Origin of the sequence: Agrobacterium tumefaciens, from assembly GCF_009649785.1 — a bacterium.
GTDB classification, from domain to species: Bacteria; Pseudomonadota; Alphaproteobacteria; order Rhizobiales; family Rhizobiaceae; genus Agrobacterium; species Agrobacterium tumefaciens.
Genome location: NZ_WJOK01000027.1, coordinates 1 through 57,671 on the forward strand (window position 1 = coordinate 1; position 57,671 = coordinate 57,671).

A 57,671-nucleotide genomic window follows, 5' to 3' on the forward strand; every position below is an offset into this window, starting at 1 on the left:
CATATCGGCTATGTCTCCGAGGCATGGGAGCGCCGGCTTGGCGAAGAACGTCAGAGCGAACAATGGCAGCGTGAGCAGCGTGATGTGATCGAGGTTCCCGGCCTCACCTCGCGCAGCGCCGAAATCCTTGCCAAGGTGGAGAAGATGCAGGTCGAGAGGCGAAGCCAGTTCATCAAAGAGCTGCGGTCGTCTCCTGAGGGGCAAACCGCGCTTGACGAGGCCAGGCTGGTGGCCGAAGCGCTCACGCGGCGGTTTGGTAATTCCGATCCCCGCAGGTTTACCGAGGAGCTCGAGGCACGCACGGAGCTCGCAAAGCAGGCCGAGCAGATCAACACAATCGCCCGCATGGTGCATCGTACACGCCATGCCGAGCTTAGCCATGACCACGCGTTGAGACAGCAGAACCGGTCTCAGGGGCTTGGATTGAGCCGATAGTGCGTGCCGACGACAACATTGGCGTCTTTTAATCGGTCACCCCAAAAGTGCGCCACGCTTCCAGATTTCCTAGGCGTCCCGATGCACCTATCACCGTTCAGCGCTCGAGACGGCTTCCCTCAGCAGTTCATCAGGACTGAATCAAACAAGCCGAGCTGTCCGGCGAAACGGGGTACACTCCAGCCTGCCTACAGAGGGCCCCCACGAAATTGGGTCACACGAAGCCCAAGTAGCCCAGCGGCCTGCGCCCTGCCCGCCATCCTCGAAGTTAACGAGGATATCCGCATGGGCGGCCAGGTGGTGACGGGGATAGGCTTCCTTGGCGCAGGACTGATCATGCGCACCGGCCTCAACATTCGCGGGTTGAGCACGTCGGCGACAATATGGGCTACGGGAGCGATCGGCGTCCTTGCGGGTTATGGAGAAATTTTCGAGGCTGCTGAGGCAACGCTTCTAATCTTGTTGATCAACATAACCTCCCCCAGAGTTGTTCGGCTCATCGAGCGCTTTGTTCCACAACACCCAGTCGAGTCACAACGTCGTAGGGTTGAGGTCCGCACGACCACGGAAAGCGAAACCGAGGTCCGGTCGAGTTTGATGAGCCAAACGCGTGACCATCAACTAGCAGTCACATCACTCGCACGGCGCGTCAATTCACTGGATAGGACCATCACCATTGATGTCACTATTTCAGGTGATGACGTTAACGACGAAGTCATGAGCGTTCTTGCGCAATCTCTTAGCTTGTCGCCAAACATTCTTTACTGCACCTTCACGTAGTTTGGAGACGCCAGGGCCGGTTCAACGACAATGCCATAGCCGCCATGTTCGCGCACACGAACATCACATTCCCTTGACATCTGTTCTCGGAGATTTTTGAGAGCTGTCACGATTTCGGCCGTCTGGCGCTTTTTCCAATGCCGTTTCCATGAGAGTCTTCACCAGTCTAAACTCAGAGGTTGTGTCGCTGTACTTTTCATTGCACGGTTAGGCAGAATTATAATTTTTGATGTTGACCGGGGAGCGGATGGTACACGGAGAGAAATGCCGGTCTTTTGCATGTGTGCTTGTCGCAACTTCGGTCGCCGTTACGATGTTCGCCGGAACCGGTTTTGCACAGGATAACGATAGTGCCGTTCAAAATGCCGTACCGGTGATGAGAAAATTCGATTTCTCAGCGCCAGCCCTCAATCTTGAAGGGACGCTTTCCCCAAATGCTACGGTCGAAACCGTACCAATGAGTCCGACGGAGCCTGGCACAATCGGTAATGTGAAAGTCATCGGAAAAATAACTTCAGATTCGTCCAGTCCGAAAATCGAGACGACCTTTATCGGGTACAATCTGCAGGCGCCATCGGCAGCGTTCCGGATCTGCACTTACCAGGCAGACACTGCTGGATACACAACGCGCGTCTCAAAAGTTGCATCGGACCTGACAGAAGCTATGCTTCTGGGCACCAAGGATCAGAGCGGCGAACCACATAGCGCCCTTATCAGCTATTGCTTCTCTCGCGGGAAGCAGGCGCTGGGCATAAATTTCGTTGCAGATGTCAGCAACGCGGCGGATGCTGACGCGGCTTATGATCTGGTAGTTCGGGCTGACAAGTATGCCGTTGCGTTCATTGACAGCCTCTCATGGGAAAATGGAGAAGAATCAAGCTTTGGGGAGGAGCTGCAATCGGTTCCTGTTCGGATAGCCAACGAGCGGATCGCACTCCGCATCCCGGACCAGTGGGAAATACCGATCAACGATTTTCATGGCGCTTTGCCGGCCGAGTTGCACATGATCAGGCGCAAGGGCGGAAGAGATGTTGGCCTGATATGGCTGCTCGTTCAGGACATGAAGGAAAAACCGGACCTGGAAATGGCCGGAGCCACGATCGTGAGGGATTACTTTGTCAGGCAGACACCTGATGCCCGGCCACCCGCACTGATATCGAGTGAGGAAGACAGTCTGCTTGCAAAACAGGGAATCCCCGCACGCACCTTCCGGTTTTCAGTGACAGACAAAAAAGGTCAGGACAGCGGCGATATAGATGCGACCGTCATATGGCGGAATGGGCGCCTGCATGTACTCACCCTTTGGTCAGCGTGGCCCTCCGCCGCCGATAACAGCAACTTCTTTTCCCGTCTTCCAGCTCTTACTGTCTACGATATCGTGCGACAAGCCATGGTAACAACGCAGCAATAAGGTCCGGCGCAGATAAAGAACCAAAGCGCACAAAATGTAGAAAAAACATCAAACTAGGGTATTTTCTTAAAGTAAAAAAAGCCTGTTTCCTTCTGGTATTTTGAGCCGCAAAAAATGGCGCAAGATAGACAGGTAAACTGGCTTGGAACCACGGCTGGCATTGACACCACAGATCGGAGCGGACTTGGGCGGAACTAAGCTGACTGAACTTTTCCCACTACCCTATGCCCATTGGTATGCGGCCACTCTTTTTGCCGAGGCCGGGTATGCTGCGTCACAGATATTCGAGCGTCTCAACATAGATCCCGCGCGCTGGCAACGGTTCCAAGAGCGCTACAGCCAACTTCATTACGCCAATACAAATTGGGTTGCGGCCGCGTTCAGGCGGGACGGACTTCCCGAACCCGAGCAGGATCGGGCGCTTTTCCAGCGTCTGACGGGGAATGACGGCATCGGCCTATCGGTAACAGAACCCTTCAGCATGCGCACAGAGCTTGCGGCTTTGCGGCGGGCAGTCGAAGCTAATCCTCGAATCGGCCCCTTCGCCAATGTCGACTGGGTCGCGCATTACATCGGAGAAAGACGATTCCCGACCATCCGCTATATCCACAATGGCCATCAGGTCTATGTGGACGGCGCACCAATCCGCGACCGCAAGGGCGTCCCGTTGTCCGGGGTAGACCCCTTCACCTTTCGACAGCTTGGTGACCGCTGGTTTTGCGACGATAGACATGTCTACGGCCAGGGCGAGACACCAACGAAGCTTTTCTGGTTCTCAGCGCGCGGCGCCGATCCAGACAGCTTCACCGTTCTGAATCAACGTTATGGTGTCGACAAGGCCGCCGGTTATTACATTACCAACTTGCGCCTTCCCACCGAGGAGCCGGGTACATTCGGGATCGTCAGCTATTATTACGGCAGCGGCCAGAAACCGGGCATCCGTATCGAAGAGAGTCACTACGCAAAGGACAGTCGCAAAGTCTATGCTTACGGGGTCGCGATTGAAGGCGCGGATGCGGCCAGTTTCCATTCCATCGGCGACGAAGGCAGATATTTCGCTGACAGGAAGCATGTCTATTGGGAGAAGAGCCTGATTCCCGACGCGGACCGAGAGAGTTTTGTCTGCGCATCAGAAGCAGGTCAGTATCGCGCTTATGACAGCGAGCGGCCGTACTATGCAGGGCAACCTCAATCAGTCTCGGCAGAATTTGAGTCTTGGAGCGGCTATTTCGAGAACCATCCCGAGATTGCCGACAGCTGGTGGCACCGGGAGAAGGCACGCCGTGCGGTAAGCGCGTCTGTGGGGAATGAGCCAGTACCGATCGGCGGTCTCTATTACAGCGATGGACGCCGGATTCTGGTTAGGCCACAGCGTCCGCAGGAAGCCGAATGGGTCTCACTCGATCATTTCGACCACGACAGCTTCCGACACATCGTTGATGTGTTCGGGCAGGATCGGCACGGCCTGCGCTACTTCTTGCCCGGCCTCGAACATTACGGGATGGAGCCCATTGAGAAAGCCGATCCCGCTAGCTTCGAAAAGCTCGACGGCCCATGGTTCAAAGACAAGCAGCAGGCCTATTACATCGACAGTACAGCACCTTTACCAGAGCTTGCTGTCGTCAAAATCGACATGGCGAGCTTCGAGGTTTTGGGCGGCGCCTATGCTCGTGACGCAAAAGGGCTGATCGTTGAAGGTGTGCGCAAGCGCGGCATCGACAATCCCGCAGCGGTGGAATCGCTCGGCTTTTCCTTTGCACGGATGGGCGATACCCTGCTTTATCGCGGGAAGCCCATCAGCCGGCCCGGCAAGGTCAATCCCGCCACAGCGCGTGGTGTCAACGATCAGCTTCGGATTGATGCGAACGGCGAGATGCTGTTCGGAGGCAGTTATCGCAAAAAGATTCCTGGAATCGATCCAGCCATTTTGCATTTCCTCAACCGTGTATTCGCAGTTGACGCACGGCATGTTTACGCGATGACCGATACAGGACTGCTGCTCATTGAGGATATTGAACCGGGCGAAGTCGAGCTAGCCGGCCTCTACGCGGTCCGGGTGGGCGACACACAGCTCCACGTTTCCGGTGGCATCGTAAGGCGGTTACGACCCGAAGATACAAGTGGATGAGTAATGCCTGATATCAAAGCTCCCCCCGAGGCTGGGTGCGTCAGTAGTGACGAGCGGCGTGCGGAGGTGCCAGGGCGGTGAAACCTGCGCCGTTGAAGTCATGCAGGCGCGAGGAAGACTCAATAGGCATGACATTACCGGATCGGAAGTCGCTTTTTGCCAGCCTATAGAGGCACCCGCCGCGTGCAAACACCAGATCGCCGCCATCCCAGTCTGCCCAATCCGTTTCCGGAAGGTCGACAAGCAATGTTCCGTCCCGGTCAAACACGCGGTAGTCCAGTCCGTACCACGCCTTTTGACTGCGACCGATCGAATGAAGAACCATCTGAAGGCTCCGGCCGTTTGCACCCGGTTTTTGCAGGACACGCGGCTTGTTGAAGCTGTAAAAGGTCGAGGCCTTCAGGCCATTGGTTTGCCCCTCACCGGCGTCGATCACACGCCAACCGTCACGCGCAAGTATGTAGCCGCTGATGGGCTCGTCCTCTCCACGTCCCGACAATATACCGCACGGGTCCACTTGCATGCCTCGCTTCAATCGAAAACCTGGAGCGAACGAGACGCGGTTATCGTCAAACGGATGGTTGAGAAGCAGTTTGTTCTCGTCCTCGAAAACACCGCCTCCTCCCCACGCGTCTCCTTTTGGCCAAAGCGTCAGTGCGGTGAAGAATGGCGGCTTCGATATGGCCGTCCAGCTCGCGTAGGGCGGGCGATTTGTGGCCGCGAAGTAGACCAGAAGTTCTCCGGACGGAGAAAGATCGCAGCGTCTCTCGTAGACCCGTCCCTTCAACCATTGACCATGTTCAAAAGTGTCGGTGCGCAAGTCCCAGCGAATGAGCTGCACCAGCCGGCTCGGGCCGCGCCGAAATATGACACCTGTTCTCGCTGACCGTGCCAGGATCGCATACAGCCTCGGTGCAAGTGCCTTCCGAGAAGGATCTACAGTCTGCTTGCCTTTCTCTACAGCCACCTGAGCAACTTTCTTCCGGCACTATCTGACGCCGTCATGTAGGACGTCACATGACAGTTTATCCCTGTGTCCGCATCAAGCTTGCGGACTTCCATCTCTCACCTCTCCGAAATACCGCGCAACACCATTATCAGATACTGGACGAAAAAATCGACATTGCGTAGTTTTAAACAACAACTGCATCCATTGAAGCGATTTGACACTTCGTCTCCCACGATTTGATCCAAACCCGGATACGTCGCCGTTTCAACCGATCGAACAGGAGAAACGCTTGCTGATACTTGAGATCGTCATTTTTTCTGCGGCTCTTATCGCGGTTGGCCTTCTGGCTGTGCAGCAGATTATCGCGCAGGTTCGGGAGTATAATTTCTACAAGAAGAATGGTGGTGATTTTTCTGTCGACAGCAACATGGATCACGTCAAACTTGACAGATCCATGCACTATAACGACCTCCGCCTCACGAACTGGCAGCGATTTTATCTGTTCCGCCCAGCCTGCATCGCGATGCTCGTCTTTGTTTGGGCTATGATGGTAGTCTCTTTGCTTTAACTGAAACGCCAGGCTTAGGTTGCCCTTGGCATTGCTCGTCGACCAGACTGGTTTCGGCAAGCCCCCTGCAGCACCTCACCGGTGCCAAGACAATGCGATTTTGTTCGGCAAGCGGTCGGAGGCAATGGCGATCTTAGTCATTCGGTTTAGGCCGAGGTTTAAATTTGACGTGCCTGCGTATAGCGCTGCGATTGCGTGTGGCCATGCGGGCTGTTCAAAGCCACCTCGACGTTAAGCGGATACAAATGCCTCTTCTGGCTGCGCAAATCCGCAAGATGCGCTTAAACGCTGAACTCGAGGTCCAAATCGTTGACCTTCGCGATCGCATTCGTTCCGCTCTTCGTGTAGACGACCTAGGTGCCGGCCAGCGAATACATTCCCAGACCCTTCCCGCACACCCGTGATCAGTCCTCAGTGGGGTCGTCCGCCATTACCCGATCGTATAGTTCGATGCTACGCCGCGAAGATGTGTGACCGTCGCTTGCGACAAAACACCACTGCCCAGATAATCAGCAAAGCTGAATGAGAATATGTCACTTCGTTCTATCGCCTTGACCAGATTGGTATCACCAAAGACAACGAGGTATTCGTGATCCTCCGGCGCCCAGATCCAGAGATCATGAGCTGAAAAATGGATCAGAAGGCCATAAGGCGAATTTTCAAACAGTGCATCAAGCACCAACCCGACCGGTTGCGGTGCAAAATGGCGCGGAGGCTGACCGAACTCGTAAGCAGCGAAATCAATCTCGTTACTACCGATACGCGCGGCGACGAGAGCGATTTCCTCCTCGCTTGGAAATTCGGGGTAAATCCTCGCCGCGAAATTTCTGTTTCGAATGGCCTGATGATCCAGCGTGCAGTCTTTTCCAATGAAGTCCATAATTAAACCCCAGGTCCGTCATTATAGCGTATCTCGGTCTGACGACCGTTTGGCCTACGTATTTGCAACGTCGGACGACCGTCAGAGCTTCCCGGACGGACGGTAACCTTGCTGCCGTCTTCCAGTTCCCCCGTGCGGCCCGGCCCGTATTGTGTTTCGATACCTTTCTCCTTGCCCGGTTTCAAGGAATCGAAGTCGCGTTCAGCTTCCGCCATACCGCCATCCTTTTCGCCGTGTTTTGTCTTACCCTTTGTCTGTTGACTGACGCCCGCTTCATCCTCCAGTTCCTCTTGCCGCTTCTTCTGTTCTTCCGCCTTTGCCGAATCGCAGTTCCCAGTGCAGCTTCCCGCCTCGCCATCGGCGGGTTCAGAATGGCTCTCATTGTACATTTTGTAGAGTTCGTAACCTTCATAGGCCAGCATGGCGAGGCCCATTGCTGCACCAACTGGCCCAAGAAAACCGAGCGCGGCGCGGGCACCGAGCCTCGTTGCCACGCCTGCAGCCGCACGGCCAAGCAGAACCTCCCCGCCAGCAGCAGCCACGGCAGTCATGCACCCCCCCGTTCTTTCGCCGCATTCGCCATCAGCCGCATCATTTCATCCAGCCGAGCGTCAGGATTGCGGCCTCTGAGGTTCTGGCGAATATCAGGTGCTTCGATGAAGCGCCCGTTGCTTGCGCTCATAAGGTAGGTCCACTGAAAGAATCCGCGCTCGGTTTTCAATCCGTAAATTCGTGCCTGTGTTTCATATCGTTCCATGAATATGAGCGCTTCGCGCTCGTCCATGCCTTGTAGCAAGTGCGGCGCGGACCTTTGAAAGGCCGTCACTCGGCGGCGACGCGCGGCGAGCATTCGCGATGCACTGATGACCTCGATATTCTCAGGAGTCAGGCGCAACATGCCGCCCTGCGCGACGACATCAACCGGTCGATGAGCGCGCTTGATGTTCCCACCCCATGCCTCGGCCGGAGCGAAGTAGATTTCTTCGGCCGGGCCCATAAGGCGCACCACCTGTTCCGGCGAAAGCGCCGGCAACACCTGCATCATGACATTCGGGTCGGCATGGCGGAAAACAACAATTTCGCTACGACCCCGCGCCTCTTCAAGATCAAGGCCGAACGATGCCCCTTCTTGCGCATCGCCGGCCGCCAAGGAGATATCACCGGCTTCTCCAGAAACCGAACCGCTCAATCCCGCGAGCGCGTCTCGCTCAAGCGGCAGAAAGATGCGGTTAATACCACGAAGATGCCTGTAGATTGTTTCCTCAGAAAGGCAGCGATCACCGACCCAGAATACCACAGCCGGCCTGTCTGCGATAAGCTTGAGCAGGGCCTCTATTCTGCTCTTTACCCGCCCAGGCAAATCGATCTCGTCGGCTGGCATCAAGCCGCCGCCACTTTCATCACCATTGGCGACTGCTTTCGCCATGTCATTCGACAGTTTCGCTGCCAGCGCCTGCAGTTCCTCGTCGCTTGGCTCCGCCGTCTCGACCAAGCTATCCGGCGCACTTGAGGCCGGCGGCGAAAGACTAAGTGAAACGAGCCACGGCCCGCCGAGCACAATTGCCGAATTGGAACCCGCCGACCGATAGAGCGGCCTGTGGCACAAACCAGCCGCCGAAAGATCCGCTGTTAGGTTACCGAAGAGAGCTCCGTCCAGCACCGCATAGATTCGCCTGTCGCAACTGTCCGCAATCCGGGAGAGGCGTTTCAGATAAACCTGACCGACCGCTGGCACCTCCGCTCCGCCGTTAAGCTGGCTCTGCATCTTATCCTCGAACCGTTGGAACGGACCGCGCGGCCATGCTTGCCTGGCACGAGGTTGCATCACTGCCGCCCTTCGGCTCACGGTCGCCGATGTAGACGTCGGTCGAACCGGTTTGCGCATTGCCGCCACAGTCAATCGCATCGCCTACTCGACCGGCCCGCTTGCCGTTGATGAAGACGGTGGATGCTCCAGCCGCCAGAGCCCGCGGATGTGAGGGCTTCGGGCAGGACGGGCAGCCATGCGGCAAATAGGCATCCCCGACGCGCATCAGCGGCCGACCATTCACATAGACATTATTACTACCCCCGGTCGCCGGTGTGGGTGGAAAATGGCAGGAATGGGATGAACCTATATCGGCACGGCGATGAGCTTTGGGCATCGGCTATATCCCCTTTTCAGCGCGCCTGAAGCATGGCGCGTGTCAGTAACCCAAGCCGTGCTCCCTGCGGCGGGACAAACGATCCAGGGAGCCATTCGGGCTTCGAGGCCAAGGCAAGAGCAACGGCAAAATCGTCATCCTCGGTGCGCAGAAGCGCACTCAGATCTACAGGAACAATAGCGGGATTGAGCATAAGCGCAGCAAAATCGCTGCCGATTTCAGGGTCGATCTTCCAATGCAAACTTTTGCCGCGTCCTGCGACCTCGGAAAAGGTCACATCCCCCTGACACCAGGACAGAGCGGAGCAGCCCAGCGGTGTCCAGCCTTGGCCATCGCACAGCATTCTCCATCTGTCGGCCGAGAATTGTGATAGATTTGCCAACAGCTCATGTTGGGTTCTTATCGCTTTCAGCGCGATGTCACGGCTTGAGCCACCCGCATTGAGCATGCGTACATAGGTATTTTTCCACTGGCGCTCGGTGGAATGGAGCTCTAGCCAAATTCCCGCCGGCGTAGATCCGTCGTCAAATTTCACTGGCTTTGATAACATCCGGCCTCACCTCCCCTCATAGAATATATGTTGCTTGTCCATAGGCACCCAAGGCATGAACGGGTTACTGTCAGGGGAACGCGCACCCGAATAGAATTTCTCGGTCATTTCTACCGACCTCTGCAGTGCATAGCCGGAATCAGGGAAACCGTATTTAGCGGGATTGACCTGCATGTCCCTAGTGATCGAGTTGATGATACGGTCCTGTTCCGCGATACGATCAAGCTGCTTTTGATAGGTATATTCTTCCGACTTCCATTCACGGAAATATGGATGAACGTTGTAGGCTTGGAATGGGTATTCCTCGCGTTTTGACCGGGACAACTCGTTCCAGAGCGAGTACCATTTTTTAACTCGCCAAAAGCCAATCATGGAACCCAGGGACGCGCCAACCAAGGTGGCTTCGGTCTTGACATTGAGGGCCGTCGCCCCTTTGAAAAGATTGCGGGCGTCGGCAAGATAATATGTCCCGACCCCTATTGCCGCATCAACAGAAGCCCCTGAGACCCACCCCATGGTGTAATCCAGATCGTTGATACAAAACGGTTTGAGAGCGCTCATTCCGTTCTGTTGCGCAGCAAGAAAACGGTAAATTTTTTCAGCGGAATCATACTGGTCTCCCGCTGTCGGGATGTCCGATATGTCCTTTGCGGTTTTCATATCCTCTATCGTCTTGAGTTGTTCGGAAGCCCCGCCGCCCTGACCGATCCTCATCGACTGCCCGCCGCCGCGTTCAACGCGCTTGGCGGCATTGGACATGCCGTAACCTGCTGACAGGCCGGCCCCGTAGAACGAGGCGACACAGGCGCACAAGTTCTCCCGGCCGAACAACAGAAAGGTGTGCGCACCAAGAATCAGAGATGCGCCACTGTCATAACCAATCAGCCATGACTGGGATTTGGTATGTGCCAATCCAGCCCAGGAGTCGGGAGTTTTCAGGTCGTTGCCATAGGGAAATGCGCTGTCGCTCATTGCTCCGCCTGACCGTATTTGAATGGCACATAGGGTACGAATGGTTTCGACGGATCGAAGTTCTGCTGTCCCGGATAAAGAAGGCAATAGAGCTTCTGTTTGTAAACGACCGCCAGTGGATAACACGCGTCCTTCTTGGCCATGCCGCCCGCGCCACATTGCTGGAGCCCCTCGAGAACCTCCATCGCTCGGCACTTTTCTTCCCTACAGTCGTAGTCCCTGATGTCCTCATAACCTTTAGAATAGAAAATGCGCGTTTTCGTATAGCTGTCTAACGGCCCAAGAACGGCCGCAAGCCCTGCATAGGCTCGGTCAACATCCTGCTTCTCTCCGATGTTGAAGGTGGATGGCGTATCCGATGTGAAGGCGAATTTGGCCGGATCGGTTTCGCATTCAATTGCGAAGGAAAAAGAGCTGGAGGCCATAAGGATCACACATGCCGGGGCCAGGATTCTCGTCATATTGCTTCTCAATTCAAATCTATCCTTCCGCCATTGACGACAACACGCTGTTCGCCATTGATCTCGATCTCTTCAAAGTCGAGAAAGAGCTTCGTACCGCTCAGCGTGACAGTTCCATCCTCATGCATCAAAACATTGGCCTTTCCGCAAGTCAGGTGCAATTCGCCCCCGCTATGTACGGTCGCGCTGTTTTGCGCAGACAGCGACATCGTGTCGTTGCTCATGAGATTGACACGTGTTCCTGCGTTGACGCTGTAGGACATACCGACATTGGTAGCCATTCCGGCCCCCACGTTGACGGCTTTGAACACACCCACGCTCTCAGTATTGTTCTTCTCGACGATGACGGACATATTGCCCTCGCCAGGATTGAGAAGCCCTGGAAAACCGAGGTTCTTTGCAACGTCGCCAATCCCGCTCACAAGCGAATTCAGCACCGAATTCACGACCCTTCCTATCCCGCTCGGCCCAACTGTAACCATCATATTGCCACCAACAACCTCGTGGTGGTTGTTGCGCACCTCTATCGACTTATTGTGGCCAACCGACTGGACCCAGTTATTATCAATCCGTTCGCTGTGATTGTTTCGGATTTTTTCGTTGCGGTCTTTCTGGGCGTGAATGTAAATTTCCTCGCGGCCATTCTCGTCTTCGAAAGTCAGTTCGTTGAAGCCCGAACCTTTGTGCGTGTTAGTCCGGAACGTGCTCTTGGTTTTGTTGGCAGGCAGCTCATAAGGCACTGTCTGACGCGCATTCGGCACCACGCCGGTGACCAGGGGCCGGTCCGGATCGCCATCCACAAATGCAACCATCACTTCCATGCCGATGCGCGGGATGATCTGGCCGCCCCAAGTGGAGCCCGCCCAGTTCTGCGCAACCCGCACCCAGCACGTATCCGTGCCATCCTTCTTCGCCTTACGATCCCAAGGGAACCACAGCTTGATGCGGCCATATTGATCGGGATGGATTTCCTCACCCTCGGGGCCAGCGACGATTGCCACCTGCGTGCCTTCGATGCGTGGGCGCTTCGTCGTCCGGTGCGGCGTTAAGGGAACGCGGGCCGGAATTGCCTCGAAGTGGTTGCGATACTCAGGCTCGTTACTGTTTGTCTCATAGGAGAGATCGACGATGCTGTGGCTTGCCCTGATGATCACATGCTCTTCATAGGCATGTTCGGGATGGGCAACCTCGTAAGGCGTAAAGCGACGGCCGGGTTCGAGAATGCGTGAGGTGGACGATCCGAATACCCGGTCGTGATCGGCCTCGATCGCCTGGGTGCGCAGTTTCTGCGCCCGTTCCGCTTCTTCCACCGTCTTGATGCGGGCCGGATATTCGTAGAGCTCGCGCTTCGCCGCGTCCGGCATTTGCACCAGAGACGGCGTCATCGTGCCAGGCACCATGCCCGGCGTCTCGAAATTCCAGTCCGCGCCCGCCCGCTGGCCGGAGACATAGGAGAACCGCCGTGCCCAGTCATTGATGTGGTTGCGGTCCGACGAGCCCTGCGCCAGCCGCACAGTTCCCTCCCCCTGGGCAGCCGGAGACGGCCCGAGCCAGCCGCTGGCGCTATCGGCAACATGCAGCTTATGGGAACCGTCCTCGTGGCTGAACCAGTAGAACAGGCCATCCTCTTCGAAACGGCGGGTGAGATAATCCAGATCGGTCTCGTTAAACTGTACGCTGTAGTGCTGTGCAAGCGGCGGCGAAATGATGCCTGACGTATCGGGTGCAGGAATGCCGTGTTCTGAAAACAGCGTCTCAACGATATCGACCGCCGTCTTGTCCATCCAGATGCGGCAATCGGAACGCCGCGAAAGCAACCACATCTGTGGCCGGATGGTCATCGAGTAAGAGCGCAACCCACGCGTGATCGGAGGACCTTCATGGAGCTCTGTTACAAGGCCGTTAAAGGGACGGCGAACACCGCCGCCCTCACCCTCGCCCTGGCTGATCTCGAGCGAAACATCGACCAGCCGCCCGATCAGTTCCTCGGGCTTAACCGCCTCCTTCTTGGCACGCACCGTCAGGCGAATATCAAAGAGCTGCGATACGCCTTCCTCGACCGTCAGACGCTCCGGCAAAAGCTGATCCTCTCCCAAAGGCGACTTGACCTTGAGGACGCGGCTTGCCTGAACGAAATCAGAAAGTGACGACTGGTCGTTCATGGAACACTCCTAATCAGGACCCGCGGCTGGACTGAAGTGGCCAGAACCAGATCGTTTCCGAATTGTAGTAGCAGGCCGACGCGCATTGGGTGGCCTCTGAGCCACCCCGCACAAGATCGATATGGCCGCCTCCGGTGTAACCAGGGATATTGTTGAACGCCACAACACCGTTACGGGCACCGATGCCATTACGCGCTGTCGCGGGGGTAAACGGTTCGGGCTCGCCTAGATAGCTCGTCCGTTTCACCAGATTTGCGAGGCGGCGCATGTTCACCTCAATGCCCTTGCCCGCATATGGACCTTTCTGGATGCGATGCGAGGCTGGCACGATGTTGATCCCCGATTTCACGAAAGCGATGCTAACGCGGATGGCACAGGTATTGTGATAGTTCGGGTTACCGATAAAATCATCCCAGCCTATTTCCGTGAAAAGATCACGCTGGCTGACATAGTTCGGGTGCGACGGGTCGCTGCTCGGATAATTCTTATAAAGAGTGTCAAAGTTAACGCGCATGGTTCGTCCCACTAGTTACTTTTCTGCTCACAGGGAAAGGAGACCTTGAGCGCCTCCCGCACGAGAGTGGCTGCCTGTTCATCCAGTTTTTCCGCAGGAAGATCGCCGAGATAGGTGTAGATCCGGTCGTTGAGTTCATGGGGCGCCACGGCGCCTGCACCACACCAGTCCGATCCGCTCGTCAGATCGGCCACGCCAGCGATATAGGCGCTTGATTTTGCAACGGAAACCAGCCGCCGCATTTCCGGATCGGACACCTCCGGGGCAAGCTTACCCTCGATGGCCTGCTTGAGTTCGGCACCAGAGAATATCCATGTCCGCTCCGCCGCACCGACCGGCGAAAGACCGGAAGATGCCAGAACAACCGGCACGGAAACAAAAAACGCATATAGGGAGCGCATCAAAAAACCACCTAGACCAAACTCGACGTGAAACATCACGACGTGAGCTGCAAAACTGCATTGAAAACGTTCCGGTGCCGGCAACGCCGGCACCGGGTCGCGTCACGATCAGGCAGCCTTCGTCGTCGCCAGATCGTAGGAGGCGATCATCGGAGACTGCGGCGAGTTGTTGTCGTCGAACGGCGTGTACTTCACTTCCATCTTCGTGAAGTTGAGCTTGACGGTTTCCACCGGACGGTCACCGCTGGAATCCACCGAGTAGCTGGCGATAAGCGTGTTTGTCAGCAGATACTCGATATAGGTGTTGCCGGGATTACCCGTGGTCACCAGATGAATGGTTGCGAGCTTGCCGGTCCGGCCGGCGCAGGCTTCCTGGAAAAGCTTGGTGGAAGAAGAATCGCTAACCTTGGTCAGAATGACTTCCGAAATGGTCGGTTCGGATGCCTCGCGGTTTGCAGCAGAACCAGCAGAGGTGTTCATGTTGCGGGCCACGTTCCAGTGAATGGCTTCAATATCCATCCACTTGCGATGTTCTTCATGGGTGGCGTCGCCCTGGATACCGTCAATCTGCAGATAAATTGGCATGCTGTAAGCTCCTGTAGCTAAAATGACCTCTTGCTCCGAGGCCGAGTTACCCTTCGTTTAATGCCGCATGCGTCGGGTAGCCCCATCCGACGCGGCAACTTTATCCACCCCAACCTCTTCGGTTACGGCGAATTCATCTGCTTCCCCAGCCTCTTCGGCACGAATGCCGAACCCGTTTTCACCAAAATCGACAACAATGTTCCCGACACGCTCTCCCGCGATTACCTTTTCGAGGAAAAAGCTGGAAAGAGGCGGCAGGAGGTCCTTGCCGATCATGATTTCAATGGCGCGTGCGCCAATCTCACTTGCACCGGCGCGCGCCACCAGGGCATCTCGCGCCACATTGGACAGGGTCAGGCCGGTGCCATATGTTGCGAGCACACGTTCCCTGATCTTGCCAATCTGCATATCCACGATCCTTGCAAGCGCCTCCGTACCAAGCGGCATGAAGGGAAGAATGATCGTGCGCCCGAGGAACGCGGGCTTGAACTGTTTGGTAAGCTCCGGCATCAGAAGCGCTTCCAGCGCTTCGCCTTCCGGCATCGTGTCGGGATCGGCCGACAGCGCCGAGAGCAACTCCGAGCCTGTATTGGCCGTCATGAAGATAGTGGTGTTCTTGAAATCCACGTCGCGGCCTTCGCCATCACGCAACACGCCCTTGTCAAACACCTGATAGAAAATGTCCTGGACGCCGGGGTGAGCCTTGTCGATCTCATCCAAGAGCAGAACCCCGAACGGCCGACGGCGCACCGCTTCCGTCAACACGCCGCCTTCGCCGAAACCGACATAGCCGGGCGGCGAACCGAGAAGAAGCGAAACCTTATGCTCTTCCTTGAACTCCGACATGTTGATCGTCGTCAGATGGCTGTTGCCGCCGTAGAGCATATCGGCGAGCGACAGCGCGGTTTCGGTCTTTCCTGTTCCGGACATGCCAACAAGGAAAAAAACGGCCGGCGGGCGGCGCGGATCGGATAATCCGGCCCGCGCAGTGCGCATGGCATCGGCAATCCGTGCAATTGCAGCATCCTGCCCCACCACCCGCTGCCGCATACGCGCATCGAGTGTCCGGGCACTTTCGATCTGGTCCGCCAGAAGTTTGCCAAGTGGAATTCCGGTCCATCGCGAAACGACGGCGGCGATCGCCTCACGATCAACGACCGTCGGGACAAGTCTCTCGGCATTTGCCGGTTTTGCCTCAACCGCAGGCCGCAGGGGAGAGACATTGGAAACATCGCCTTCAACCGGCTGCTCTTCGCTTAGCTCAGCCATCTCCGCGTCGTAACGGCTGCGCAGATCATCGATCCCACTCTCAAGCTTTTCGACTTCGCCCCGTATCGACTGGATACGGCTGTCAATCTCGCCATCCTGCGGTTCACGCAGAAGCCAGTTCAACTCATCGGTGAGAAGGCGCCGCTCGCTTTCCATAGCGCGCAGCCGCTCCGGCTGGGTCTGCCGTGCCAGTGAGACGGCAGCCGCGGCCGTATCGAGAAGGCTGACGGCCTTGTCCGGCAACTGCCGCGCGGGCATGTAGCGTGCGGATAATTGCACCGCGGCCACGACCGCCTCGTCACGAACGACAACGTTGTGATGGCTGACGAAGCTGTCAGCGACACCGCGCAACATACGTATGGCGGTCGTCTCATCCGGCTCGCGCACATGTACAGGCTGGAAACGACGGGTCAGCGCCGCATCCTTTTCGAAATACTTCTTGTATTCGCTCCAGGTCGTCGCCGCGACGGTGCGCACTTCACCCCGCGCCAGAGCGGGCTTGAGAATATTGGCCGCATCGCCCTGCCCGGCCGCACCACCCGCACCAACGAGACCGTGGGCCTCATCGATAAACAGGATGACCGGTTCGGTAGAACGTTTGACCGCATCGATTACGCCATGAAGGCGGCGCTCAAACTCACCCTTAACGCCGGCACCGGCCTGAAGTAGCGAAATATCGAGGTTCAGCAGGCGGACATTGCGCAACTTTTCCGGAACGTTGCCAGACGCGATTTCCAGCGCCAGCGCCTCGGCAACCGCCGTTTTGCCAACCCCCGCCTCACCTACCAGGATGGGATTGTTCTGTCGGCGGCGCGTTAGAATATCAACGAGCTGGCGTAACTCATCATCGCGGCCGATAACAGGATCAACCTTGCCATTGCGGGCATCTGCGGTCATGTCCTGGGTGTAAAGGCGCAAGAAATCATTCTGGCCTGCAGACTGTCCTGTCCCTGCCTGCCCTGAGCCTGCCAGCGCGGAAGGAACATCCACGCCTGCGCCATTTTCAGTCGAGTTGCGAAGAAGCTCAAGCGCGGTGCGATCCATCGCCTTGAGAGAAGGAAATGCCGAGCGGACGAAAGAGCGAAGTGAGGTTTCCTCATCCATCGCCAACAGCAGATCGCAAAGCGTAACACGGTCGCGGCCAGCCTCCAGCGATGCGAGAATCCATGCCTCCCGGGCTGCCGTGAGGATGTTCTGGGAGAGCGACAATGCCTCTCCGTCGCCGATGATGGACTCCTCCAGACTGCGGCTGATTTCAGCCTGCAATACCGGAAGTGGAATTTTTAATTCCTCGAATGTTTTCGCATAGATGCCGGAGTCCACAACCGCAAGCAGCCAATGCGGGATATCCACGTATCTGTGCCCCATGCGCACCGCAACAGAAGCCGCAGCTTCAAGGGTAACACGCAGGTCTGGCTCAAGCGCTCCAACAAGGCGGTTGAGATCGATATGCGACATGCAATGAGCCTCCTGCCCGGGTTCATTCCACAACGTGACGTGGAGTAAATATGATGATGAAACCAACTTGTCCACCCCGAAGTTGATTTTTTGTCAGATGAGATTATCCACTAGACGCCACAATTTAGACACATTTAGAATAAGTCTGTCTTATGAATAGCCTTACGTAAGGGAAGTAACTACAAAAAATCCATTACTATTTCTCGGAGATAGACTGCCGTTGAACGCGCCGAACGTTAAAACAGATGTAGAATTTCTGAACGACTGCGGAGAAAATATCCGGGTCAACGCAAGAACGCGTGAAATATACTATAGAATTAAGGATGAAAGAAACCAAGCTCGTACAGAAGAGCGCGCCGCTTCTCCGCAGGATAACCTGAAAATATCCAGTAGCTGGGATAATGTCAGCAATCTTGGATTGCAGATTATATATTCCGAAAGCAAGGATGTTGAAATATTGGCGTGGCTTGCGGAAGCATCGCTGCGCCTGCGCGGCTTTCATGGTCTGCGCGAAATCTACGACCTCGGCAAAGAGCTGTTTTACAACCACTGGGACTCGCTGCGGTCAATCAGCGACGATAATGACGAAGAAAAATTTGCACCTTTAGCGGGATTGAACGGTGTCGGCAGCGAAGGAACGCTTGTTCAGCCTTTGCGCCTCGCCTCATTGATCCCAGGCGGCAAATTTGGCGAACACAGCCTATGGGACTTTCAACTCGCGCAGCGCCCAAATGAGAGCAAACGTCGCGAAGAGCTATATCGGCTTGCGTCTGAAACTGGCGTTGCCGCCATGTCATCCCAGTTGGCAGAGGTGACTGCGTGCCTCTCCGCGTTTGATGCCATCATGGCCATCCTTGCCGAGCGCTGCGGGCAATCCGCACCACCGAGTTCCCATATCCGCAACACGCTGGTCGAAGCAGCGTCTGCAATTCGCTCGCTCGGCGGGCGTGACCAGGAGCCGGCATCCGTCGAACAGGAACCTGTGGGCATCAGCGGTTCAGACGAGAGCGGGCCGGCGGCCGCGCGGCCCGCCGTGACCGCACCGGAAGGCATATTATCGCGCGACGAAGCATTTGAAACTCTTCTCTCGGTTGCGCGTTACTTCCGCCGTACCGAGCCGCATTCACCGATCTCCCTTGCCATAGAGACACTGGTGCGCAGGGGACGCATGGATTTTTCGGAGCTGCTGGCCGAGCTTTTGCCGGAAGCCCAGGTTCGAAACGCAGTCTTAACCGCCGCCGGCATCAAGCCAAGCGGAGAGAGCAACGGAAAATAGAAAGCGCGGAGCGCGACGCCACTCCGTAACAGTCGTCTGTGCCAAGGGGCACCAAGGAGGTTGAAATGGCAAGTGTACATGAGAAGCTGGAGCGTGTTCGCAAACCACGCGTTCACATCAAATACGAAGTCGAAACCGAAGGCGCGATGGTAATCAAGGAACTGCCTTTCGTGGTCGGTGTGCTCGGTGATTTCTCCGGCAATCCCACCCAGCCGCTCAAGCCGTTCGGGGAGCGTAAATTCGTTCAGATCGACCGCGACAATTTCGACGAAGTCATGCGGCGCATGACGCCCGGCCTCAATATTTCCGTTGCCAATACGCTGCAAAAGGATGGCACGGACATGCAGGTCAACCTGAAGTTCGAAAGTATGGATGATTTCGAACCCGGCGCTGTCGTGCAGCAGGTTCCGGCGCTCAAGGCGCTTTTGGATGCCCGCAACGAACTGCGCGACCTTCTTTCCAAGGCCGACCGTTCGGAAGATCTGGAGCGGATGCTGGAGGATATTCTGCAAAACAAGACCGACCTCGCAACGCTGGTTTCCGAACTCAAGGAAAAGAACGGCGCGAACGAATAATCGCCTGTGTGGAGGAAAATCTCCTCGAACGGCCCCGCTTGGGGCTTCTAACTGTTCAAGCGGCATTTTCAAAGCCGCATGTGGAAGGACTGAAACATGAGCGCTGAGAGCCTGCTGAAAAATGAAGCACAGGCAACGACCGCCGAAGATCAGGGACTGCTGTCCAAGGTGGTTGCCGCTACCCGTCAAACCGAACCGGACCGCGCGCAGAACCTCCTGCGTACGCTGACCGATCAAGCACTGAAGGGGACGGTAAAATATGATCGCAACCTCACCGTCACCCTTAACCACGCGATCGCGGAGCTGGACCGCACGATTTCCGAACAGCTCGCCGCTATCATGCAGGCGCCCGAATTCGCCAAGCTTGAGGGCACCTGGCGCGGGTTGAACTATCTCGTCAAGAACTCCGAAACGAGCGTCAACCTCAAGATCCGCGTCATGAATGCCGGCAAGCGTGAACTGGCGCGCGATCTCGAAAAAGCCGTCGAATTCGATCAGTCCCGCCTCTTCAAGGCGATCTATGAAGACGAATTCGGCACCCCCGGCGGCGAACCGCTCGGCGCCATTATCGGCGATTACGAATTCGACAATTCCTTCGATGACGTCCAGCTGCTGCAAGGCGTCTCATCGATAGCGGCGGCAGCCTTCGCGCCATTCATCTCTGCTGCCAGCCCGCACATGTTCGGTTTCGAGGACTATCGCGATCTCGCCCGTCCGCGCGATCTGGAAAAGATTTTCGACACGGTCGAATATGCCAAGTGGCGCAGCTTCCGCGAAAGTGACGATTCCCGTTTCGTCACGCTTGCTCTTCCGCGTGTGCTGGCGCGTATGCCCTACGGCCCGAAAACCAACCCGATCGATGACTTCGCCTATGACGAAACCAAGGGTGCGGTGAATGGTGACCTTGAGCATGACGAATATTGCTGGATGAACGCCGCATACGTGATGGGCACCAAGCTGACCGATGCCTTCGCCAAAAGCGGCTGGTGTACGGCTATCCGAGGGGCTGAAAACGGCGGCAAGGTGGAAAACCTGCCCATGCATGTCTTCTCCAGCGATGACGGCGACCTGGATCTGAAATGCCCGACCGAAGTCGGCATTACCGACCGCCGCGACGCCGAACTCGGCAAACTCGGCTTTCTGCCGCTGTGCCACTATAAGAACACGGACTATGCGGTGTTCTTCGGCGCCCAGACCGCGCACAAGCCGAAGCTCTACGACAAGCCGGAAGCAACGGCCAACGCCGCCGTTTCGGCACGTCTGCCCTACATCATGGCCACGTCGCGTTTCGCGCATTATCTCAAGGTCATGGGGCGCGACAAGATCGGCTCCTTCATGGAAGCGTCCGATTGCGAAGTCTGGCTCAATCGCTGGATCGCCAACTACGTCAACGCCAATGACGAGGCGGGTGAGGAAAGCCGCGCCAAATATCCGCTGCGCGATGCCAAGGTGACCGTGCAGGAAGTGCCCGGCAAACCCGGCGCCTACAATGCGGTCGCATGGATGCGGCCCTGGTTGCAGATGGAAGAACTGACGACCTCGCTGCGCATGGTCGCCCGTATTCCGTCGAAGAACTGAGCCTGGTGCGGGGTGCTCAGCCACCCCGGCCCCGTTCATCATCCGGAGCACACTCATGGCGCATCAGTCCTTCACGGACGCCCGTATTTTCGCCGACCAGCTCATCGCCCTCATCGACGATGCGCTGACCGGCCAGGTGAACGCTATTCTCCACCATCCCGATTTTCAGGCGATGGAGGCGAGATGGCGCGGGCTTGCCATGGTCGTGCGCGAGGCAGGCCGCAGCACCGACGTGAAGGTGAAACTGCTGAACGCCAGCTGGCGCGACCTTGCCCGCAACACGGAACGCGCCACCGACTTCGACCAGAGCCATCTTTTCGAGGTCGTCTATAACCGCGAATTTGGCATGCCGGGCGGCGAACCGGTCGGCCTTCTGATCGGTGACTACGCCTTTTCCCCTGATGATCTTGATGGTGCCGATTCCATCACAACGCTGTCACAGATCGGCATGGTGGCTGCGGCCGCCTTCTGCCCTTTCGTAGCGGCGGCTTCGCCCTCCACCGTTGGGCTGCAGGACTTTTCGGAGCTCAGCCGGGTCCATGACTTTTCTTGGCTGAAACAGGAGAAATCGCGGCTGCGGTGGAATGCGCTTCGCGCACGCGACGATTCACGCTTCGTAGGCCTTGTCGCACCGCGCGTTTTGCTACGTTCTCCCTACAGGCCCTATGCGCGCGGGCGGGATGACGGATTTCCATTCCGCGAGCATGTGGCGGAAAGCGGCGAGACCCTGCTGTGGGGCAACGCCGCCTTTGCCTTCGCAACGGTTGTGGTGCGCAATTTCGTCGATTCCGGCTGGTTTGCGGATCTGCGCGGTGTGACACAGGACGCCGTGGATGGCGGCATGCTCTCTGTCCGACAATTGCCACCGCTTGATCTCGGCATCGAGAGTAACGGCCTGTCCGCCCAGCCGCCCGTGGAAGTGCAACTGACGACTGGGCAGGAACAGCAATTTTCCGATCTGGGCATCGTACCCGTCTCCACAACCTATCTTTCCGGCATGGCGATCTTCAACGCCAACCAATCCCTGCATGCACCCGGCCATTACTCCACCGAAGCGGCGAGGCAGAACGCCCGCCTCGCTGCCATGCTGCAATATGTGCTGTGTGCCTCCCGGTTCTCGCATTACCTCAAGGTCATCATGCGCGATGACATCGGCCAGCTCAGCGATGCCACGACCATCGAGCGTAAACTGGAAAGCTGGCTTTCCTCCTATACGCTCGGCAACGACGATGCGGAGGCGGCGTTGCGCACGCGCTATCCGCTGCGCTCTGCAGGGATCAATGTCTTCGAGGTTCCCGGCAAGCCCGGAACATTCTCATGTACCGTCCGCCTTCAGCCGCATTTCCAGCTCGATGACGTCTCCACGAGCTTCCACCTCATTGCCGAAACCATGATGCCGGCCACCGCCGCATCCCGGCCTTCGGCCGAGCCGCAAAGGATATCCGCATGACGCTGCGCGACGAAATTTCCCGCCTCCTGGACGACAACCAGCTGCAAGACGCAATCGGGCTCGCGCGGGACCATGTGAAAACCAGGCCGACCGACAAGGATGGCCGCCATTTCTACATCGATCTGCTGGTCCTCGCCGGCGACTATGAAAAGGCCGATGCGCAATGCAATCTGGCCGCAACATTCTCACCGCAGGACAGCGTCGGTTTTTCCCTCTTCCGCCACCAGCTGCGCGCCATGGCCGCACGCAATGCGTGGTTTGAAAGCGGCGCCGTACCGGATTTCCCCGGCGGCCCCTCCGAACTTGACCAATTGGCCATCCGGGCGAACATTGCCGCGCGGAGCGGCGATGTCGAGGGCGCGAAAGACGCGTTGAATGAACTCGACGAAAAACGCGGCAATGTGCCAATCGGCCACGACGGCAAGAGCGCCGGCGACATCCGCGATCTGGACGATCGGGTTCCGCATGCGCTGGAAGTCCTGACCAACGGCGGACGTTATCTCTGGATCGATTACGGACGCATCGAGAGCCTCAGCATCGACCCCATGAGCCGCCCGCGCGACCTCGCCTTTCGCGGCGCCGAACTGACGTTGCGCGACGGGGCAGTCGCATCCGTGCTGCTTCCTGCGATCTATCACGGTGCGGGCGACGATGTCGGCCTCCTTCTCGGTCGAGAAACGCACTGGAGTGAGGGTGAACCACTGATAACGGGTCTCGGCCAACGCTGCCTGCTGATTGGCGACGATGTTGTGCCGTTCCACGAAATCGGCGCGCTTTCCGCCCTGTCCGACGAAGAAAGGCAGATCGCCCGTGGTTGATCCGCTGGAGCAATATCGCGCACGGCAAAGGACGCTGTCGCGCTCGGTTCTGGACCGGCTGCTCGATGACGCGCCGGATGCGGAAACGGATATGCTCGTCAGCCTGAAGGATCAGGCCCGCGAGATGCGCGAGGTGATCCGCCGCGACCTCGAGGCATTGCTCAATACTCGCCGCAACCCGGCCGGCCCGCCGGCTGCGTTGAAGGAACTGTCCGATGCCCTCGTAAGCTACGGCGTGGACGGCATTCTTTCAGCCAATCTGGTGACGGATGCCTCCAAGGCGCGACTCGCTCGCAGCATCGAGCGGCGGATTTCCCTGTTCGAAACACGCCTTGCCGACGTGCATGTGACGATCCTGAAAAACCGCACGGATGGTGACCGGGCGCTTCGCATGCGCATACAGGCAAGCTTCCGCCTACAGGAAGGCATGCCGCCGATCAGCTTTGAATCCCGGATCGATCCTTCCACGCAGCAATTCCTGGTGGAGGCGACGAATGGCTGAAGGCTTCCTCGAAAAGTACAATGACGAGCTTTTTGCGCTGCGAAAGCGCGCATCTCGTTTCGCGGCGGCGTTTCCGAAGATCGCCGGAAGGCTGCGGATGACGGGCGACGTTGCCGACGATCCGCATGTCGAGCGTCTGATCCAGAGTTTCGCCTATTCCGCCGCCCGGGTGCGCCAGAAGCTGGATGACGAATTCCCCGAACTGTCGGACAGTCTGCTGGAAACGCTCTATCCGCATTATCTTGCCCCGATCCCTTCGATGAGCGTCGTGCAATTCGCCCCGAGCCCGGCGCTGGCAACCGTGCAGACGCTTCCCCGCCACAGCGAAATTCTCGCCGAACCGGTTGGCGGCGAAAGCTGCCGTTTCCGCACCACGCAGGACGTCGAGATCGTTCCACTGGAGATCGCAGCTGCCACACTCACCGGTCAGCCGATCGATGCCCCTTTTTCGGCGTCCTTTGCCGGCACGGCCAGCTGTTTGAGGCTTTCGCTACGCAGCACGGCCCCGCGCAGCGGTACTTTCCCGGAAATGGGACTGACGAAACTCCAGATTTTCCTGTCCGCCGCATGGCAGCAGGCGACAGCGCTTTACGAGCTTTTGACCAACCATTGCGTCGGCATGGCGCTTGCGCGTCACGCCGAGGACAAGGAAGCCGTTTTCCTGCCCGCCGGAAGTCTTACGCCGTCCGGGTACTCTCGCGACAAAGCCATGCTGCCATATCCAGCCAACAGTTTTGATGGATACCGGCTTCTCACCGAATTCTTCGCGCTGCCGCAGAAATTTCTGTTTCTCGATATTGACGGCCTGCAGAAATGGGGCGGCGGCGACTGCGAGCTATACATTTATCTGGATGCGGCGGACACGCGGCTTGAGCGCATGGTGTCGGTCAGAGATTTTGTGTTGAACGCCTCACCGGTGATCAACCTGTTCAAACAAAGTTGCGAACCGCTCAGTCTTGATGGTACGCGGACGGAATACAGGTTGCTGCCGGATGCACGGCGGCAGCGGACGCGCGAGATCTATGCCGTTGAAAACGTTCAACTGACCAGCCGTTCCGGACAGACCGAGAAGACGTCTCCGTTTTTTGGTCGCACACAGCGCAATAATGGCGCAAACGTTTACTGGCAGATACAGCGCCGGTTCGATGATGACGGCTCTTCCGATACGGACATCGCCTTCGTGGATCAGAAGCGCGGCCCGCTTGGGCCGCTCGACATGGTGGCAAGCATTGATACACTTTGCCTCAACCGCGAACTGCCAAGCCAGCTTCCCTTTGGCGGCGGGCACCCATTCCTGCAGCTTTCTACCGGCAACGAGGCGGTGAAATCCATCCATGCGCTTATGCCGCCGACGGAGGCGATCCGCGTCAACGAGCGTTCGGCACGCGAGTGGCGGCTGATCTCACATCTTCTCCTCAACCATCTCTCGCTCAGCGACAACGGCGGCGCGCCGCTGAAGGACATTCTCTCGCTTTATTCCTTCAGGGACAGCCCGGAAACCCGACAGATCGTGGAGGCGATCAGCAATGTCGAGGCGCAGAATTCTCATGCCCGGATTGGCTCGGCAATGGTACCGGGAACAGATATCACGGTGGAGTTTGACCCGGCACTGATCGCGCGACCTGCCGCATTTGTTTTCGCCGGCGTCCTCAACCATTTCTTCGGGCTCTACACCTCGATCAACAGTTTCACGCGACTGACGGCGACGATGCGCGGCCACTCCAAACCGATTGCCCGCTGGCCAGCCCGCGCGGCCGACCGGCCGCTGCTTTAGGAGACGGGTATGTTACAGCAGACGCCAACCATCAAAGACCGACAGGCGGCGCTTCTCAGCGACGATCCCGGCCGCTTTGACCCTGCAACCGCGTTTCGCGTCGCCCAGTTCGTTTCGCCGGATGACGCGATCGTCATCGGTGCTCATGGCGGAATACAGCCGACACCGCTTGCAGTCAGCGGTTTCAGCCGAAAGCGCGGTCATGCCGAACTGAAATCAGCTTTCGCGCCCATCGTCGGCCCGCTTGGTTCGCTACCGCCGGCATACGGCGAACTGCTGCAACGGGAAGAACGCAATCGTTCGGGCGCGCTGGCCAGCTTCTTCAACCTTTTTGCGGCAAGGTTCAGCGAGCTGTTTGTATCCGCGACGGAAAAATACCGTCTTGCAAGGGGTTTGCGCTGGTCGGCCGATCAGAGGGACAACGGTTTCCGCAAAACACTGCTCGCCCTCATCGGGTTCCGCACTGCCGGTCTGGTCGAGAAAGCAGGCGTGAGCGAAGACGCGCTCCTGCGTTTCAGCGGTCTTCTGGCCGGCCGCAACCGCAATGTTTCGGCCCTGACATCAATGCTTTGCGAATTCACGGGACTTCCGGTCCATATCGAACAGTTTCGCCGGCGTTGGGTGGCTTTACCGCTTCACGAACAAAGCCAGCTGGGGCAGGCATCAGGACTGAGGCTCGGACAGAACTCGACAGCGGGAAGCGCTGTCGAAGATATGAGCGGGGGCTTCCGGGTCGTGATCGGCCCTGTCGCATATGCGGATTACCTGGCCCTCACGCCCGGTTCGAAACGGCTTGCGGAAATATTTTCTCTGACACGCCTGTTCGTCGGAAGCGCATTGCACTTCGATGTGCAGGTGATCCTGAAAAAGGAGGACATTCCCTTTTGCCGCCTCGGCCAGTCCGATGCTCCCGCCCGTCTCGGCTGGAACAGCTGGGCTCGCGTGGCACCCGCCCAACAAGACAGCGCTGACGCTGTGGTGACCGAGCGGGAAGGCTCGGCGATTTCCGCGTGAGGGGGCATGGATATGAAGCTTGCACTCAAGGACACACGCAATATCGGAGCAGCTAGAGCCAGTCAGTGGACCTTCGAGCGCGGCCGCCGCGTCATTGGCCGTTCGCGGGAATGCGACTGGCAGATCGACGACAATGAACGGCGCGTTTCCAAGCTGCACTGTACACTCAACCGCGATGGCGAAGGCTTCACGATAATGGACCAGAGCGCGAATGGCACGCTGGTCGATGGCCGCCTTCTGCTCGAAGGCGAAAGCGCACGTCTCCGCGACGGTTCGCAAATCAACATTGGCGGGCAGGTTTTTCAGGTCGCCATCAGCGGCGATGCCGAACTGGATTTTTCCGACCCCGACGCATCCCTGCGAATGAGCGACGAGCCGCTGACCATTTCGGCGATCCTTGCGGACATCGCCCCGAACGGCCGTTCGGCCGGCGGCATGATGGGCAACACTGCCTCTGTCGACGACTGGTCCGAAACATGGCGCGAGGGCGCCAAACGGAAGGCGAAATCCATTTCGCGAAATGTCGAGATCGGCTGGAGCGAACCGCCCGCGGCGCATGGAATAAGTGCCATTCTTCCTGATAACTGGGATGAGGAGCCGGTTGCAAGCAGCGAGCACGAACATACCGACGCGCTAAACACGCCCGTCATGATCTCTCGTCCCGTTTCGACCGCCCGCAGCGAAGATTTCGACAATGTTTTCCCGGAGACAGAAGAAAACTTACGAGTGGAAAACGCATCGGCTGCAGGCGTTTCTACCGCGCCGGAGATTGGTGATCTTCTAACCACGCTGGAGCAGGAAAGCGCCGATTGTCTAGCCGTTCTCGACCTGGAGAGCGAGCACGCTGGCCAAGGTTCGTCAGCCTCCCTGAGCGAGCGGATGGAAAGGCTCATCCGCCAGCAGCGGCAACTTGCCTACGCGCTCGAAACTTTGATCCATGGTTGCACGCAAAGGCTCGAGCCGAGGTTTATCGAGGCGTCTGTCGATGCCGGCAACGATTTCCGGGCAAAGATCGGCCGCCGGGACTGGCAGGGGCTGATCATCAAAACAGACTACTGGTCCGCCTACAAAAAGCAATTTGAAGAAAACGGCCGTCCATTGCCGGTCAGGCAGTTCCTGCAGCGCGCAGCGCGTGGTGAAGCCGCGCCGGTACGGCAGACTGACGCGGCCACAGCCGATGCCAAGGGGGTAAATGACCACGATGAGACATGAGAACCGTGTAGCCTGGAGCGAGGGCATGTTTCTTCGCGTCCAGCATTTTCAGCAGTCCGACCGTTGGACCGAACGCCTGGTGCGCAACACCACACGCAACCTTTCGCCCTATCCGTGGGGGATCGTTGAGATCGGGGTCGATCGCAGCGCCTTGTCGATAGGGCAATTCGCTCTGTCGAACCTGCGCGGCATCCTTCCCGACGGCACGCCCTTCGAGGCGCCTGAGGATTCCGACCTGCCGCCGCCGCTCGATCTCGACGAGAGCGTCAAGAATGCCATCATCTATCTCGCCCTGCCGGCCCGGCAGCCGGGTAAGGCCGACATGTCCGCCAGCGGCCACAACGACACCAACAATGTGCGTTTCACCGCATCCACCTATGAAGTCTCCGATACCAATATGGAGACGGATTTCGTCGCCCCGATTGATGTCGGCCGCCTGAGCCTGAAGTTCCTCAAGACCGGTGACGATCTTTCCGGTTATGAACTCATCGGGCTGGCGCGGGTAATCGAAGTCCGCTCCGACCGTGCGGTCATTCTCGATCCTGATTTCATCCCTCCAAGCCTCAGCTGCGCGGCAGCGCCCCGTCTCAACGAATTGCTGACGGAGCTTCTTGGGATTGTGCGCCACCGCGCCCAGGCGATCGCCGAACGCATCGGTGATCCGACGATCCGGGGGACGGCGGAAGTGGGCGATTATTTCCTGCTGCAGATCCTCAACCGGGCCGATCCGCTACTCGCCCATCGCAGTGCCAACGCTACGCGTTTTCATCCCATCCGCTTTTACGAAGACTGCATCCAGCTTGCCGGCGAGCTCGCCACCTTCACAATGGACAGGAAGCGGGCGACAGATTTCCCGCCCTATCGACACGAGGATCTGAAAGCCACCTTCGGCGCTGTGTTTGATGATCTGCGCACCTCGCTGTCTGCGGTTCTGGAACAGGCGGCCGTCGCAATCGAACTGGTGGAACGCCGTCATGGCGTCCGCGTCGGCACTATCCACGACCGCACACTTCTGCGCGACGCTGGCTTCGTGCTTGCCGTGCGGGCGGATATGGCTGCGGAGGATATTCGCCGTCGCCTCCCGGCACAGATCAAGGTCGGTCCGGTGGAACGGATTTCCGAACTAGTCAATGTGGCACTGCCGGGTATTCCCGTGCGGTCTCTGCCGGTTCTGCCAAGGCAACTGCCCTATCGATCCGGCACCGTTTATTTCGAGATCGACACGCAGTCGCCGCTCTGGAAACAGCTCGATACTTCAGGAGCCATTGCCCTGCATCTAGCGGGCGAATTCCCTGGGCTTGAAATGGAAATGTGGGCGTTACGCGAATGAGCACGGAAAACCCCTCTTCCTGGCAAGACTTGCCAACGGTGGTCGAGATCACCGAGGAAAGTCGCCGGCGCAACCAGAACGCCCGCAACATGGCGGCAATCCTGGAGGACATCGTCGAGACCGACGAGCCGGCAGGCCCCAGCAGGGCAAAGGCGACTGCCATGCCGGTCGAACAGCTGCTGACCGGTTTCCACTTCGGCGGCGAGGAGGTTCCGACACTTGTGCAATCGGCAGCTCCCCTTCTCAACCTCGCACATCTGCTGCGCTTCAGCGATGCCGAGCCGGATCCCGACCAGCTTCGCCGCGCCTGCGTTGAAGCAATTACACGCTATGAACGCGACCTCGCCTCCGCCCGCATCAGCCCCGAGCGGGCAAGGGCTGCGCATTATGTCGTCTGCGCGACGGTCGATGACGTCGTTCTCAGCAAGCCTTGGGGTGTGCGGGCAGGCTGGGCGCGCTCCGGGCTCGTTTCCACGTTCCACAATGACGTCACTGGCGGCGACCGGGTTTTCGACATTCTCGACCATTTCCACCAGTCGCCCGGCGCCAACAAGGATCTGCTGCTTCTGATCTATCTGTGCTTGTCGCTGGCTTTCGAGGGACGAACCCGCGTTTCACCGAAAGGAGCGCTCGAGCTTTCACGCATCCGCGACAGCCTCTACAAAACGCTGATCGGCCAATATGGCGCCTTCGAACGGGAGCTTTCTCCGCATTGGAAAGGCGTCGATGCCCGACATACGCCATTGCGCGCGATGGCGGCGCTCTGGACCCTGCTGTCGCTGATGGCGCTCGCCTTCGCGCTCGGTTATCTCTTCTTCACGCTGTCGCTCAACAGCGCATCCGATGTCACCTTCGAAAGACTTGCTCATCTGCCGCCGAACGAAACACCGAGCGTGTTGATCGCAAGCCCTCCTGCACCAACGCCGCCGCCAATTGAAGTGGAAACTCCCCGCGTCGTTGATCCACCCAAAATCGTGGAGCCGAGGCAACCCTCCCGGCTTGAAAAGCTGATGGCCTTCCTGCAGCCAGAAGTCGACAGGAAGCTCGTGACCCTTGCGGATGTGAACGGGCGGCTGCGGGTTCGCATCAACAATTCGGGCCTGTTCACGACAGGCAGCGCCGATGTCAGCCCGCAGTTCCGCGATCTCATCCAGCGTATCGGCGGCGCGCTTGCGGCTGAGAAATTTCGTGCGGTGGTCATCGGTTATACCGACACCGTGCCGATCAAGACGGTGGAGTTTCCATCGAACTGGCACCTTTCCGAGGCGCGCGCCAAGGCCGTTGGAGACATTCTTTCCCAATTCACCGGCCCTGAAGCAATCCTGACCGAAGGCCGGGCCGACAGCGACCCGATCGCCGACAACAAGACGGAAGAAGGCCGTCAGATAAACCGCAGAACAGAAATCATGGTCCTGACCAATCCCGATGAAAAACTGAGCGATGCCGGCATTCTCTCGCCGCCCATACAGAACAGTCCGGGACAGCAGCCGGGAGAGACCCAGCCATGAATCCATTGAGCTATTTTTATACGATCCGCTCCTATGTCGAGAGCTATGCGGCCCTCGTCGGACGACGTTTCCTGTCGCTTTTATGGGTGATAGCGCTCTGCGTCGTCATCTGGTTCTACGGCTATCTGATTGCGCTCGGCGATTTCAAGCCGCTTGGAACGGTGCAGGCCCGGCTCATCGCCATCGGCATCATCGTCGCCATCTGGCTGGTCTACATCGTCGTCACGATCTACCGCGGACGCAAGCAGGACAAGGAACTCGTCGACAGTATCGAGCGCGAGGCGCTGGCCAATCGGCAGGCGGAAATCGGCGAAATCCAGACACGCCTGAAGGAAGCGCTCGCTCTCTTGCGACGCGTCACGAAAAAGCGCTTCGGTTATATTTACGACCTGCCCTGGTATGTGATCTTCGGCGCCCCCGGTTCCGGCAAGACGACGGCACTCACCAATTCCGGCCTGCAATTTCCGCTTGGCGATGCGCTCGGCGAAAATGCGGTGAAGGGCATTGGCGGCACGCGCAACTGCAACTGGTGGTTCGCCGATGAGGCGATCCTGATAGACACCGCCGGCCGCTATACCACGCAGGACGATCTCGACGGATCCTCAAAGGCCGGCTGGGAAGGTTTTCTCAGCCTCCTGAGGCGATATCGCCGTTCGCAGCCGATCAACGGCGCATTGGTTACCCTATCCATCCCCGATCTGCTCAACCGTGATCCCGAAGAACAGCGGCAGGAACTGCGCTCCATCCGTCAGCGGCTTTCGGAACTCGACGAATATCTGCGCGCTCGGGTCCCGGTCTATATCGTTCTGACGAAGGCCGATCTGCTGCATGGTTTCGTGGAGTTTTTCGACGGTTTCAACAAGACCGATCGCCAGCAGGTTTGGGGCACAACCTTCAAGCTGGATGAGAGCTACTCCGCCGAGAACCTGCCGCAGCGCCTGACGGAAGAATTCGAGCTGCTGCAGCAGCGGGTCGATGCCATGCTGATCGAACGCCTGCAGCAGGAACAGAATGCGGAGATACGCGGACGTATCTTCCGTTTTCCGGCCGAGCTGGCGCGTCTGAAGGACCGCCTGCATGAAGCGCTTGCCGAGCTTTGCGCAAGTTCACCTCTCATTGAGCCCCCGCTTCTGCGCGGCGTTTATTTAGCGTCGGGAACGCAGCCGGAAACGGAAAGATCTCCCGCAGCCCCCAAAACCCGCCGGAGCTACTTCCTCTCGCGGCTGTTCAAGGATGTCATCTTTCCCGAAGCCGCATTGGTGATGCGCGACAAACGCCTTTCCGGGCGGCAATTGCTGGTGCGCCGCATTGCCTATGGCGCATCCGCCGCGGCGGTCGCCATTGTCTTCACTGGCTGGATTTTCACCTATTTCGCCAATACACAGGCGCTCGCCGAAGCGGATCGCAAACTTGGCGCTTATGAGCAGCTCGTTCAGGGAATTCCCGTACGAGACGTCGCAGATGCGGATTTCCTGCGCATCCTCCCCGCGCTCGACAATCTGCGCGATGCCAATTCCGGCTTTGCCCGCGAACGCATGTGGAATGTCAGCTTCGGTCTCGATCAGGAAGAAAAGATTGCCGGGCGCCAGCGTGATGCCTATCAGCGCGCGCTCAACGCCCTGCTGCTGCCGCGCATGATCGTGCAGCTGCAAAAGCAGCTTAAGGACGAGAAGGATGTCACCCGCACGTTCAATTCGCTGAAACTCTATGGAATGCTGGGCGGGATGGGTGCACTGGACCGCGATTTCCTGACCGTGCAGACGCATCAGATGTTCGCATCGCTTTACCCTGGTGATGGAAGGGCTGCGGTGCGAGAAGCGCTGGACCAGCACGCAAAGGCGCTGGCCAACGGCGTGCTTGCACCGATCGAGCTCGATGCGCGGCTCATCGCTACCGCCCGCGAAACGATCCGCGATCACGCGATTAGCACACGCGCCTACGATATTCTCGCCGGTCTTCCGCAGGTGCGCGAATTGATGGAATGGACACCCGCGGCGGCTTTCGGTCCTCTGGGGGAGCGGGCTTTCGAGCGTCGCAGCAAAGCGCCTATGGCGGAGGGCATAGAGGGCCTTTTCACTGCGGATGGATATCACCGTGTCGTCATTCCGCAAGTCGCTCATGCCGCCCGCATCGCGCTTTCCGAAGGCTGGGTGCGCGGTTCTGATGATGCCATCAAGGGCGCGACCGTGGAGCAGGTGGCGCAGGCCGCGCTGCAAATCTATTTCGACCGGTTTGAGAAAAAATGGGCTGATATGCTGGCCGACCTTCGGGTCAAACCGTCCCAGACCCTCGGCGACGCAGTGGAAACCACTCGTGCGCTCGCCAATGAGCGCAATATAGTGATGGAGGCCGCCAGATCGATCTCGGAGGCGACCGATCTCCGCCCCGGAGCAAACCCCGCCACCCTCGCCTCCACTGCGGAAGGCGACGCAACCACAGCCGTTATGGTGGCCTCGGTGAATGCGTCCGATCCCTATGCGAGACTGCGCGACATGCTGGCGACAAAAGGCGCAGCCACAACGGGCGAGCAGGCCAATGGCGACAAGACCGGTGGTTCGCCGTCGGAACAGTTGCTCGCGCATTTCAAGCTGCTGAACGAACAGCTTGCCCGCTCGGCAACAACCTCCGATGAAGTCGCCAAGGTGTTCGACGTGGACAGCCAGCTCACCAAGGCCAATCAGGACCTGCTGCAGCAGGCCCGCGAATTGCCGGCACCGCTCGACGTCTGGGTGGCAGGCGTGGCGGCGGATGTCGGCTCGCTCGCAGTGAAGTCCGCTCGCAGCCGCATCGCCGAACTCTGGACATCAGATTCAGCCTCCCTGTGCTCTTCGATCGTCACCGGTCGTTATCCCTTCGACCGGACCTCCGCGCGCGATGTCGCCATTGCGGATTTCACGCGTCTCTTCGGGCCGGCAGGGGTTTTCCAGACTTTCTTCAAACAGCGCATGGAACCGTTTGTCGACAAGACGACGACCCCATGGAGCTGGAAGGGTACCTTTGGCGCGGCCGGCCTTCCCAGCAGCGCAGTCGCCCAGTTCGAAAATGCCGACAAGATTTCGCGCGCCTTTTTCCCGAATGGTAGCGAGACGCCGGCGGTTTCGATCAATGTCAAACCCGTCTCCCTCACCAATGCCTCCAGCGCGGTGATGCTGGAGATCGAGGGCGAGCGGGTCGTTTATTATCATGGTCCGATCCAGGCGAAATCGATCACCTGGCCTTCGCGCGAAAACACGGCAAGCCTGTCACGCATCGCCTTCCAGCCCGGCGGCTGGCAGCAGGCCAAAACCGAAAATGGCGACTGGTCGCCCTTCCGCCTGTTCGACGGTGCCGATATCGAGAACCAGTCGGGTGATCTGCTGCGGGTGCGGTTTGAGAATGGCGGACAGGCTGCCGAATTCGATATTCAGTTCGGCTCGGTTCTCAATCCGTTCAAGCTGGATGCAATTGCCAGCTTCGCCTGCCCCGCGCAGTTCTAGGGACGGAACGGAATGGTGAGTTTCAAAGGAGGGGATTAGAATGAAGGCAGGCACGACACCGACAGCGGGTCATCGCAACTGATGGCCGATCAGGCATCAAGGTCCACGCAAACGGCGACGGAAAGCGATCGCATCGGTTTCTTCGGCAAGGTCCCAAGTCATGGCGATTTCATCTCCGATGGGCTCGAGCGGGAATTGATCGGTACCTTTGACGGCTGGATGCGATCCGGCATGCACGCCGGTGCGGATATGTTTACGGGCCGATGGCCCGAAATATTCTCTTCGTCGCCACCCATACGCTTCATCATTGAGCGCGGCATATGGGGAAACTGCGCCTATGTCGGTGTACTGGTGCCGAGTGCGGACCGGGTGGGACGCAAATATCCGCTCGCCATCATCGCGCAGCTCAATGGCTTCCGCGAACATCCACGAAGCCTCTATCTCGACGACACCTGGTTCATGGCCGCGGAGGCGCTGGCGGAGACATCGATGACCCGCGATTTCGACATCTCGCGGTTTATTACTTCGATCAAAAAACTACGTCTGCCAAAATCGCGGGAAGAGGAGGATGTGCCGGAAATGGTGCGCGACCGTATGCCGACGAGCCTCTGGTGGTATATCGATCCCATCAGCCGTCGTGCCCGCGGCCTCAAATTTGACGGCAAACCCAAAGCCTCCGATTTCCTGCGTCTCTTTAGCGACATGCCGGGCAAAGGCGGCGAGGACCGTTCAACGCCAGCGCCAATTCCAGCAACGGCGCAGGAGGAAACAAAACAGCAAATGCCGCCCGTGGCGCCAGCGCCTGCGCCGGCAGCGAAACAGCCGTCATCTGTGACCTACAGCTATGCCACACACCCTGGAACGCGGCTTTCCCTGAATGCGGACGCTCTTTTCGTTTCCCAGACACCTTCCCTCTTCGCCATAGCGGATGGACAAGGTAATTCGCACAGCGCTGCAGAGGCCGCCCGTCTCGCCACGAATATTCTTGCGGAAACGCCAGATGCCGAAAACCCGGAGATGATGGCGCAACAGATCAGGGGAAGGCTTGGCACAATCAACAGCCTGCTCCTCTCCCGCCAGACGACCGGTGCCGATGTCAGGCCGATGGCCAGCGTCGTCATAGCTTCGATCATCTCGCGCAGGCTGAGCGTCCTGTGGTCTGGTGATGCGCGCGCCTATCTCCTGAAAAACGGCACCATGCACCAGCTTTCGCGCGATCACGTCGTTGTCGGCATGAAAAAGCAACTCTCGCAATGTGTCGGGCTTTCCCAGCAGTTCCGGCCGGACATCGTTTTCGAGGAGTGGGGTTTGCAGGACAGGGTCCTGCTGTGCAGTTACCCGCTGGTGCAGATCCTCCGGGACCGCGCCATCGCCGAGATCGTCTTCAACACCCCGGTCAAGGATTGCGCCAATGCCCTGGTCCAGGAAGCTCTCATCGAAAACGCCCGCGAGAATATAAGCGCTATTGTGATTGGAAACCGGCGTGAACAATGAACTTGCCTATCCGGAGGTAGCCGCACGCTTTTCCGACCTTTGGCGAAGCATCCGCCATGAGGGCACGCGGCAAAGAAGCTATCAGGAGCAGCAAGACCTGATCGACCAGATCCGAAATGCGCTGGATCGAAAATTACCAGATATTTCTGGCGAAAAACCGGACTGGATTGCGGACAGCTTTGCCGTGAATTTCACAGCTTACCAGAGCGAGACGACACTTTTGCTCCAATTGCGCCACCGCGATCTCGGCTCGCTGCACGCGCTTAAAACCGTGCCGCCTGCCCGCAGGGACGACACCGTTTTGCTGCACCGTTTATGGGACGAGGCCGAGATCGGGCTCGCGCTGCGCCATCCCTGCCTTGTGGAAACGTCCGCCCTTTTGCGGTTATCCGATGGTCGGCCGGGTCTGTTGCAGCCGTGGTTTGCGCACTCACTGGCATCGATCATATCTGCGCAACCGATTGCCGCCTCGGAGGCGATCGTGATCCTTCGCCGCGTGCTGCAAGCGCTGAGTGCAGTGCATGCATTTGGATATGTGCACTGCGACGTCACGCCCGCCAATATTCTGCTGTCGGATGGTAAGTTCGAAACGGCAAGACTGGGCGACTTCGGCATCGCCCTGCAGATTGGTCGTAAACACGCCGGACAGGGCCTGCGCTTTGCTGCCTCAACTGAATTTTCGCCGCCGGAACAGATGCAAGGCGCACCTGCAAAGCCGGATCAGGATATATATGCCGTGGGACGGCTCGCCAGGCGGCTAATCGAGACGGATAAGGCACAATCACCGCAATGCCTCGCAGATCTTGCGGACGCCTGTTGCCATTATGATCCCGCTTTGCGCCCACAATCGGCAATGGAAGCTTTACAGCTTCTGTAACGCCTCATTGGTCAGTTGCCGCCGCCGGGAAGCGGCGCCGCCGCAGTCGGCACACTCTTCTGGAACACGGTCAGCAGCTTGGCCGAATCCACCAGCGGCGCGTTGCTGGCATAGAGCACATCACCCTTCTGCATCTGGAAGAGCTGCATGAGTGCGATGCTGGAAGCGTCGCGCATGTTGACGTGATATATCACAGGCCGCATGGTCGTGGCCGTAGCGACCGGACCTTTCGCGCCCGGTATCCTTGCGGCTGGAACCTGAACAATCTCATTGCGGAAGACATAGACATTGCGCGCGTCTGCGCGGTCATCCAGCAAGCCACCGGCGCGGCCGACGGCCTGCGCAAGGGTCAGCTTTCCGGCTTCAAACTGGAATTCACCGGCACTCTTGAAGGCACCGAGTGCGGTGTAGCTCGCCGCGTCGCCATCGATCATGATCTGATCATCCGGTGACAGGCGGATGTTCTGACGGTCTTCCCGCATGACGCGGTCAAGAGGCACGCTGGCCCTTTGCGAGCCGCGAACGACGGTGACCGTGGCCGCGCCCGCAGCGACAGTAGGGCCACCTGCTTGATTGAGCGCATCGAGCACCCGCTCCTGCCGGGCGGTGAGCACGATCTTTCCGGGATTTTTCACCGCGCCGCTGAGCATGACGGCGCTCGTCGGCTTATCAACGACAGTAACGACGGCCTGCGGATTCACGGCCGACCCCTTGAGGCCGGCAACGACCTGCGATTGCAGCCCTTCCGGTGTGGAATCAACAACCCTCTGTTTGCCAACAAAGGGAATATTCACCGAGCCGCTCTGATCCACTGTAAAGCGGCCAAGATTAAGCGTCTTGCTCTGTGTCGGGGAGAAAAGTCCGTCTTCTCCCGTATCCAGCACGGTAATGTCGATAACGTCGCCGCGCCGCAACCTCTGAGCGTTGTAACCGGTGTTGCGAAGCGCGGTAAGGCCGGGCCCGGAGGCGTTCTGTGTACTTGCGGCGGAAACCGTGGCTGCCGATGCGTTAGCCAGCTCGATGACGGGGATTTTCTCGTTGGTTCGCGGTAAAGTCGCAGACCGGATATTGCCTGCGGTCGGTCCGTCAGATGGCTTTGCACATGCGCTCAAAAGAGCCATCAGCAAAATCGCCCCCAACTTTTTCATCCCTCGTCCCCTCAATGATTCAACCTGACGCAGAGATAACATCCCGACACGTCATCGCAACAACTTTAGCGGTTGCAATTTATGGAAAACCTTCTGTCGAAAGAAAGGGTGTGACCATTCCGCAACTTTTTTGGATCCGGCCGAAGCAAACTCCTAGAATGCACCGATGAGAAATAAGCAGGACAACGACTCCGGTGGCGGCAATTGGCTTCTCCAAACCGGATGCAGGAGCCAAGGCTTTCAACAATCCCGCACCGCCGAAATCAGCCCGCCCTCAAAACGATCCCGAGCACTTGTTTCCCGTTTACATCGTTGGAATGCCATCACCGACAGAAAAAGGCTGTCTGCCGCAGCAAACTTGCTCCCCTATACACAGTTGACAAAAACCCGTTGAGCCGATGGAAGCCGTTTCCTTATCAAGGAACTCGCCGCTGATTGCAGCCGCTCGCTTTGGCGTTCGTGTGGCTTTCCCACGATCTCCGCCACCCGCACTGGTTCTGATGATTTTATCGAGCTTCCCTGGCGCGGCTCAAACGGGTCCAGTTGCTGTGTACAGCGCGGAACAACTTTCTCAAGGCGATAGGATCGCTGCTGATGAGTCAAAGCGCTCCAGCCTGCCCAACGTTTGCAGACCCAGTTCCACGGCACCGAAACCCTTCGCTCGCTGGAACTCGGCTTCCGCGCTGAACACCATGCCCAGCACAACTTTCGTCGTGCCATCCTGATTTTCAGGCCCACGCATCGGCATGTTTTGGCCCGTTTTCGCCCCATAGCAGCGTATAGGCGATCCTCTCTTCGGACCGGACCTCGATATAACGATGATGGTTCGGAAAGACTGTTCCGCCAGGGCCGATCATGTCAAAGACCCATGCGCCGCCGGTCCGCCGGTCAATGCTCTTCATGCGGCGGGAAAAGCCGTCAGGGCCCCGCCATCGTGGCAGCGCCTCTTTGTTCATCCAGCCTTTCCAGACGATGTTTCGCTGCACCTTCATCGTTCGCTCCAGCACCATGGTTCGCCCGGCCACGCTGGCCAGATTGTTGAGACCGGCACTGAAACCTTGTTGATAGCCATCGCACATATCCTCCGCCAGCGAGGAAAGCCGCTCCGTTGCGGTCAAGCGGCTACGCTCTTTAACAACCTGAAATGTGTTTCAGCGTGGGATTTGACCCCAACATGGCGCGAGAGGCTGACCCCCGCCACGCCGAAGAAACGGCAAATTGATCAGCGTGTTAACCTGTCCCAACCAGGGTCAATTTTTCCGCGAGGCGTACAGGACACGATAGACGTCGCCGCGCCTGGGATAGGTTGCATAGGCGTCGAAATCCGTAGACTCAAAATGGCGAACGTTTAGCCGCGAGGTCTGGATGGGTAGAGAGGTCTCAGGAAACAGTCATCAGCATTTTTCAACCACCCCGGACATCTGGTGGCGATATCTGTGAACCGCAAGTCGTCAAACCTCGATCGGAAAGGAAAAACCAGCCTTTACCCGGTCCATGACGACCATGGTCTTGAAGCCCTTGATATCGTGGTTTTCGTAAAAGAACCGCCGGGTAAACGCCTCATAGTCCTCCATGTCCTTGGCGGTGATGACCAGAATGAAGTCGGCGTCTCCCGTCACATAATATCCGATCATCACTTCCCGGGTCGCGCGGATGGCCGCCTTGAAGCGATCGACAATATCGGCGCGTTCGCGCTCCAGTGAAACGAGCACGATCATGGTAATGCCTCGCCCAACCGCCTTCGGCGACACGATGGCGACATCTGCTTCGATGACGCCATCTTCGCGCAGACGTTTGAGGCGCCGCTGGCATGCGGTCGGTGAAAGATTGACGAGTTGCGCCAGCTCTTCCGACGTAAGGCGATTGTTTTTTTGAACGGCCTCAAGCAACGCCTTGTCCGCTCTATCGAGAGTATTCATGCACAAATCCTGCGTACGGAACCTAAAATAAGCGAAATTCCGGCTTGAACGATATAATTAACGCAGTCAACCGCTCAATGCGCTTGATTAGTCTCCCTGTAAATCTACCGGGAGCTCCATATGAGAAGTATTGCAAGCACTGCATTAAAAAACCTGCGGCGGCCCGATTTGATCGAGCGACGCGCTTTTCTCCATGGCAGTTGGGCTGCTCGCGATGAAACGCTCAGTGTCATTGATCCGGCGACCGGAGAAGATCTCATCGGTGTGGCGGCATGTTCGCTTGAGGATGCGGATGATGCCGTCAGTACCGCGAAAAATGCCTTTCTAGAATGGCGCGACAAGCTTCCAACCGAACGGGGGCAGATCTTGCGTGAATGGGGCAAGTTGATGCGCAACAACGCGCATGATCTCGCCGTCATAATGACGGCCGAACAGGGCAAACCACTCTCGGAATCGCTTGGTGAAATTGCTTACGCTGCCAATTTCCTTGATTGGTTTGCCGGCGAAGGCGAGCGCGCCTACGGCGAGACGATACCGAGCCATTTGCCCGACAGTCGTCTCTCGGTCCAGATGCAGCCGCTAGGCGTCACCGTGGCCATCACCCCGTGGAACTTTCCCTCTGCTATGATCACCCGCAAAGCGGGCGCAGCGCTTGCCGCTGGCTGCACAATGATCGTCAAACCGGCGCCTGAAACACCCCTCTCGGCGCTCGCTTTGGCAAAGCTCGCTGAGGAAGCTGAAATGCCCGCCGGCGTATTCCAGGTCATCACTGGCCACGCCGCACCACTTGCGCATCGCCTGTTGCAACACACCGATGTGCGCGCATTTTCCTTTACCGGCTCGACTGAAATCGGTCGTATTTTGCTGGCGCAATCGGCGGCGACCATCAAGAAAGCGTCGCTGGAACTTGGAGGTCACGCGCCCTTCATCCTGTTCGACGACGCCGATGTCTCCAAAGCCGTAAAAGGTTGCATCGGGGCGAAATTCGCAACATCGGGGCAGGACTGCCTCGCTGCCAACCGGATTTACGTCCAGCGAGGTATTTATGACCGCTTCGTCAGTCAGTTCGGCAAGGCAAGTGCCGAACTCAAGGTCGGCCACGGTTTCGAGGCTGGCATCGATATAGGACCGATGACACGCCCCTCCGTCGCTGAAAAGTGCCGCAAGCAAATCGCGCAGGCCCTCTCTGCCGGTGCACAGCTCATCTGCGGCGGGCAAGACAGTCCGCTCGGCGGCAATTTTGTCACCCCGACCGTGCTGGCCGATGTCACAGACGACATGCTGATCGCGCGGGAGGAGACCTTCGGTCCGGTGGCCGCGATCTTGCCATTCGATGACGAGCGGGAGGTCGTGCGACGCGCCAACTCGACGGAGATGGGGCTTGCGGCCTATCTCTACACCAACGATCTCGGCCGGGCGATGCGTCTGACGCATCAACTGGAATATGGCATGGTAGCCGTCAACACGCCGAAATTTACCGGCGCGCCCGTTCCCTTCGGCGGCTGGAAACAGTCCGGCCTTGGTCGTGAGGGCTCGCGTCATGGTCTCATGGAATATCTCGAACCCAAATATGTCTGCTTCGGCAACTTAGCTGCGTGAAAAGGAACTCGCCTATGACAATCGACGTCAAGAATATTGCGGAAATGGATCGAAACGCCGTTTTGCACCCTTTCACGCAGCTCAAGGATTTTGCCAGCGGCAAACTCGGCGAGCCCACCATTGTCGAAACCGGCAAGGGCATCCGCATTCAGGACGCGCACGGCAAGCAGTTGATCGACGGTTTCGCCGGTCTTTATTGCGTTAATGTCGGTTATGGACGTACCGAGGTGGCTGAGGCGATTTCACGTCAGGCCTACCGCCTTGCCTATTATCATTCCTATGCCGCCCACACGACGGATGAGTTGGCCATCCTTTCCGATCGCCTCGTCAGAATGGCACCAGGCAAAATGAGCAAGGTCTTCTACGGCATGTCAGGGTCAGACGCCAACGAGACACAGGCCAAGCTCGTCTGGTATTACAACAATCTGCGCGGCAAACCGCAAAAGAAGAAAATCATCTCCCGCGAACGGGGATATCACGGCTGCAGCGTGGTTTCCGGCTCAATGACCGGCATGAGTTTTTATCACGACCATATGGACCTTCCACGGGCCGGAATCCTGCATACAGGCGTTCCGCATCACTATTGGGGCGCAGAAGCCGGTGAGACGGAGCTGGAATTTTCGAGGCGGCGCGCGGAAGAGCTGGACGCGCTTATTCTGCGCGAAGGACCGGACACGATTGGTGCATTCATCGCCGAGCCGGTGCTCGGAACGGGCGGTATCACACCGCCGCCGGAAGGTTACTGGCCGGCCATTCAGGAGGTTCTCAAAAAATACGATGTCCTGTTTATTGCCGATGAGGTTATTACCGGCTTCGGCCGCACGGGTTCGATGTTTGGTTCACAGCATTACGGCATCGAGCCAGATCTGATCACCGTCGCTAAAGGCCTGACCTCGGCCTATTTCCCGCTTTCGGGCGCTATCGTCGGGGAGAAAGTCTACAAGGTGATGGAGGAAGGCGCGGATCGCGTCGGCGCCTTCTCCCACGGCTACACCTATTCCGGCCATCCTATCGGAGCGGCGGCTGCAAACGCCGTGCTCGACATCGTCGAAAAGGAAGACCTGCCAGGCAATGCACGAGCCGTTGGCAGCTATTTCCAGGAACAACTGAAGGCGAAGTTCGCCCAGCTTCCGATCGTCGGCGAGGTGCGCGGAGTGGGACTGATGGGCGCTATCGAATTCGTGGCTGACCGGGAAAAAAAGACGCGTTTTGCCCCTCAACTCACTGTGGGTGCACGCGTTTCCAAGGCGGCGCGCAACGGCGGTCTCATAGCACGCGCCATGCCGCATGGCGATATTCTGGGCTTTGCACCGCCGCTTGTTACGACCCGGGAGGAGGTCGACGAGATCATCGCCATTGCTGAAGCCGCTGTCCGCAGTGTCATGGATGATCTGGTCCAGGCCGGCGAGAAAATCTGATCGGCAGCTTCAGTTTTCAACGTCGCAAATGCTGCTCATTTCGACAGCAACTGCGCCTCTTTGCAGCGCAGTTGCTGTCTACGCTGCATAAGGCTTCATCTTTTCATAGAAGCATGCATAATGTCATGAAATTACCTTCGTCGAAAACGAGACAATTTCATGCGTCGTCAAGCCAATTCACCCAGCCCAGATCCAGTTTCCCCAACGAGACCGGTGGCATGGCGACCGACGCTGGCTAAGCAGAAAGGCGAAACGAAACATTCCGCACTGACAGAACGCATCATTGCTGATATCGACGCCGGCGTTCTGAAGCCGATGGACCGCATGCCGACACACCGCGATCTGGCCCGCGAACTCGGCCTTTCTGTCCAGACGGTCAGCCTTTCCTACAAGGAGGCGGAGCGGCTTGGTTATCTCAGCGGTGAAATTGGCCGCGGAACCTTCGTGAAGACGCGGGTGACGGAGCGGGCAGGTCGCATGATGCTTGATCACAGCCAAACCGAGGTGCTCGATCTATCCATCATTCGCGGCGTCTATCTCGATGACCATGAAAATGCCTCGCGCGCCATTCTTCGCGAGATGGCCGATGGTGATAATTCTGGCTTCATGCGCCCCTGCCGGCCCGTCGCGGGGCTCGACAGCCATCGCGAAACGGCCAGAACATGGCTTGGGATGATGGGCGTGACAGCCGGCCCGGAACGCATACTTGTCACCAATGGCGCGGCGCACGGCATTTTTCTCGCTCTGAGCTGCATTATCCGCTCCAACGACGTGGTGCTCTGTGAAAACCTGACCGACCACGGCATTATCGGCCTGTCTAATATCCTCGGCTTCAGCCTAAAGGGCTTACCCACCGACGAAGAAGGCATTTTGCCCGAAGCGCTGGAGGCCGCCTGCGCAGCCGGAGGTGTCCGCGCTCTGGTGCTCATTCCCACGCTTAACAACCCGACCGGGCACGTGTCGGGCGCAGCGCGAAGGCAGGCCATCGCCGCAATTGCCGAGCGGTACGGCATTTTTGTCATCGAGGACGAGGTCTACCGTCCGATGATCGAGGATGATCTGCCATCCATCACCGAAATGCTGCCTGATCTGGGCTTCTTCGTCACCAGCTTCACCAAGACAGTGTTGACAGGGCTGCGCGTCGGTTATCTCGTCGTGCCACCCGCCTATTCCATCCGCGCCGCCTCCATCCTGCGTGTGTCGAGCTGGAGCGGGACATATCTCACGGCCGAGATCGCTACGCGTTGGGTCGAAAACGGCACGGCACGGCTGCTGCTGGATGTCCAGCGCACCGAGGCCCGTGCGCGGCAGAAAATCGCCATGGACATACTGGGCCACCATATAGGGTCGACCCACCCCCTCTCCCTCTGCGCCTGGCTGAAGGTTCCGCAGCGCTGGACGGAGGACGGCCTGGTGCGCGCGCTCACGAACCAGAACGTCGCGGTAACCCCGTCAGAACCATTTATTGCCGGTCCTAGCCATGGCGGCGGCATTCGCATATGCCTCGGCGGCCGCCTCAATCATGCAAGCCTCGCCAGGGCTTTGACCACCGTGCGGCAGACATTCGAGCAACTGCCGCCGGTCTACGATATCGGGTCAATCGGCTGAGGCTGCCATCCGAAAATCATTGAATCATTACAATATAATAATTGACATGATTTTATTTCGCTCTCAACATGACAATCATGAAGAGCGAAAACCTGTCCATATCCGCCGCCGACAACTTGCTTCCAGTCTCACTGGCCGCAATAAAGCGAGCGGCGGCGCGGCTTGCGGGACAGGTGGAGCGCACACCGCTGGTTCGCTCGGACTTTCTCTCTGAGCGCTGTGGTCATCCCATTCATCTCAAACTTGAAACCCTTCAGCCCATCGGCGCCTTCAAACTGCGCGGCGCGATGAACGCCATTCTCTCGCTAGACGATACGACGCGCCAGCGTGGCCTCGTCACCGCCTCGACGGGCAATCATGGCCGGGCGGTGGCCTATGCCGCAGACAAACTCGGCATCCCCGCCACAATCTGCATGTCGGCGCTGGTGCCGGCAAACAAGGTGGAGGCGATCCGCGCGCTCGGCGCGGAAATCCGGATTGTCGGCAGATCACAGGATGATGCGCAGGAGGAAGTGGAGCGCCTGACCAAAAGCAGAGGCCTGACCGCTATCCCGCCTTTCGATCACGCCGACGTCGTGGCCGGCCAGGGCACTATCGGCCTCGAGGCCGTCGAAAACATGCCTGAACTGGCGACAATTCTCGTTCCTCTATCGGGCGGTGGCCTTGCGGGCGGTATCGCCGTTGCGGTGAAGGCGCTGAAGCCGGAGGCACGTGTCATCGGCGTTTCCATGCAGCGGGGCGCGGCCATGCATGCGTCAGTCACTGCCGGGCGACCCGTCACCATCCAGGAAGAAGAAACGCTGGCGGATTCGCTGGGAGGGGGGATTGGATTGAAAAACCGGATCACATTTGCGCTCTGCCAATCTCTTCTCGACGAGATCGTGCTGGTATCCGAGGAAGAGATCGCAGCCGGCATCCGCCATGCGACGCATGAAGAAGGTCTGACGGTCGAGGGTGCCGGCGCAGTCGGTTTCGCGGCGATCCTCTTCGGTAAGGTGGACATCACCGGCCCAACCGCGATCATCGTGTCGGGTGGAAATATCGATCCGGCGGTTCACAAGACGATCATCGAAGGGCCTGCCGCATGAGCCAAATCACCATCCTAACCGAAAAAGAACTGCGCGCTGTCGTGAAGCTCGACCTGTCGGCAGTCGAGTGCGTGGAGCAGGCCTTTGCAGCGCTCGCAACGGAAGCGGTCGCCATGCCGCCGATCTTGCGGCTCGATATACCAGAGTTTCGTGGCGAGGTGGATGTAAAGACGGCTTATGTGCCGGGTTTTGACGGTTTCGCCATCAAGGTCAGCCCCGGCTTCTTCGACAATCCCAAACTCGGTCTGCCGAGCCTCAACGGGCTGATGATCCTCTTCAGCGCAAGGACCGGACTGGTGGAGGCCCTTCTTCTCGATAACGGCTACCTCACAGATGTGCGTACCGCCGCAGCCGGGGCGGTCGCAGCACGGCATCTCGCCCGCGAAGATGCTTCCGTTGCAGCAATTTTCGGAGCGGGCATGCAAGCCCGTCTGCAGTTCGATGCGCTGAAACTGGTGCGACCCATTCAATCCGCACGCATCTGGGCTCGTGACCATCAAAAGGCCGAGGTGCTCGCAGGCGATCTGGCCCGCCAACACGGTATCGAGGTCATCGCCGCGGCCGATCCGCAGACCGCTGTCCGGGGCGCCGACATCGTCGTGACCACGACGCCAGCCGAAAAGCCGATCCTGTTTGCCGGCTGGCTTGAAGAAGGCCAGCATCTGACGGCCATGGGATCGGATGCCGAACACAAGAACGAGATCGATCCGGCCGTATTTTCCAGGGCGCGCTATATCGCAGACCGGCTTTCGCAGACCCGAATCCTCGGTGAATTGCACCACGCTATCGCCGCGGGGCCTGTAACGCTGGATCAAGAATTCACCGAGCTCGGTGCTGTCATCGCTGGCAAGGCACGCGGTCGCGTATCGAGGGACGACATCACCTTTGCCGATCTGACCGGCACCGGAGTGCAGGACACCGCCATCGCCAATCTCGCGTTTACCCGCGCAAAAGACGGCGGCAGCGGCCAAATCATCGAAAACAGTGTGAAAATGGGAGACGCAGCGTGAGCGTAACGCTGAACTTTACGCGCGAGGAATATGCCGCGCGCCTGTCCAAAACCCGCGACGCCATGGAAAAGGCAGGCATCGACCTGCTTGTCGTCACCGACCCATCCAACATGCATTGGCTGACAGGCTATGACGGCTGGTCCTTCTATGTCCACCAATGCGTGCTGGTGCCGCCGCTCGGCGAGCCGATCTGGTATGGCCGCAAGCAGGATGCCAATGGCGCCAAGCGCACCGCCTACCTCGCCCAGGACAACATCATCGGTTATCCTGACCACTACGTTCAATCGACCGAACGGCATCCGATGGATCTGTTGTCGAAGATCGTCGATGACCGGGGCTGGTCAGGCCTGTCGATCGGCGTCGAGATGGACAATTATTATTTCTCGGCTGCTGCCTTTGCATCCTTGCAGAAACATCTGCCGAACGCCCGCTTCAAGGATGCCGCCGGTCTTGTAAACTGGCAGCGCGCGGTCAAAAGCCCGACCGAACTCGACTATATTCGCAAGGCTGGCAAGATCGTCGAGCTGATGCACAAACGTATCGTTGACGTAGTCGAGCCGGGCATGCGCAAATGCGATCTCGTCGCCGAGATCTACGATGCCGGCATTCGTGGCACCGCGGAATTCGGCGGGGATTATCCCGCGATCGTACCGTTGCTCCCGTCGGGTGCCGATGCTTCTGCGCCGCATCTGACATGGGACGACAAGCCGATGCGCTTGGGCGAAGGCACCTTCTTTGAAATCGCCGGCGCTTATCGCCGTTATCATTGCCCGCTCTCTCGCACTGTCTTTCTCGGCAAGCCGACGAAGGCGTTCCTTGATGCGGAGAAGGCCACGCTTGAGGGCATGGAGGCCGGTCTTGCGGCTGCCAAACCCGGCAATACCTGCGAAGATATCGCCAATGGGTTTTTCGCGGTGCTGAAAAAATACGGGATCATCAAGGACAACCGAACCGGTTATCCCATCGGCCTCTCTTATCCGCCGGACTGGGGCGAGCGCACCATGAGCCTGCGCCCCGGCGACCGCACGGAGCTGAAGCCCGGTATGACGTTCCATTTCATGACCGGTTTGTGGCTAGACGACATGGGGCTCGAAATCACCGAGAGTATCGCCATTACCGAAACGGGTGTCGAATGCCTCTCCAATGTGCCGCGGCAACTGTTCGTGAAAGGCTGAGAGATGTTAAGCACCGCGCTACGCCCCTCACCTATCACGTCGTCGGTCGATTTTGACAAGAAAGGCGTGCAGCACGGTCATCTGCGGCTACCATACAGCCGCGATGACAGTGCATGGGGGTCGGTAATGATCCCGATATGCGTGATCGCCAACGGCGAGGGGCCGACAGCCCTTTTGACCGGCGCCAATCACGGCGACGAATATGAGGGGCCGGCCGCACTTTTCGAACTTGCCCACACACTCGATCCAGATGACGTCAGCGGGCGTATCATCATCGTGCCAGCACTCAACTATCCGGCCTTTCGCGCGGGAACACGCACCTCGCCGATCGACCGCGGGAACCTCAATCGCAGCTTTCCCGGTCGTCCGGACGGTTCCGTGACGGAGAAGATCGCCGATTACGTGACCCGCCATCTGTTACCGCTTGCGGATATCGTTCTTGATTTTCATTCAGGCGGCAGGACGCTTGATTTCCTGCCTTACGCTGCCGCTCACGAATTACCCGACAAGATACAGGAAGCCCGGTGCTTTGAGGCGGTGGCAGCTTTTGCTGCCCCCTATTCGATGAAGATGCTGGAGATTGACGCCGTCGGCATGCTGGACACGACGGCCGAGGAACTGGGAAGGGTCTTTGTCACCACCGAGCTTGGCGGCGCGGGCACGGCCAGTGCAAAATCGATCGACATCGCCCGCAAAGGTACCATCAACCTGCTGCGCCATGCAGGCATCCTGACCGGCGCCGCGGTGCCGACGCCGAGCCGCTGGCTGGATATGCCCTCCAACGATTGCTTCACCTTTGCCGAAGATGACGGGCTCGTCGTCTTCGTCCGCGATCTCGGAGACACGGTCACGGCAGGTGAAACCATCGCTAGGGTCTACCCTGTTGGAAAAACCGGTCTTGCGCCGGTCGAATACCGCGCCTCTATCAGTGGCGTGCTCGCAGCGCGCCACGTTCCCGGCCTCATCAAGGCCGGCGACTGCCTTTCCGTCATCGCCACGGTCACGGAGAATACCTAGTCCGAAGAATGAAGTGAGATCCGAAAACGGACCACGCAACCCAACCAGAGGAGTTAGAACATGAATATGACAAAACTCGCCGGGCTTTCCGCCCTTGCTCTTTCCATCAGCGTGACAGCGGTCAGCGCACTCACCCTCCAGGAGGTGAAGAAGCAAGGCTACATTCGCGCAGCGACTGCCAATGAAGTGCCCTATTCATACATGCAGCCCGACGGCACCTCTGCCGGCATCGGCCCCGATGTCGCGAATGCAGTTCTGAAATCGATGGGCATCGAAGAGGTCAACTGGACGGTGACCCCATTCGGCACGCTGATCCCCGGGCTGAAGGCGCGTCGCTTCGATTTCGCAGCCGCCGAACAGAACATTTCGCCCGAGCGCTGCAAGCAGGTGGCCTTCACCGAACCGAACTCGTCCTATGGCGAAGGCCTGCTGGTGAAGAAAGGAAATCCTAAAAAGCTGACCACCTATGCCGATATTGCCAAGGATCCTGCATTGAAGGTCGCCGTCGTATCTGGCGCCAACAATGTAGACTTCCTGCGCGCCGTCGGCGTCAAGGAAGATCAGATCGTCTTCATCCCGGCCAATGCAGATGCCATCCCCACTGTCCAGAGCCGCGCCGATGCCTATGCCGCCACGGAACTGACAGTGTCAGAACTGGCCAAGGGCCAGGCCAATGTCGAGCAGGTGAAGCCCTTCGTTGATCCTGTCGTGAAGGATGCGCCTGTGCGCAACTACGGCGGTTTCGCTTTCCGGCCGGAGGACAAAGAATTGCGTGACGCCTTCAACGCCGCGCTCGTCGAATTCCGCAAGACCGACGACTACAAGAAAATCCTCGCAAAATACGGCCTCTCCGAACAGAGTATCGCGGCAGCGGCCGAAAAGAAGGTTGCCGATCTCTGCGCCGGAAAATGACGCCAGCCGGCGCCCGGGGATTACCGGGCGCCGATTACCATGAATTCGGGAACACGCCAGATGGACATGACCGCCTACCTGCCGATGTTGTGGCAAGGCGCCGTCGTCACCATGACGATTACGCTCGCAGCCCTTGTTGTCGGCACGGTACTCGCCTTTTTCTTCGGCATTCTTCGCGTCGAGGGTGGACCAATCCTCTCGACTGTCGCATTGTGCTACACGGAGGTGTTTCGCGGCACCTCGCTGCTGGTCCAGCTTTTCTGGTTCTATTACGCTCTGCCGCTCGTCGGTCTGAGTTTCGATCCGGTCACCACCGGCGTCATGGTGCTCGCCGCCCATGCGGGTGGGTATGGCGCCGAGATCGTTCGCGGCGCGTTATCTTCCGTTTCGGTGCAGCAGCTGGAAGCCGCACGAGCGCTGAACTTCACGCGGATGCAGACGCTGTTTCGCATTTCCTTGCCGCAGGCGATCGTCGAGATGATGCCGTCCTTCGGCAATCTGGCCATCGAAACGCTGAAGCTTTCCTCACTCGTATCGCTGATCTCGATTGCCGACCTCACCTTCGCGGCACAGTCGATCCGCAACCTGACGCTGGATAGCACCAGCATCTATTCGATCACACTCCTCTGTTATTTCGCGATGTCGCTGATCCTGATGGCCATCATCCGGGTGATCGAACATGTCGTGCGGCGCGGCAATGTCTTTCCGCGCACTCGCCATTCGTAAGGATATTCAGTCATGATGTATGGTTACGAATGGGACACGACCACCTGGATCACCTACACGACCTCGATCCTGCCCATCATTTTGATCGGCCTGACGGTAACGCTGAAAGCAGCCGCCGCCGGCTTTGCCATCGCGCTTATTCTGGGGCTGGTTTTTGCGCTGCTGCGCCGCAGTCGGGTGAAATTGATTTCCTGGCCGACCGCAGTTGTTGTCGAATTCCTTCGCGACACTCCGCTTCTGGTGCAGCTTTTCTTCCTCTATTACGTTCTTCCGGAATTCGGCATCGTTCTGCCGGCGTTTCTCACCGGTGCACTGGCGCTCGGCCTTCAATATGCCGCCTATACTTCTGAGGTCTATCGCGGCGGCATGGAGGCGGTGCATCATGGCCAGTGGGAAGCCGCGACTGCGCTTAATCTGACGCGCATGCAGACGTATCGGGATATCATCATCCCGCAGGCGATCCCGCGCATAGTTCCGGCCATGGGCAACTATCTTGTCGCCATGATCAAGGAAACGCCGGTGCTTTCCGTCGTCACGGTTCTAGAGATGATGGGGCTGGCAAACATGATCGGCGAGCGCACCTTCGAATATCTGGTGCCGCTGACGCTTGTCGGCCTGATCTTCCTTCTTCTGACCATAATCTGCTCAGCAGGCCTCAGCCGCCTGCAAAGGGCGCTTCCAAAAGCAGGAATACCCTTGCGATGACAAACAATACCAATCAACCGCTGATCGAATTTTCCGATGTCACAAAGCGGTTCGGCATTTTGACGGTCCTCGACCAGTTCAATTTCAGCGTGGCAAAAGGTGAAAAAGTCACTCTTATCGGTCCTTCCGGCTCCGGTAAGTCGACGGTTCTGCGCATTCTCATGACGCTGGAACCGTTCCAGGAGGGAAAGCTGACGCTGGCGGACATTTCCTACCATCAGGCCGGCGGCAAAGGCCCCTTCCAAGCCTCGGAAAAACACCTGCGCCAGATCCGTAACCACGTCGGCATGGTTTTTCAGAGCTTCAACCTCTTCCCTCATATGACGGTGCTGCGCAACATCGTGGAGGCGCCGGTGCGTGTACTGGGCATTGCCCGGCCGGAGGCAGAAACACGGGCAATCGAACTCTTGAAGATGGTCGGCCTGGCCGACAAGAAGGATCACTATCCAGTGCAGCTTTCTGGCGGCCAGCAGCAGCGTGTCGCCATTGCCCGCTCTCTTGCCATGCGCCCGCGTGTCCTGCTTTTTGACGAACCAACCTCCGCCTTAGACCCCCAGCTGGTCGGCGAAGTGCTTTCCGTCATCCGTGGCCTGGCCCACGAGCACGATTTGACCATGTTACTTGTTACCCACGAGATGCGTTTCGCTCGGGAAGTGTCGGACCGGGTCTGCTTCTTCGACAAAGGGCGTATTTGTGAGCAAGGAACGCCAGAAGAAATCTTCGGCGCACCAAAGGAAGATCGGACCCGCGAGTTCCTGTCATCCGTTCTGCGGTAACCGCACTCTCACACGACCAGGAAACAGCCATGACCACAGCGACGACGAGGCGGCAGACGTGCTCGATAATGCTGAATAGGGTGGTCAGACCGAAGGCGACCTGAAGCAGTTCTCCGAGGCGGCTGAGCAAAATAGCCGTCGGCCGCCGCAACGTCTCGTCGCTGCGGCGGGATTTGCTCATTAATCAAGTGTTGGCGAGATTGACAACACCGTAAGATGTTGGCATTATAGACAACAAGAAGGCGCTCACGATCACAGAACACAAAAGTGTTGGTGCCGACGGCAGCATTATCCAGTTCGTTATTTGGAAAGTTCCAACGCCTGTTCCCCCAACCGAACATGGGTTCAAATATCGCATGGTCTATGCCCAGAACGGCATTAGGGTTGTGGGCTTCGACAATGAGCGGGGTAAAGGCGATCACATACATCTGGACGGCCATGAGTTTCCTTACCGGTTCACAACAATCCACCAACTGATTGAGGACTTTTTATTTGAGGTCGAAAAACGGAGGCAGTCATGAGAACTTTGACCATCACGACAAACGCCGACTGGAAATCGGCATTACGCGTAGCAGGTAAGCGCGCTGCTATTGGCCTCGAAAGCGGTGAGTATCAGGGTGAAACGCTAAACTTTGAGACACCCGGCACATTCTTTTCGCGTCTCACCGAGCGCCGTTGGGAACTACTGAACGTCCTTCTGGGAAGTGGAACGGTTGGCGTGCGAGAGCTTGCGCGCAGACTGAACCGGGACGTCAAGCGCGTCCATGAAGATGCTGCGGTGCTAGTCGAGCTGGGACTGATTGAGAAGGACGAGCGCGGTGCATTAAGTTGCCCGTTCGAGCATATTCATATCGATATGATGATGGTGTCAGCAAGACAGGTGGCGTGATAGGAGAGAGGGCGCTGACGTTTAGCACGATTAGCGTCGATTATGGCGAGAGGAACCGCCTTCGGCCCTTCGCCTCCCGGTCCCCTCGATACGGACACGGCACTCTGTTGATCTGAACCCTTCATACTGGACCGTTTTTGGTTAGAGTGTTCCGGTGCATTTTCCTGGCTGGGAAAGGAACGGAAGACGATGAAAGCATCGCAGTTTTCGGACGCACAGAAGACGTTCATTCTGAAGCAGGGTGATGAAGGAGTGTCGGTGGCGGAAATCTGCCGGTGCCACTCCAGTTCCGCCGAAGTGCGGACGAAGATTGGCTGGTCGCCAGCACTGGCTGCGCAGCAAACCAGACACGGTTTGGCAGGCCCGACCAGATGGCCAGGAGCATTCACATGAAAGTTGAAAAAATCACTTTAAATCCAGGCGATCAGGTTCCCAACAACCAGACCTTCCCTGTCATCATCTATCGACACGTCGGCTCGCCATTCGATTCCGCTGCTTTCGAGGCACTGTTCGCACGAAACGGATGGCGCGGCATCTGGCGCAATGGTGTGTTTGCCTATCACCATTACCACAGCGGCGCGCATGAAGTTCTGGGCGTGGGGGGCGGTGAAGCGACGTTGCAGATTGGCGGGCCGGATGGGCAAACCTTGCACGTTACGCAAGGTGACTGTCTGGTTTTGCCAGCCGGTACGGGCCACATGAAGCTGAAATCCTCTGCCCATTTTCAGGTTGTCGGCGCTTATCCACCCGGCCAGGAGGCCGATGTTCAGACGTCTGCACCAACCAGTGCGATGCTTGCACAGATAAAGTCTTTGCCAAAGCCGACGACCGACCCCGTGCACGGAGCATCAGGTGGCCTGATCGATCTCTGGTGAGAATGAGCCGGGTTTTCGAAACCTGCCAGCTTCCTACACTAATAAGAAGTATTGAGACTGCTCTGAGGTTCAAGCCTCGGAAAGCTCCTGCTTCACCGCTCCCCCCGCAACGCGCGCAATACTCAGGAGCCGCTCCACGTCACGCCCAATCCGCGCCATGGCGGAGAGGCCGACCATGGTTGAACTCACGAAATCCGCAAGGCGCTCTGCCTTCTCCGGATAACGCACGGCGATATATGAGCGGATAACGCCCTCTGCCGCCGTGTGAAAAACGCTGGCTGCGGCACGCGCCTCTCCATCGCCGCAGCGCGTGCCTTCCAGAACGAGGCAACCAGGGGCTGCGGAATGAGCGGCATAGCGCCTTGCTGCATCTTCCAGCAACGCGGCAAGGCACTCGCCAACCGGACGATCCGGCCGCAGGATATCGGCAAGAGGTATTGCTTCCGTGCCGGCGTAGAGATCAAGAACCCGCTTGTAGAGGCCCATCTTGCTACCGAAGGCGGCATAAAAGCTTGGCGGGTTGATGCCTAACACCGAGGTGATCTCCGCGACGCCGACAGCATCAAAGCCACGCGCGTGGAACAGCTGCTTGGCCGTGGCCACAGCCTGATCAGGATCAAAACGGCGCGGACGGCCGCGGGAGCGAATGTTTTTTGTATCGGTCATTACATAATATCTTGACGAGTGAGCTGCTTCGTATTTATGTATCGATCATTAAATTAATTTTCAAGGTCATGGAGAGTGCTCGTGTTTCAAGGAAAATCCGTTCTGGTTCTTGGCGGCAGCCGAGGCATAGGCGCAGCCATCGTGCGGCGGTTTGCAGACGAAGGTGCAAAGGTAACGTTCACCTATGGCGCATCCCAAGGTGCGGCGGAAGAGCTGGCGAAGGCGACGGGCAGCACTGCCATACGGGCGGACAGTGCTAACCGCGACGAAGTCATCCGCGTCGTGCGTGCCAGTGGTCCACTGGACATATTGATCGTGAACTCCGGGATCGCCATTTTTGGCGATGCTCTCGAGCAGGACCCTGATGCCATCGACCGTCTGTTTCAGATCAACATCCAGACGCCCTATCACGCCTCTGTGGAGGCGGCGCGGCAGATGCCTGACGGTGGCAGGATCATCGTTATCGGCTCGGTCAATGGAGACCGGATGCCGGTGCCGGGCATGGCCTCTTACGCCGTTTCCAAATCGGCCTTGCAGGGGCTGGCGCGCGGTTTGGCACGCGACTTCGGGCCGCGCGGCATCACCATCAACGTTGTGCAGCCCGGCCCGATCGACACCGACGCGAACCCGGAAAACGGGCCGATGAAAGACCTGATGCACAGCTTCATGGCACTCAAGCGCCACGGACGGCCAGAGGAAGTGGCCGGCATGGTGGCCTGGCTTTCCGGGCCTGAAGCCGGTTTTGTGACGGGCGCGATGCACACGATCGATGGCGCATTTGGCGCCTGATAAGCAGATTGCCTGATTGTTTGCGGCAGGTTTCGGGACATCACGATGCTGCTGCTCCCGAAACCGGCGAGTAGAATGCGGCGAAGGAAATTTCGCCGCGATCTTATCGGTTTTGCCTTTGGGCGATCTATCGCGGCATTCGGGCGAAGCCCTTTGCCAGAATCGGGCCGGTTGGCCTTCCTGTTGGTGATCCGCCTGCCTGTTCAAGCGTGATCTCGTAGAGCTGGTCGCTTCTGGGGGTCGGCAAAGCCGGTCCGTCGAGACGCGCTGAACGGACGCCATCGATCAGGCCGAGCGAGACCGGGCCAACCTCCCTGGAGGGCAATGTCCATACCTGTATCGTCTTGTCTCCAGGCACTGCAAAATCGGCCAGCATCCGCACGGTTGCTCTTTCGTTGCCAAAATCCTCAACAACGGCCTGAACCTCACCCGTCTCGTTGACGAGGACTGCGATCACCAGCGGCTCCGTTGTCCGTGTCAGGCTAAACGTAAGGCCGGCGGCGAGCACAAAGGTTGCGGCAATGGCGGACACGGCAACGGCGCGCCAGCGGTTTGTGCTGTTGTCGTTTGCCGTGTGGTTGAGCTTGAGGGATGCGGATTTCGACTGGAGCGGCAGGCGGGATTCGATGTTGCTCCACAATTCGCCCTTGATGGCTGCCGGCTCGACGGCAGTATCGAGCGGCAGAAAACGCTCACGGCTGGCCGCGATTGCCGCACGCAATTCGCCATCTGATTCCATTGCTGCTTCAACAGCCTTGGCTTCGGAGGTCTCCAGCAAGCCCAATACATAGTCATCGGCGATGGCGGGAATATCTTTGCGCGCCATCATCATGCCATGCACTCCCGAAGCGCCGAAAGGCCGCGCCTGATCCAGGACTTCGTCGTTCCAAGCGGAATGCGCAACCGGCCAGCGATTTCGCCGTGGGAATATCCGGCCACGTAGGCCATCAGGATGCCCTGTCTCTTTGTCTCCTCAAGACCGCCGAGACATTCATAAAGTCGTGAATTCCGATCGAGATTCTGCCATGCGGCCATCACTTCATCTGCCTGCGCGCCATCGCGGAGCGTTTCAACATCCTCCACGGGGAGTTCACGCCTGCTGTCGCGCAGCAGATTAAGCGCCCGGTTTCTGACGATCGCGTAAATCCAGCCGCGCGCTGACCCCTGGTCTGCCCGGTATTGGTGCGCATGGGTCCAGATGCGCACGAAGCTCTCCTGCACCACCTCTTCCGCCAGTTCCCTGCGCTTGACGATGCGCTCTGCCACTGCAATCAGCCGGCCTGCCTCGCGATCGAAAATCGCACGCAATGCATTTTTGTCCCCTTTTGCGCAGGCAGTGAGCGCCTTGTGTAGATCATCCGGCACGGAGCCCATCTGCATTTGAAACCTTTCAACGTCTGATCGCCAGCATGGTCGACTTGGGCATAATACCCATCGCGGCGGCATATGGATGCATCTCGCAAATATTTTTTCACTGCCTGCATCCAAATGCACCCTGCCCGGTGTCTTGAACTGTGGAAGCGTCGAAAACCAACCGCTGGACGCCTTCCGAACGGTTCAACGCACGGGAGAAACACCATGAATATCATCCGCTCCACTCTGATCGCCTCCGCCGCTTTCGCAGCATCGGCAAGCATCGCGGTTTCAGCACCGGTCCTCGGGCTGACCGGCGACAAGACGCTCGTCATGTTCGACACTGACAAGCCTGCCGTCACAAAGACAATGGATGTCACCGGGGTCGACAAGCTCGTTGGTATCGACTTTCGCCCCGGGAACAAGACTGTCATCGGTGTGACGCCGGACCACCGCATCGTCTCCATCAACCTTGAGACAGGTGCTGCAACCGATGTGGCCAATATGGACAAAATGCTGACCATGACCGAAGCGCCTGTTGTGGTCGATTTCAACCCGGCAGCGGATCGTCTTCGTTTCATGACCGGCACGACCAATCACCGCGTGCATCCCGACACCGGCGCTGTGACGGTTGATGGAACACTGGCTTTTGAAGATGGCGACATGCACAAGGGAGAAACGCCAAACATCGTTGCCGCCGCCTATACCAACTCTATCGGCAAGCCGGAAAAGACGGCCATGTACAATATCGACGCGACCATCGGCGCCCTGGTTCAGCAGACAAAGCCGAATGACGGCACACTGAAGGCAATCGGCAAGCTCGGCCTCAAGGGAACGCCGGCAACCTACGCATTCGATATCTACGGCGAGGAAGGCGGCAAGAACACCGCATACTTGGCCGCCGGCAACACGCTCTACACCATCAACCTCGAAACCGGCGCAGCAAGCGAAATCGGCAAGATCACAGGTGCAGACAACAGCTTGCGCGACATCACCATTCTTCCTGCAGTGTGATTAACCATCACCTACTGCGTACGTGAGCTATCAAAAAGGCTGGTGCGGTTATGCGCCAGCCTTTTTAATTACATCCGTTATGTCAAGGGTCGCTAAAAAGCACTATCTGCGAACAATAATCGTTCCTAGAAAAATCGCCACCTCAAACCAAAAAGCTCCCTACACCTTCTTTATCGCTTTTTCTAAGTTTGCGATTAAGCCATTAGGGAAGCGCCCCTCGTCAGCACCATATTGGACATAGTGGCGAAGTGGATCAACGCCGGCCCTGTCAATATCCACATAGTAATTCCGATACCATTCCGGATCAAACAGCCCGGAACGCTTGAGCATGCTGACCTGACGCGACGAATACAGCCTGCGCGGAAGCACTCTCCAAAAATTAGGCAACTCGAGCATTTTCATTACAGCGCGTCCTAACAGGCGTCCGGCCTCT

General features: G+C 58.1%; 53 protein-coding genes and 2 pseudogenes (1 of these 55 running past the window's edge). 34 read left to right on the forward strand and 21 right to left on the reverse strand.

Annotated elements, in window-relative coordinates:
- From GH784_RS22715 to GH784_RS22730, 4 genes and pseudogenes are all read left to right on the forward strand, one after another.
- Positions 1–435: pseudogene (locus GH784_RS22715) on the forward strand (BID domain-containing protein); the annotation flags it as partial.
- Positions 436–684: 249 nt separating this feature from the next.
- A complete protein-coding gene (locus GH784_RS22720; RefSeq protein WP_281406572.1) occupies positions 685–1,215 on the forward strand; it encodes an MgtC/SapB family protein in 531 nt (176 codons plus the stop codon).
- A 313-nt stretch (positions 1,216–1,528) separates the two neighbouring features.
- On the forward strand, positions 1,529–2,626 hold the full coding sequence (locus GH784_RS22725) for a hypothetical protein (RefSeq protein ID WP_233284975.1): 1,098 nt from the start codon (positions 1,529–1,531) through the stop codon (positions 2,624–2,626).
- 184 nt (positions 2,627–2,810) lie between these two features.
- Positions 2,811–4,754 carry a DKNYY domain-containing protein gene (locus GH784_RS22730; protein WP_246670481.1) on the forward strand — a complete coding sequence of 648 codons (1,944 nt, stop codon included), beginning with the start codon at positions 2,811–2,813 and terminating at the stop codon, positions 4,752–4,754.
- Between the two features lie 40 nt (positions 4,755–4,794).
- On the opposite strand, the gene GH784_RS22735 is transcribed toward GH784_RS22730, so the two are convergent.
- The 14 genes from GH784_RS22735 to tssH all read right to left on the reverse strand — a co-directional run bounded on the left by GH784_RS22735 (position 4,795) and on the right by tssH (position 17,667).
- Complete coding sequence (locus GH784_RS22735) at positions 4,795–5,595, reverse strand: hypothetical protein (RefSeq protein ID WP_233284974.1); 801 nt, start codon at positions 5,593–5,595, stop codon at positions 4,795–4,797.
- Positions 5,596–5,887: 292 nt separating this feature from the next.
- Entirely contained in the window at positions 5,888–6,331 is a 444-nt protein-coding gene (locus tag GH784_RS27225) for a hypothetical protein (protein ID WP_194842994.1), read from the reverse strand.
- A 370-nt stretch (positions 6,332–6,701) separates the two neighbouring features.
- Complete coding sequence (locus GH784_RS22745; protein WP_013760977.1) at positions 6,702–7,151, reverse strand: hypothetical protein; 450 nt, start codon at positions 7,149–7,151, stop codon at positions 6,702–6,704.
- Between the two features lie 2 nt (positions 7,152–7,153).
- Positions 7,154–7,702 carry a hypothetical protein gene (locus GH784_RS22750; protein ID WP_153793824.1) on the reverse strand — a complete coding sequence of 183 codons (549 nt, stop codon included), beginning with the start codon at positions 7,700–7,702 and terminating at the stop codon, positions 7,154–7,156.
- On the reverse strand, positions 7,699–8,643 hold the full coding sequence (locus GH784_RS22755) for a hypothetical protein (protein WP_246670482.1): 945 nt from the start codon (positions 8,641–8,643) through the stop codon (positions 7,699–7,701). Before GH784_RS22755 ends, GH784_RS22750 begins: the two co-directional genes overlap by 4 nt.
- A 274-nt stretch (positions 8,644–8,917) precedes the next feature.
- Entirely contained in the window at positions 8,918–9,295 is a 378-nt protein-coding gene (locus tag GH784_RS22760; RefSeq protein ID WP_013760980.1) for a PAAR domain-containing protein, read from the reverse strand.
- Between the two features lie 16 nt (positions 9,296–9,311).
- Positions 9,312–9,845, reverse strand: coding sequence for a hypothetical protein (locus tag GH784_RS22765; RefSeq protein WP_112154279.1), 534 nt, complete (start codon positions 9,843–9,845; stop codon positions 9,312–9,314).
- A 6-nt stretch (positions 9,846–9,851) separates the two neighbouring features.
- Positions 9,852–10,817 carry a hypothetical protein gene (locus tag GH784_RS22770; RefSeq protein WP_019566792.1) on the reverse strand — a complete coding sequence of 322 codons (966 nt, stop codon included), beginning with the start codon at positions 10,815–10,817 and terminating at the stop codon, positions 9,852–9,854.
- On the reverse strand, positions 10,814–11,278 hold the full coding sequence (locus tag GH784_RS22775) for a hypothetical protein (RefSeq protein ID WP_019566791.1): 465 nt from the start codon (positions 11,276–11,278) through the stop codon (positions 10,814–10,816). Before GH784_RS22775 ends, GH784_RS22770 begins: the two co-directional genes overlap by 4 nt.
- Positions 11,279–11,286: 8 nt before the next feature.
- The gene (gene tssI, locus GH784_RS22780) at positions 11,287–13,440 is read right to left on the reverse strand and encodes a type VI secretion system tip protein TssI/VgrG (RefSeq protein WP_153793825.1); all 2,154 of its coding nucleotides are present in this window, start codon (positions 13,438–13,440) and stop codon (positions 11,287–11,289) included.
- A 13-nt stretch (positions 13,441–13,453) separates the two neighbouring features.
- Entirely contained in the window at positions 13,454–13,954 is a 501-nt protein-coding gene (locus GH784_RS22785; RefSeq protein ID WP_013760985.1) for a type VI secretion system amidase effector protein Tae4, read from the reverse strand.
- 11 nt (positions 13,955–13,965) lie between these two features.
- The gene (locus GH784_RS22790; RefSeq protein WP_013760986.1) at positions 13,966–14,355 is read right to left on the reverse strand and encodes a Rap1a/Tai family immunity protein; all 390 of its coding nucleotides are present in this window, start codon (positions 14,353–14,355) and stop codon (positions 13,966–13,968) included.
- Positions 14,356–14,463: 108 nt separating this feature from the next.
- Complete coding sequence (locus tag GH784_RS22795) at positions 14,464–14,940, reverse strand: Hcp family type VI secretion system effector (RefSeq protein ID WP_004431488.1); 477 nt, start codon at positions 14,938–14,940, stop codon at positions 14,464–14,466.
- Positions 14,941–14,997: 57 nt separating this feature from the next.
- Positions 14,998–17,667, reverse strand: coding sequence for a type VI secretion system ATPase TssH (tssH, locus tag GH784_RS22800; protein WP_153793826.1), 2,670 nt, complete (start codon positions 17,665–17,667; stop codon positions 14,998–15,000).
- A 220-nt stretch (positions 17,668–17,887) separates the two neighbouring features.
- Between tssH and tssA the strand changes: the two genes are divergently transcribed.
- The 14 genes from tssA (at position 17,888) to GH784_RS22870 (ending at position 36,551) form a co-directional block, all read left to right on the forward strand.
- On the forward strand, positions 17,888–18,943 hold the full coding sequence (gene tssA, locus GH784_RS22805) for a type VI secretion system protein TssA (RefSeq protein ID WP_111790019.1): 1,056 nt from the start codon (positions 17,888–17,890) through the stop codon (positions 18,941–18,943).
- Between the two features lie 65 nt (positions 18,944–19,008).
- Positions 19,009–19,518, forward strand: coding sequence for a type VI secretion system contractile sheath small subunit (gene tssB, locus GH784_RS22810; RefSeq protein ID WP_153793827.1), 510 nt, complete (start codon positions 19,009–19,011; stop codon positions 19,516–19,518).
- 96 nt (positions 19,519–19,614) lie between these two features.
- A complete protein-coding gene (tssC, locus tag GH784_RS22815; RefSeq protein ID WP_004431481.1) occupies positions 19,615–21,096 on the forward strand; it encodes a type VI secretion system contractile sheath large subunit in 1,482 nt (493 codons plus the stop codon).
- Positions 21,097–21,151: 55 nt separating this feature from the next.
- Positions 21,152–22,546: a type VI secretion system contractile sheath large subunit gene (gene tssC, locus GH784_RS22820; protein ID WP_153793828.1), complete on the forward strand. Its 1,395-nt coding sequence runs from the start codon at positions 21,152–21,154 to the stop codon at positions 22,544–22,546.
- On the forward strand, positions 22,543–23,364 hold the full coding sequence (locus GH784_RS22825) for a type VI secretion system accessory protein TagJ (RefSeq protein ID WP_111796484.1): 822 nt from the start codon (positions 22,543–22,545) through the stop codon (positions 23,362–23,364). Before tssC (GH784_RS22820) ends, GH784_RS22825 begins: the two co-directional genes overlap by 4 nt.
- The gene (gene tssE, locus GH784_RS22830) at positions 23,357–23,866 is read left to right on the forward strand and encodes a type VI secretion system baseplate subunit TssE (protein WP_013760992.1); all 510 of its coding nucleotides are present in this window, start codon (positions 23,357–23,359) and stop codon (positions 23,864–23,866) included. Before GH784_RS22825 ends, tssE begins: the two co-directional genes overlap by 8 nt.
- On the forward strand, positions 23,859–25,640 hold the full coding sequence (gene tssF / locus GH784_RS22835; protein WP_153793829.1) for a type VI secretion system baseplate subunit TssF: 1,782 nt from the start codon (positions 23,859–23,861) through the stop codon (positions 25,638–25,640). Before tssE ends, tssF begins: the two co-directional genes overlap by 8 nt.
- A gap of 9 nt (positions 25,641–25,649) precedes the next feature.
- The gene (tssG, locus tag GH784_RS22840) at positions 25,650–26,654 is read left to right on the forward strand and encodes a type VI secretion system baseplate subunit TssG (protein ID WP_153793830.1); all 1,005 of its coding nucleotides are present in this window, start codon (positions 25,650–25,652) and stop codon (positions 26,652–26,654) included.
- A gap of 6 nt (positions 26,655–26,660) precedes the next feature.
- Positions 26,661–27,866 (forward strand): type VI secretion system-associated FHA domain protein, encoded by a 1,206-nt coding sequence (locus tag GH784_RS22845; RefSeq protein WP_194842995.1) that lies wholly within the window; start codon positions 26,661–26,663, stop codon positions 27,864–27,866.
- The gene (gene tssK, locus GH784_RS22850; RefSeq protein WP_153793853.1) at positions 27,856–29,196 is read left to right on the forward strand and encodes a type VI secretion system baseplate subunit TssK; all 1,341 of its coding nucleotides are present in this window, start codon (positions 27,856–27,858) and stop codon (positions 29,194–29,196) included. The genes GH784_RS22845 and tssK overlap by 11 nt, the downstream gene beginning before the upstream one ends.
- Positions 29,193–30,704: a type VI secretion system protein TssL, long form gene (gene tssL, locus GH784_RS22855; RefSeq protein WP_111802162.1), complete on the forward strand. Its 1,512-nt coding sequence runs from the start codon at positions 29,193–29,195 to the stop codon at positions 30,702–30,704. The genes tssK and tssL overlap by 4 nt, the downstream gene beginning before the upstream one ends.
- Entirely contained in the window at positions 30,701–34,180 is a 3,480-nt protein-coding gene (gene tssM / locus GH784_RS22860) for a type VI secretion system membrane subunit TssM (RefSeq protein WP_153793832.1), read from the forward strand. Before tssL ends, tssM begins: the two co-directional genes overlap by 4 nt.
- 81 nt (positions 34,181–34,261) lie before the next feature.
- Positions 34,262–35,674: a type VI secretion system-associated protein TagF gene (gene tagF, locus GH784_RS22865; protein WP_153793833.1), complete on the forward strand. Its 1,413-nt coding sequence runs from the start codon at positions 34,262–34,264 to the stop codon at positions 35,672–35,674.
- Positions 35,664–36,551, forward strand: coding sequence for a protein kinase domain-containing protein (locus GH784_RS22870; protein WP_322919403.1), 888 nt, complete (start codon positions 35,664–35,666; stop codon positions 36,549–36,551). Before tagF ends, GH784_RS22870 begins: the two co-directional genes overlap by 11 nt.
- Positions 36,552–36,562: 11 nt before the next feature.
- Here the strand turns inward: GH784_RS22870 and GH784_RS22875 are convergent, their stop codons facing one another.
- The 3 genes and pseudogenes from GH784_RS22875 to GH784_RS22885 form a co-directional block, all read right to left on the reverse strand.
- Positions 36,563–37,699, reverse strand: a complete 1,137-nt coding sequence (locus tag GH784_RS22875; RefSeq protein ID WP_153793834.1) for a polysaccharide biosynthesis/export family protein — start codon at positions 37,697–37,699, stop codon at positions 36,563–36,565.
- A 571-nt stretch (positions 37,700–38,270) separates the two neighbouring features.
- Positions 38,271–38,844 (reverse strand): annotated as a pseudogene (locus GH784_RS22880) (SRPBCC domain-containing protein); the annotation flags it as partial.
- Between the two features lie 306 nt (positions 38,845–39,150).
- Entirely contained in the window at positions 39,151–39,618 is a 468-nt protein-coding gene (locus GH784_RS22885) for an Lrp/AsnC family transcriptional regulator (protein ID WP_019566776.1), read from the reverse strand.
- 120 nt (positions 39,619–39,738) lie between these two features.
- On the opposite strand from GH784_RS22885, the gene GH784_RS22890 reads away from it, so the two are divergent.
- The 14 genes from GH784_RS22890 to GH784_RS22960 all read left to right on the forward strand — a co-directional run bounded on the left by GH784_RS22890 (position 39,739) and on the right by GH784_RS22960 (position 53,416).
- Complete coding sequence (locus GH784_RS22890; protein WP_112675476.1) at positions 39,739–41,217, forward strand: NAD-dependent succinate-semialdehyde dehydrogenase; 1,479 nt, start codon at positions 39,739–39,741, stop codon at positions 41,215–41,217.
- Positions 41,218–41,231: 14 nt separating this feature from the next.
- Complete coding sequence (locus tag GH784_RS22895; protein WP_153793835.1) at positions 41,232–42,635, forward strand: aspartate aminotransferase family protein; 1,404 nt, start codon at positions 41,232–41,234, stop codon at positions 42,633–42,635.
- A 159-nt stretch (positions 42,636–42,794) separates the two neighbouring features.
- Positions 42,795–44,243, forward strand: coding sequence for a MocR-like ectoine utilization transcription factor EhuR (gene ehuR / locus GH784_RS22900; protein WP_153793836.1), 1,449 nt, complete (start codon positions 42,795–42,797; stop codon positions 44,241–44,243).
- A 68-nt stretch (positions 44,244–44,311) separates the two neighbouring features.
- On the forward strand, positions 44,312–45,331 hold the full coding sequence (gene eutB / locus GH784_RS22905; protein WP_194842997.1) for a hydroxyectoine utilization dehydratase EutB: 1,020 nt from the start codon (positions 44,312–44,314) through the stop codon (positions 45,329–45,331).
- A complete protein-coding gene (eutC, locus tag GH784_RS22910) occupies positions 45,328–46,341 on the forward strand; it encodes an ectoine utilization protein EutC (RefSeq protein WP_112424678.1) in 1,014 nt (337 codons plus the stop codon). Before eutB ends, eutC begins: the two co-directional genes overlap by 4 nt.
- Entirely contained in the window at positions 46,338–47,516 is a 1,179-nt protein-coding gene (doeA, locus tag GH784_RS22915) for an ectoine hydrolase DoeA (protein ID WP_323131491.1), read from the forward strand. Before eutC ends, doeA begins: the two co-directional genes overlap by 4 nt.
- A 3-nt stretch (positions 47,517–47,519) precedes the next feature.
- Complete coding sequence (doeB, locus tag GH784_RS22920; protein WP_112153613.1) at positions 47,520–48,533, forward strand: N(2)-acetyl-L-2,4-diaminobutanoate deacetylase DoeB; 1,014 nt, start codon at positions 47,520–47,522, stop codon at positions 48,531–48,533.
- 60 nt (positions 48,534–48,593) lie between these two features.
- Entirely contained in the window at positions 48,594–49,445 is an 852-nt protein-coding gene (gene ehuB, locus GH784_RS22925; RefSeq protein WP_153793837.1) for an ectoine/hydroxyectoine ABC transporter substrate-binding protein EhuB, read from the forward strand.
- Positions 49,446–49,505: 60 nt separating this feature from the next.
- A complete protein-coding gene (gene ehuC / locus GH784_RS22930; protein ID WP_019566767.1) occupies positions 49,506–50,171 on the forward strand; it encodes an ectoine/hydroxyectoine ABC transporter permease subunit EhuC in 666 nt (221 codons plus the stop codon).
- 12 nt (positions 50,172–50,183) lie between these two features.
- A complete protein-coding gene (gene ehuD, locus GH784_RS22935; protein ID WP_004431448.1) occupies positions 50,184–50,876 on the forward strand; it encodes an ectoine/hydroxyectoine ABC transporter permease subunit EhuD in 693 nt (230 codons plus the stop codon).
- Positions 50,873–51,652 (forward strand): ectoine/hydroxyectoine ABC transporter ATP-binding protein EhuA, encoded by a 780-nt coding sequence (gene ehuA / locus GH784_RS22940; RefSeq protein ID WP_013761013.1) that lies wholly within the window; start codon positions 50,873–50,875, stop codon positions 51,650–51,652. The genes ehuD and ehuA overlap by 4 nt, the downstream gene beginning before the upstream one ends.
- A 302-nt stretch (positions 51,653–51,954) precedes the next feature.
- Entirely contained in the window at positions 51,955–52,173 is a 219-nt protein-coding gene (locus GH784_RS27495) for a toxin-antitoxin system TumE family protein (protein WP_245260845.1), read from the forward strand.
- Entirely contained in the window at positions 52,170–52,541 is a 372-nt protein-coding gene (locus GH784_RS22950) for an HVO_A0114 family putative DNA-binding protein (protein ID WP_013761014.1), read from the forward strand. Before GH784_RS27495 ends, GH784_RS22950 begins: the two co-directional genes overlap by 4 nt.
- A gap of 389 nt (positions 52,542–52,930) precedes the next feature.
- Positions 52,931–53,416: a cupin gene (locus tag GH784_RS22960; RefSeq protein WP_153793839.1), complete on the forward strand. Its 486-nt coding sequence runs from the start codon at positions 52,931–52,933 to the stop codon at positions 53,414–53,416.
- 69 nt (positions 53,417–53,485) lie between these two features.
- Here the strand turns inward: GH784_RS22960 and GH784_RS22965 are convergent, their stop codons facing one another.
- Positions 53,486–54,082: a TetR/AcrR family transcriptional regulator gene (locus GH784_RS22965; RefSeq protein WP_153793840.1), complete on the reverse strand. Its 597-nt coding sequence runs from the start codon at positions 54,080–54,082 to the stop codon at positions 53,486–53,488.
- 81 nt (positions 54,083–54,163) lie between these two features.
- On the opposite strand from GH784_RS22965, the gene bdcA reads away from it, so the two are divergent.
- Complete coding sequence (bdcA, locus tag GH784_RS22970; protein ID WP_323131492.1) at positions 54,164–54,871, forward strand: SDR family oxidoreductase; 708 nt, start codon at positions 54,164–54,166, stop codon at positions 54,869–54,871.
- A gap of 127 nt (positions 54,872–54,998) precedes the next feature.
- Here bdcA and GH784_RS22975 read toward each other — a convergent pair whose 3' ends face one another.
- Both GH784_RS22975 and GH784_RS22980 read right to left on the reverse strand, forming a co-directional pair.
- The gene (locus tag GH784_RS22975; RefSeq protein WP_153793841.1) at positions 54,999–55,703 is read right to left on the reverse strand and encodes an anti-sigma factor; all 705 of its coding nucleotides are present in this window, start codon (positions 55,701–55,703) and stop codon (positions 54,999–55,001) included.
- Positions 55,700–56,245: a sigma-70 family RNA polymerase sigma factor gene (locus GH784_RS22980; protein ID WP_153793858.1), complete on the reverse strand. Its 546-nt coding sequence runs from the start codon at positions 56,243–56,245 to the stop codon at positions 55,700–55,702. Before GH784_RS22980 ends, GH784_RS22975 begins: the two co-directional genes overlap by 4 nt.
- A gap of 204 nt (positions 56,246–56,449) precedes the next feature.
- Between GH784_RS22980 and GH784_RS22985 the strand changes: the two genes are divergently transcribed.
- Positions 56,450–57,238 carry a DUF4394 domain-containing protein gene (locus GH784_RS22985; protein ID WP_153793842.1) on the forward strand — a complete coding sequence of 263 codons (789 nt, stop codon included), beginning with the start codon at positions 56,450–56,452 and terminating at the stop codon, positions 57,236–57,238.
- 159 nt (positions 57,239–57,397) lie between these two features.
- Here the strand turns inward: GH784_RS22985 and GH784_RS22990 are convergent, their stop codons facing one another.
- Positions 57,398–57,671, reverse strand: partial view of a class I SAM-dependent methyltransferase gene (locus tag GH784_RS22990; protein ID WP_210251789.1) — the 3' end only. It continues 1,415 nt past the right edge of the window; the window shows 274 of its 1,689 coding nt (coding positions 1,416–1,689); its start codon lies beyond the right edge, outside the window — the gene reads right to left on this strand; the stop codon is at positions 57,398–57,400.

What these genes read in the sequence shown, in the direction of transcription:
- GH784_RS22725 (WP_233284975.1), top strand. Translation starts at nt 1,529, where the DNA reads ATGTTCGCCGGAACCGGTTTTGCACAGGATAACGATAGTGCCGTTCAA.
- GH784_RS22745 (WP_013760977.1), bottom strand. Translation starts at nt 7,151, where the DNA reads ATGGACTTCATTGGAAAAGACTGCACGCTGGATCATCAGGCCATTCGA.
- GH784_RS22750 (WP_153793824.1), bottom strand. Translation starts at nt 7,702, where the DNA reads ATGACTGCCGTGGCTGCTGCTGGCGGGGAGGTTCTGCTTGGCCGTGCG.
- GH784_RS22760 (WP_013760980.1), bottom strand. Translation starts at nt 9,295, where the DNA reads ATGCCCAAAGCTCATCGCCGTGCCGATATAGGTTCATCCCATTCCTGC.
- GH784_RS22765 (WP_112154279.1), bottom strand. Translation starts at nt 9,845, where the DNA reads ATGTTATCAAAGCCAGTGAAATTTGACGACGGATCTACGCCGGCGGGA.
- GH784_RS22770 (WP_019566792.1), bottom strand. Translation starts at nt 10,817, where the DNA reads ATGAGCGACAGCGCATTTCCCTATGGCAACGACCTGAAAACTCCCGAC.
- GH784_RS22775 (WP_019566791.1), bottom strand. Translation starts at nt 11,278, where the DNA reads ATGACGAGAATCCTGGCCCCGGCATGTGTGATCCTTATGGCCTCCAGC.
- tssI (WP_153793825.1), bottom strand. Translation starts at nt 13,440, where the DNA reads ATGAACGACCAGTCGTCACTTTCTGATTTCGTTCAGGCAAGCCGCGTC.
- GH784_RS22785 (WP_013760985.1), bottom strand. Translation starts at nt 13,954, where the DNA reads ATGCGCGTTAACTTTGACACTCTTTATAAGAATTATCCGAGCAGCGAC.
- GH784_RS22790 (WP_013760986.1), bottom strand. Translation starts at nt 14,355, where the DNA reads ATGCGCTCCCTATATGCGTTTTTTGTTTCCGTGCCGGTTGTTCTGGCA.
- GH784_RS22795 (WP_004431488.1), bottom strand. Translation starts at nt 14,940, where the DNA reads ATGCCAATTTATCTGCAGATTGACGGTATCCAGGGCGACGCCACCCAT.
- tssH (WP_153793826.1), bottom strand. Translation starts at nt 17,667, where the DNA reads ATGTCGCATATCGATCTCAACCGCCTTGTTGGAGCGCTTGAGCCAGAC.
- tssB (WP_153793827.1), top strand. Translation starts at nt 19,009, where the DNA reads ATGGCAAGTGTACATGAGAAGCTGGAGCGTGTTCGCAAACCACGCGTT.
- tssC (WP_004431481.1), top strand. Translation starts at nt 19,615, where the DNA reads ATGAGCGCTGAGAGCCTGCTGAAAAATGAAGCACAGGCAACGACCGCC.
- tssC (WP_153793828.1), top strand. Translation starts at nt 21,152, where the DNA reads ATGGCGCATCAGTCCTTCACGGACGCCCGTATTTTCGCCGACCAGCTC.
- GH784_RS22825 (WP_111796484.1), top strand. Translation starts at nt 22,543, where the DNA reads ATGACGCTGCGCGACGAAATTTCCCGCCTCCTGGACGACAACCAGCTG.
- tssF (WP_153793829.1), top strand. Translation starts at nt 23,859, where the DNA reads ATGGCTGAAGGCTTCCTCGAAAAGTACAATGACGAGCTTTTTGCGCTG.
- tssG (WP_153793830.1), top strand. Translation starts at nt 25,650, where the DNA reads ATGTTACAGCAGACGCCAACCATCAAAGACCGACAGGCGGCGCTTCTC.
- GH784_RS22845 (WP_194842995.1), top strand. Translation starts at nt 26,661, where the DNA reads ATGGATATGAAGCTTGCACTCAAGGACACACGCAATATCGGAGCAGCT.
- tssK (WP_153793853.1), top strand. Translation starts at nt 27,856, where the DNA reads ATGAGACATGAGAACCGTGTAGCCTGGAGCGAGGGCATGTTTCTTCGC.
- tssL (WP_111802162.1), top strand. Translation starts at nt 29,193, where the DNA reads ATGAGCACGGAAAACCCCTCTTCCTGGCAAGACTTGCCAACGGTGGTC.
- tssM (WP_153793832.1), top strand. Translation starts at nt 30,701, where the DNA reads ATGAATCCATTGAGCTATTTTTATACGATCCGCTCCTATGTCGAGAGC.
- tagF (WP_153793833.1), top strand. Translation starts at nt 34,262, where the DNA reads ATGGCCGATCAGGCATCAAGGTCCACGCAAACGGCGACGGAAAGCGAT.
- GH784_RS22875 (WP_153793834.1), bottom strand. Translation starts at nt 37,699, where the DNA reads ATGAAAAAGTTGGGGGCGATTTTGCTGATGGCTCTTTTGAGCGCATGT.
- GH784_RS22885 (WP_019566776.1), bottom strand. Translation starts at nt 39,618, where the DNA reads ATGAATACTCTCGATAGAGCGGACAAGGCGTTGCTTGAGGCCGTTCAA.
- GH784_RS22890 (WP_112675476.1), top strand. Translation starts at nt 39,739, where the DNA reads ATGAGAAGTATTGCAAGCACTGCATTAAAAAACCTGCGGCGGCCCGAT.
- GH784_RS22895 (WP_153793835.1), top strand. Translation starts at nt 41,232, where the DNA reads ATGACAATCGACGTCAAGAATATTGCGGAAATGGATCGAAACGCCGTT.
- ehuR (WP_153793836.1), top strand. Translation starts at nt 42,795, where the DNA reads ATGCGTCGTCAAGCCAATTCACCCAGCCCAGATCCAGTTTCCCCAACG.
- eutB (WP_194842997.1), top strand. Translation starts at nt 44,312, where the DNA reads ATGACAATCATGAAGAGCGAAAACCTGTCCATATCCGCCGCCGACAAC.
- eutC (WP_112424678.1), top strand. Translation starts at nt 45,328, where the DNA reads ATGAGCCAAATCACCATCCTAACCGAAAAAGAACTGCGCGCTGTCGTG.
- doeB (WP_112153613.1), top strand. Translation starts at nt 47,520, where the DNA reads ATGTTAAGCACCGCGCTACGCCCCTCACCTATCACGTCGTCGGTCGAT.
- ehuB (WP_153793837.1), top strand. Translation starts at nt 48,594, where the DNA reads ATGAATATGACAAAACTCGCCGGGCTTTCCGCCCTTGCTCTTTCCATC.
- ehuC (WP_019566767.1), top strand. Translation starts at nt 49,506, where the DNA reads ATGGACATGACCGCCTACCTGCCGATGTTGTGGCAAGGCGCCGTCGTC.
- ehuD (WP_004431448.1), top strand. Translation starts at nt 50,184, where the DNA reads ATGATGTATGGTTACGAATGGGACACGACCACCTGGATCACCTACACG.
- ehuA (WP_013761013.1), top strand. Translation starts at nt 50,873, where the DNA reads ATGACAAACAATACCAATCAACCGCTGATCGAATTTTCCGATGTCACA.
- GH784_RS22950 (WP_013761014.1), top strand. Translation starts at nt 52,170, where the DNA reads ATGAGAACTTTGACCATCACGACAAACGCCGACTGGAAATCGGCATTA.
- GH784_RS22960 (WP_153793839.1), top strand. Translation starts at nt 52,931, where the DNA reads ATGAAAGTTGAAAAAATCACTTTAAATCCAGGCGATCAGGTTCCCAAC.
- GH784_RS22965 (WP_153793840.1), bottom strand. Translation starts at nt 54,082, where the DNA reads ATGACCGATACAAAAAACATTCGCTCCCGCGGCCGTCCGCGCCGTTTT.
- GH784_RS22975 (WP_153793841.1), bottom strand. Translation starts at nt 55,703, where the DNA reads ATGATGATGGCGCGCAAAGATATTCCCGCCATCGCCGATGACTATGTA.
- GH784_RS22980 (WP_153793858.1), bottom strand. Translation starts at nt 56,245, where the DNA reads ATGGGCTCCGTGCCGGATGATCTACACAAGGCGCTCACTGCCTGCGCA.
- GH784_RS22985 (WP_153793842.1), top strand. Translation starts at nt 56,450, where the DNA reads ATGAATATCATCCGCTCCACTCTGATCGCCTCCGCCGCTTTCGCAGCA.